Consider the following 57,671-nt stretch of genomic DNA (forward strand, 5'->3'; position numbering starts at 1 on the left):
TGAGACCCACGCCTTCCTTGCCAAATTGATTCGTGACGACTTGCCGGCCGCCAACCTGATCGATTCCGATTTCGCGATGCTGAACGAGCGGCTGGCGAAACATTACGGCATCCCCGACGTCCATCACGAACAAATCAAAGCGGTCTCATTGCCGCCCGACTCTCACCGCGGTGGCCTGATCACACAAGGCTCGATCTTGAAAGTCACCGCCAATGGCACGACGACCTCACCGGTAATCCGAGGCGCGTTCATCAACGAACGAATCCTGGGAGTGGAAATCCCACCGCCGCCGGATAATGTGCCGGCGATCGAACCGGACATTCGTGGTGCTGTTTCGATCCGCGACCAGCTCGAAAAACACAGCAACCAAACCTCGTGCGCGGCCTGCCATATCAAGATCGACCCGCCGGGGTTCGCGCTGGAAAACTATGATGTGACCGGCGGCTGGCGGACTCGGTATCGCAATTCGCGAAACAAAAAGTCCGGGCTGCCGGTCGACCCGCACCATCAAACCGCCGATGGGGAAGCGTTCCAGGACATTGAACAATTCAAGCAGATTATTCTGCGTGATCCGGCACAGATCGCTCGGAATTTCACCCACCAATTGACGACGTATTCGACAGGCGCCCCGGTCAGTTTCAGTGATCGCATCGTGGTCGAAGAAATCCTAGAACAAACTCGCCCAAATCAATACGGCATCCGCTCGTTGATTCACGCCGTCGTCGACAGCCCGCTGTTTCTACACAAGTAGCCTTTGCGCAGGACCAGATCATGAAGTTTACCAACACCAAGCTCGATCGACGCACGGTTCTGCGAGGTTCCGGGCTGGCCGTCGGACTGCCGTTCTTGGACGCGATGGTCCCCGCGGTCGCCAAGGCATCGGAAACGGAAGCCCCACGGCGGTTTGTCAGTTTCAGCCTGGGACTCGGTTTGCACGGTCCCAATTTGTTTCCGTCCGAATCGGGTTTCGATTACACGCCGTCACCTTACTTGGCCGAATTCACCGATCTGTTGCCTGACCTGACGGTTTGTTCGGGTGTCTCTCACCCACAGGTCGCCGGCGGTCACCGCGCCGAAGGCACGATTCTGACGGCGGCCCCGCTTAGCCGAACGGATGCGAATTTCCGCAACTCGATTTCGCTGGATCAATTGATGGCCAAACATCTTGGCAATCACACCCGATTCCCGTCGTTGGTGCTGAACGCCTCGGGCGACAATTCCAGCCCGTCGTACACCGAGAACGGCGCGATGATTCCGCCGGAGATGTCGCCGTTGCGATTGTTCGAACAGTTGTTTGTCCCCGATCCGCCAAAAACGCGTCAACAGAACGCAGAACGGATGCGACACGGCCGCCGCGTGATGGATCTGGTCGCCGACGAAGCCAAGGCATTGCAACGGACATTGGGAGCCGGAGACCGCGACAAGCTGGACAGCTACTTCACCGCCGTCAATGAACTCGAACAGCGACTGGCGGCCAACCAGGACTGGATCAACCGCCCCAAGCCCAAGGTCAGTAAACCCGAATCACTGGCTCAGTCGGTTTCCGACGGGATTGAAAAACAGCGCGCAATGTTTGACGTGATGGCGCTCGCGCTGCAAACCGATTCGACCCGCTTCATCACGCTGCATCTGGGCAACGGCGGCAAGGTCGAACTGGACGGCGTCACCGAGGCGCACCACGCACTCAGCCACCACGGCCAGGACGAAGAAAAGCTGCGTCAGTTGGCGATCCTGGAAAAAGCGTTGCTCGCCGAATGGGCCGACTTTGTGCGAAAACTAAGAACCGTGCAGGAGTCCTCCGGATCGCTGTTGGACCAGACGATGGTGTTGTTGACGTCCAACTTGGGCAACGCGTCCAGCCACGACAACAAGAACATGCCCGTGTTGTTTGCCGGCGGCGGATTCAAACACGGCCAGCACCTGGCGTTTGACGCCAAGAACAACTATCCCCTGCCCAACCTGTACCTGTCCGCGTTGCACCGCCTGGGGCTGCACCGGGACCACTTCGCGACCAGCACCAGCACGATGACCGGGTTGGAATTGAGCTGAAGCCGCTTCTGAGTGCTCGCGATCAAAAACTGAGCCGTCGGCGCTAGCCTCGGGCCTTACAAGTCTCGAAGGAGGGCAAGGCAAGACCCGCGGCTTGCGCCGTCGGCTCATCGAGTAGGTGGCATTGGGCTCGCGTCCTACGGCCGAAAGTACCAAAATCATGTCCGACGCCGGGTGTCCACGTCCTTTTCGATTAGGAATCAATGGTCACCGCTTCGCCCTCGGCTGACGACGGCTGCGGACAGCGAATATGATGTGCGCCGCAATGACGTTGTTTTGGGTTTGTCTCGGAAAGTCGTTGACGACGACCGCCCGGAAGGGCCGTCGCACGTGAGAGAGCGTTTGCCTGGGAATCGGCTAAAGCCAGACACCAACGATGGCTGCCTCTTGTATAGCGAATGGCTATCATCCCCGTTGCTGACGATGCCCAAGCCCTCCCACCCCTTCTCACCGTTTCCACTGCAATGAAAACAATTCTCCGTCTCGCTCGGCAGAGTCACCCTAATTCCCTTGCGCTCGCCGGCGACTGGAAAACGCTGGGGAACCACCTTCTGGCGAAGGTAACTACGTTCGAGAGGCAAACCACGAGGTTTCGCGTCGACGGCGTTGCGTTCCGTCTTGTTGTGATCGTCGCTGCTTTGCTGATGTTTGTCACGCCGTCATCCGCGGCGGAAACGATCGACCACCAGAATGACCGGACTTTCTCGGCCGCACAGTGGGACGTTCTCGATCTTCGGTTTCTTGTCGAGACGCCTTCGGATCGACCGACGGACGTAGAATTTGCGGCAACATTCACCGCCGAGTCCGGAGAACGCTTCGACGTGCCGGGGTTTTACAACGGGAACCATGAATACCGCATCCGATTCACGCCATCTGCCCCCGGACGTTGGACTTACCGCACCCGTTCGTCGCAATCGGACCTGGATGGCAAAACGGGATCGTTGAATATCAATCCCGCTCGGGACGGACGGAAAGGGGGCATCGAGATCGATGACCAATCGCCGCGGAAATTCCGCTACGAAAATGGCGACCACTACTATCCGATCGCATTCGAATGTGATTGGCTGTTCGCACTCGATGCCTACAACCCCGACGACATTCCCAAGACGCGTACGTTGGTCGACGCACTGGCCGACAACGGATTCAACCAGGTGGTGATGAATGTCTTTGCCTACGACGTGAACTGGAAAAAAGATCCGCGTCTGACCGCCATCGATGACTACGGCAGCCCAAATGCGTTCCCGTTCGCCGGAACCAACGACTCGCCCGATCATTCGCAGCTGAACATCGAGTACTTTCAACGTCTCGACCGAGTGATCGAGTACTTGGACCAAAAAGGAATTGCCGCCCACCTGATGGTCTATGTCTGGAACAAACGCGTCAACTGGCCCGAAGCCGAATCGCCGGAGGACAACCGCTACTTCGATTACGTGGTCAGCCGCTACCAAGCGTATCCGAATCTGGTCTGGGACGTTTCGAAAGAGGCGTTGGGGTACGGGCACACGGACGTGACCTACATCCACAAACGCATTGAACGATTGCGGCGTTCGGATGCCTTCAAACGATTGATCACGGTGCACGACTACGGCTATTGCCGACGGTTTCCTGAAAAGATCGATTTCGTTTCGGTGCAACTGTGGAGTTCAGAACTTTACAGTGTGATGCGAAACGTGCTGAAAGACATCCCAGGAAAGCCGATCTTGAACATTGAACACGGCGGGTATGAGCGTGGTCCCTACGTCGTCTTCACCGGCAATTACACGTCGCCGGAGGTTTGCCTGGAACGGGCCTATCAATGCGTCTTTGCCGGAACGTTCCCCACGCATTATTGGCAGGGCGCGGCCTGGAATGTGGTCATTCCGGATTTTCAGTCCCTGCCGGATGAATCTCGGCCCCGATTGAATTACTATCGTCATCTTCGAACCCTGGTCGACCGGTATGACTTGGGCAACCTGATCGCGGGCGACAAGAAGAGCAACGCGGGGTTCTGTCTTCACAACGGCAAAGGACTGCACGTCTATTATGTTCCACGAGAATGTGATTTCATCGGACTCCGGTTGCCCCAGCAGGCTCGTGGCCAGACGATGACCACCACTTGGTTTAATCCCTTTGACGGAACGTTCGGCCAGCCGAGCAAGCAAGAGATTGTGCAGTGGCCGGCGGTCGCCAAACCGGGGGAGGGTTTCCGGATCTTGATCCTGGAAATACAGCCGAATTGACGCCGGCTTGCGAACTGAATGGGCAATGATGGGTAACGTCGCCGCGCGGCAGGTCTCGCGGATCGCAAACAGGGAATGACAACTTGAATTCAAGAACAGAAGCCAACGTTTTTTTGCGCCGTGGTTGGCGGTGCTTTTGTTATGCCTTGACCGTAGCTGCTGGATGGGGCTCGGGGGGGATGGCACTCGCGTCCGAAACCGACGCCCGATCGACCAGCGCGGCGTCGATGGTCAGCGGGTTTGATCGCTTTGCCCGCCACCGGGAACTGCCCGAGAGCGTGGCCGGTTCGTTGTTGATCAGCGAGCTCAGTTGCGTCGCCTGTCACGCCGCGGACGACCCGTGGCTTGAGCCCAAACGCGGGCCACGGCTGAGCGGTGCCGGGATTCGGTTGCAGCCGCAATGGATCAGGGCGTACCTGGCCAACCCGTCGGCCGCGAAGCCCACCACGACCATGCCGCACGCTTTGGCGCTAGTTCCCGATTCGCAGCGTGACGCAGCGATCGACGCGTTGGTCGCATTTCTGGGATCGCAGCAACAACCGTTTCCGGTCATCAAAGCCGGCGGAGCGCTGCCGGTGATTCATGAATTCTGGAAACGCGGCGATGTCGATCGCGGCAACAAACTCTATCACACCGTCGGTTGTGTCGCCTGCCATGACCCCGATCCGGACTATGAAACGGTAGAATCCAAACCCTCAGCGATCGATGAATTGCTCGAACAGTTGGATCCCGAAGAGATCGAAGACCTGGGGTTGGCCAGCGAAGCGAGGCGCGTTGATTCGGTGCCGCACAGCGAATTGCCGGACAAGTATTCGCTGCGGTCGTTGACGATGATGCTGTTGGATCCGACAAAAACACGTCCCAGTGCGCGGATGCCTTCGTTGCGACTCTCCCCGCTCGAAGCGGCCGATATCGCCTCCTATCTGCTTCGCGATCAAGCGTCGCGGTCGACCGAGATCGATCCCACGGGTGCGTCACAGGAATTGATCGAGACTGGACGCGAGCTGTTCGTTCGGCTGAGCTGTGTTGCCTGCCATGATGCAACCGGTGTCCAGCGTGTTGCGGTTGGACGACCGTTGCGAGACTTAAATCCCGCCGCTGCGGCCAGCTGTCTCGATGCCCCCGTCGGTCAAATGGCTCGATACACGTTGGATGATGAGCAGCGTTCGGCCATCCTCGCTCGGCTTGGCGATCACGACATCGCGTCGCCAACCGCCGCGGCAGATGTCGATTATCGGATGCTACAACTGAATTGCTACGGTTGCCATCGACGTGACGACCGTGGCGGTGTCGGACGCTATCGCAAGGCGTACTTCGAGACCGTCGGACACGTGGATTTGGGTGACGAAGGCAAACTGCCGCCGACGCTGGGAGGGGTGGGGCGAAAGTTAACGCCGAAAGCACTCGCCGCGGTATTCTATCCGAAAACCCCTTCGCATCGCCCCTTCATGACCGCTCGAATGCCCTCCTATTCCAGTGAAACCGTCAGCCCGTTGATCGCCGGCTTTCCCATTGCCGACCGCAGTGACAACCCTGACGCGATGGATCTATTGCCACCGGATGAAGCGATGGCCCAAGCCGGACGCGATCTGATCAACACCGGGTGCGTCGGATGTCACTCGTTTCGCGGTGAAAGTCTGCCGGGCGTGGTGGGGATCGACTTGGCCGGTACCACCAATCGCATCGAACCGAAGTGGTTTTATGAGTTCGTGCTCAATCCCAGTGCGGTCAAAAAGCGGACGCGGATGCCGACGTTCTTCCCCGACGGAAAGAGCAACCGCCCTGAATTGCTCGGCGGCGACGTGCAACGCCAGATTTCAGCGATCTGGGCTTACTTGAAGTTTCTGGACAAACAACCGCTGCCGGAGAAGATCGAAACCGTGCGTTCGGCGAACTATGAATTGTTGCCGCGTGAGAAACCGATTGTGTTGCGGACGTTCATGCAACAAGCCGGAACGCATGCCATCGCGGTCGGGTTTCCCCAAGGCATTCACTACGCCTTCGATGCCGAACGCGTGCGGTTGGCCGTGGGCTGGAAACAACGTTTCTTGGACGCCCGTGGAACTTGGTTCGAACGGTTCACGCCACCGGCGGATCCGCTGGGCGACGCTCTGGTCCAAATGCCGACCCAGCCGCTTTTCGTTCACGGTGATGACTTAGGCGGCTCCCCCGCGTATCGGTTCGGCGGCTACCGGTTGGATGACGCGGGTGTGCCAACGTTCTTGTACGATGTCGATGGTGTCCGTGTCGAAGATCGCATCGAAGCCGTTGACCACAAAACACTCAAACGAACCGTCACGATGGGCGGCAAAGCGACCGGCAAACCACTTGCTTTGCGGGTTCATTCCGCCAAGCGTTTGCAATCCCGCGGGCGATCCGGGTTTACCGACGACCAAGGGTTGATGATCCGGTTGCGCGAGGAAGTGGCGCAGTACGCCGCGCTGATCCAGACCGATCAGCAGACGCACTGGCAACTCCCACTTGAGAACATCAAATCTAGTCCTGTTGTCTTGGAGTACCGTTGGTGATTCGAGTTCTGATCCTGGCCTTGTTGGCGTGCACGCCTCCCGCCAAACAGCTGCGAGGCGGCGAAGACGAGTATTACCGGCTGATCGATGTCTCGGTCGCCAAAGCGGCCACGGATTCCCGGTCCAAGAACTGGAAACCTGCGCCCGACGGATTGGCATTGGAAGTCGGCGGGCTCGCGTTTTTGCCGGATTCGCGATTGGCCGTCGCGATTCGCAAGGGCGAAGTCTGGCTCCTGGACGGCGTGTACGACGATCCGCCCAGCAACGTCACTTACAAGAAATTCGCCGGCGCGCTGCACGAACCTTTGGGCTTGCTGTATCACAACGGCGACTTGTACACGACCCAGCGGAGCGAATTGACGCGGCTTCGCGATGTCGATGGCGACGACGTCGCCGATGAATACCTGACCGCAGCGAAAGGTTGGGGCGTCACCGGACATTATCACGAATATGCCTACGGTCCCAAGCTCGATGGCGATGGAAACCTCTGGATCACGCTGAACATCGGGTTGGGGCTCAAAGACGATCAACTACAACGGGTCGTCCCCAACCCCGCATTGGGCTATCGCCAAGGTCGCTGGCGTGGTTGGGGCATGAAAGTGACTCCGGCGGGCGACCTGGTGCCGGTCTGTGCCGGCATGCGTTCACCCTCTGGACTCGGAGCCAACGCCGCCGGCGACATGTTCTACACCGACCAACAGGGCAATTGGGTGGCGACCAATTCTCTGCACCACATGCGGCCCGGCGTCTTTTTCCACCATGCCGAAGCGTTGGCGTCAATGAATCAACCGGGATCGACGATCAAAGGTGTCGAAAAGATCCCCAGCGGACTGCCGCTCCCCCAAGCCCTGAAACAATTCAACGCGTTGCGTCCTCCGGCGGTTTGGTTTCCCTACAAAAAGATGGGGCAATCCACCACCGACATCATGCTGGACCATAGCGGCGGTGCGTTCGGCCCGTTCGCCGGTCAATTGTTCATCGGTGAATTCACCCAGGCCGGCGTCAACCGCGTCTATCTGGAATTGGTCGACGGGGAATACCAGGGTGCCTGCTTTCCGTTCCGCCTGGGGTTCGCGTCGGCCGTATTGAGAATGACGCAGGGCGCCGATGGCAGCATGTTCGTCGGATTGACCAATCGCGGATGGAGCAGTTTGGGGCGAGCCAGCTATGGGTTGCAGCGGTTGATTTGGACCGGGAAAACACCGTTCGAAATCAAAGAGATGCGGGCCATGCCTGACGGGTTCGAGCTGACGTATACGTTGCCGGTTGATCCGGTGTCGGCCGGCGATGTGAATTCCTATCGGATGAGCAGTTACACCTACCTTTATCACGCAACCTATGGCAGCGACGAGATTCAAACGAAGACTCCGTCGATCGTCGCCGCCGAAGTGTCCGAAGATCGGATGCGCGTGCGACTGCGGATCGAAGGCCTGCGGCCCTTCTTCGTGCACGAGCTGAACGCCCCGGGCGTTCGCGACGCAATCGGACAGCCGCTGTTGCATTCCGAAGCCTACTACACGCTGAACCGGATCCCCTCAAAATAGCCCGACTGATCTGGCGTTTCATCAGCAACTGGGAAACGCCCCCCCTGTCGCGGAAGCCGCCAAGGCTTTCGATTCCCGCCTCCGAAATACTACCAGCCCCAGAAAAGACGCGACTAAGAACGACGAGCAAAAACGGATTGCAATACATTCGCATTTGTGGTGCAACGACGATTGTTCAGTCATCGCGTGCATTCTTGCCACCGCCGTTGAATCGATGCACGTATGTCGTCCGTTAACCTCAGGTGCATTTGAACGTCATCCAGCCCCTTGGCGATACCATCGGGCATGTGTGACTGCGTGGTGAAGCCGAACCGTTGAAAAAAGCCCGCGGTCAGCTGAGACGTCCCGAGCCGTACGAATTTGGAATTCGTCTCACTGACAATCTTGTACAGGCGGGCCAAGAGCAGGAATTCTCCGATGTGTCGTCGATGTTGGCGCGCGTCGACCATTCCCCAACAAAGGTCTGCGGTGTCACTTCCGGAACGAATCCCGAAACCTCCACATCCGAGAAGGGCCGCTTCCGACACGACGACGAAGTAGGGGCAGCCGGATGTATCAATGAACTGCAAGAAGTCGTTGAATTCGTCCTCATGAAAAAATCGCGGCACGTTTGTCCGAAAGACGGCCGTGCACACGTCGCGGTCAGTGGGACGATAGTTGCGGAATTGTAGATGCATCGTTCGCTCGTCAGGTGGGGCGGTCACAGGACTCAAACGCCCGAGGTTTCCTAGTTGAAAACCGCACGCGATCGGTCAAGGCGGGACCTGGTCACCGTCGTTCGACACGTCGATCGCCGAATGCCCGCGTGGCGATTCGTCGATCACCGTGTCCTTCCACATTGGAATCTGCTGTCGGTAGGCGGCTCGGCCGATCATGTGGGCAGCCACCGGAGTGGTCACGAACAGGAAGCCGATGATCAGGATCGCGACCGTCGTGGTTTCCATGTTGGCCAAACCCACCGCCGCCGACAGCACCGTGCAACCGACTCCCAGTGTCGCGCTCTTGGTCGCGCCGTGCATCCGCGTGTACAGGTCGGGCATTCGGACGACCGCGATCGCGGCCAACAACGCAAAGCAGGTGCCGGTGATCAGCAACAAGACCGTGACGAGATCACTCATTTGTTCGGGCCCCTCTGAAGATACCAGCAAAAGCCGATCGTTCCGATAAAGTTGAACAACGCGGCCACCATCGCGACTCGCAGAAAAATCGCGTCGCCGGTCTCAATCGCACTGACCGCGATCAACCCCACCAACAACGTCGCGACCAGATCCAACGCGACCACGCGGTCGGGAAAGGTGGGCCCGAGCACCACCCTCAAAAATGCCAGCCCCACGGCGATCACAAACAGGAACATCGAAACACGCGCCGTCGCGTTCACCCACGACTCGGAGGCGAGTAGCGGCATGATCGATGTCAGATCCGTCAAAAGAAGAAAGGAATTCATCGAAGCAACTCCAGCAGGCGCCGTTCAAAGCCCTGCTTGATCGAGTCGCGAACTTTGTCCGGGCTATCAACGAACATCGCATGCACGTACAGCGTCCGCCGGTCTTCGGACACGTCCAGGCTGAGTGTCCCGGGAGTCAAGGTGATCAGGTTGGCCAGAAACGTGATCTCCTGGTCTGTCTTCGCGTCCAGCGGCACAGCAACGATCCCCGGATGCATGTACAGATGAGGCGTGATGACGTCGTAGGCGACACGCAGGTTCGACAACACGAGTTGCCAAAGAAAGAATCCGGCGAATCGAATCGCGATCGGCAGTCGCCGGAAATAGCGAGTGGGCGTCATCAAAGGTTGGGCGCACCACAACACGCAATAGCCCAGGATGAATCCGACCACCAAGCTGAGCAGCGAGATTTGACCGCTGGCCAAGGCCCAGACCAGTGACAAAAGAATGTTGAACAAAAAGTGCGTCATGGATCAATCTTCGTCTCGTAGTGATGTCGGAGGTCCGTTCAGCGTCGATGGGTTGCGGTTCGTGGGGATCTGCTCATTCAGCTTGCCCTGCCGGTCGAGATCGCCCTCTGCCGCCAAACGGTCGGGCAACACGGCGTCGATGTACGCGTCGGGATCAAGCAATTGTTCTGCCGCGGCGTAGGAAACTTTCATCACCGGCCCTGCCAGCACACCGATCCCCACCGTGATGGTCACCAACAACACGATCGGCGCGAACAGGGCAATGCGTCCTCGGCGTGAGTCGTGCCGTGCGGGGAGCGACGCCCTCGCTTCCTGCGGCGCCGGCTTCCAAAACGCTTCGGCCCAGATCTTTGTCATCGAAAACAAGGTCATCAGACTAACGACCAGAGCCGCGATAATGATCGCGTACCGTTCTGTTTCCAATCCGCCGCGGACCAGCGTCAGTTTGGCAAAAAAACCGGACAACGGCGGAATCCCGGCCAGCGACATCGCCGACAGAAAAAACAAGATAGCCAGCACCGGCATGGATCGTTGCAACCCACCGATCTCGGAAAGCCGTCCGCTCCCAAAACGGCGTTCGGCAATCCCGCCGATCAAAAACAGGTTCGTTTTAACAACAATGTGGTGAATGATGTAGAAGACCGAACCGGCAAGTGCCAGCGGTGTGAACAAAGCCAGTCCCATCAGCATGTAACCGATCTGACTGACGATATGAAACGACAGGATGCGGCGGATCTCGCTTTGAGCCATCGCCCCCAAAACACCCGTCACCATGGTCAGCCCCGCGATCAGCAACAACAGATTGTGCGTGAACGCCAAATCGGTCACGAACAATAACGTGAAGGCGCGAATCAGCGAGTACACCCCGACTTTCGTCAGCAATCCCGCAAAGATCGCCGAGACGGCGACCGGCGGCGTGTGGTACGACGCGGGCAACCAGAAGAACAGCGGAAAGACGGCCGCTTTGGTTCCAAACGCAATCACGAACAGCATTGCCAACACCGTGACGATGCCTTCATCTGGAAAGCTCCGTAGTTTCACCGCCAGGTCCGCCATGTTCAACGTTCCGGTCGCCGCATAGATCACACCGATGGCCGCCAAAAAGGCCGCCGAGGAGATCAGGTTCAACGCGACATACTTGATCGCCCCTTCCAGCTGGCCGCGTTCTCCGCCCAGGGTCAGCAGCACGAAGGAAGCGATTAACATCACTTCGAACCAGACATACAGGTTGAACAGGTCACCGGTCAAAAACGCTCCGCAGACCCCCATCAGCAACAAGTGAATCAACGGAAAAAAACCGTAGTCGACGCGGCGATCATCGATCGTTGCCAAGGAGTACAGCGTCACCGCAAACAGGACCACTCCCGCCAGCATCACCATGATCGAACTCAATCGATCGGCGACCAGCGTGATGCCGAACGGCGCCGGCCAACGTCCGACCTGTAACACCAGGATTTCGTCGCGATCGACCAGCCACATCAGCGCCGCGGCCGAGAAGAACAGCAGCACTGATCCGGCCAACCCGAGCCATTTCTGCGCAGCAATCGACTTCCACGCCAGCAACGAGATCGCCATCGTCGCTAGCGGGATCGCGATCGGCAGAATCACGGCGATCGATGGATTCACGTGTCGGTCGCCTTCAATTGGTCCAGGTCATCGGTGCCCAAGGTTTGGTAGGTGCGGTAAATCAAAACGAGCGCGAACGCCAACACCGCAAAGCTGATCACGATGGCGGTTAGTATAAGCGCTTGGGGCAAGGGATCGGCGATCTCCGTGATCGGTTGCGATTGACCGTTCGGCACCACCGGCACACGGCCGCGCACGATTCCGCCCGCGGTGAAAATCAGCAGATTGGCGGCGTGGCTGAGCAGACCAAGCCCGATCAACAGCTTGACGACGCTGCGCCGCATCATCATGTAGATGCCCGCCGCATACAAACCGCCGACGGTGATGGCCAATGCAATGTCCATGAGCGGCTACTCTTCAAGAAGGGAAAAAACGAACACCAGTGACACTCCGGTCACCACGCAATAGACCCCCAGGTCGAACAGCAACGGGGTGCCGAGATGAACCTTTCCCAGGCCGCTGCTCGTGATGTTGATCCACAGACCCGTCAAAAAGGGGCGGCCGATCGCCAAGGGAGCGAGGCCGCAACAAAGTGCCAGCAAAAGTCCCGAACCGATCAACACTCGCGGCGACACACGCAACACCCGGCGGGCGGCCGCGACATCGTGTGTCATCGCATACAGGGCAATCGCGCCGCTGGCCACCAACCCACCGACGAATCCGCCTCCGGGTTCGTTGTGGCCGCGTAAGAACAGAAACACCGATGAGAGCAACAGCAGGGGGAACAGAAATCGAATCGCCGTCCTTAGGATCACAGAGTCCATCGTCACATGCCCTCCGTGTGCCGGGCACTCGTCGCCGGTGGATCCGCCGTTGTCTTATCGTCGACAGAACCTTCTTTTGACGCCCGCAGCTTCAACAGCGAATAGACGCCGATCGCGGCAATCGACAGCACGGTGATCTCGCCGAGTGTATCGAGCGCCCGGAAATCAACCAAAATCACATTCACAAGATTTCGACCATGGGCCTCCGCAACGCTGTGGGCGCTGTAGTAGTCAGAAATCGGGTGATCACTGCGAACCGTCATCGCGAACAACAACAAGGCGGTGATCGTTGCGCCCGCGACAACTGCGATCACGGCATCTCGGACACGTGTCGCTGCCGATGAGAGACGGCGAAAGTCGGGCAGCCGGGAAAACGCCAGGACGAACAACACGACCGTCAAGGTTTCGATCACGAACTGGGTCATGGCCAAATCCGGCGCGCCAAACATCACAAAAATCCCCGCGACGCCGTACCCCACCACTCCGAGCGCTCCCACCGCCAACAGCCACGTCGTCGCGCGAACCGCCACCACCGCGGCCGCAAGAATCAGTCCGATCAACAGGATTTCATGCACGCGAAGGTCCAGCGACACCGGATGGAGTCGAGACTGCAACTCGCTTCCCAGTGCCATCCAGACACTGAAGACCGTCAGCCCCACCATGGTGAGCAAATAAAATCGCAGGTATCCGTTTTGCAGAATCGCCGTCAGCCCTCGAGCCAATTCAATCACGCCCGTCAGCAATCGATGATACCACTGGGCCGGGCCGAACTGCGCCAACCGGTCCACCCCGCTGAACCAAGCTTCCATCCGATGCCGCTGCCAATACAGCGTGAAGCCTCCCGCCAGCGTCAACAGCGACAGCAACAACGTCACGTTCACGCCGTGCCACAACGCCAATTTGACCGGCACGGCGTGTCCGACAACACCATGCCCCGCCGCGGACAACAATTCACTGATACGTGTCGGCAACAATCCTAACAGCAGACCGACAATGCCGGCAAACATGGGTGGTGCCCAGGTCGCCAGATTGTTCTCCATCGCCTCGCGCGTCGTCTCGGTTCGTCGCCCAAAGAACGGTGTTACGCAGACCAGCCCGACCGCGGCGACCAGGCAAATGTTCGACAACACGGACGCCGCCAAAAACGGCCGTTGCGAAGCATCGCCAATCGATTCGTACCACACTTCCTTGGCAACAAACCCGAACGTCGGCAACATCCCAATCATGGAAAGCCCCGCCAAACAGGCCGCGGAAAACGTCGCGGGCATCGCCGATCGAAGTCCACCCAGCTTGCGAATGTCCCGCTGGTGAACGGCGTGGTCGATGCCGCCGGCCACCATGAACAACCCGCCTTTGTAAAACGCATGCGCCACCAAGACCGCCAGAGCGGCCGTCACCGTCGCTTCAGTTCCGATGCCCAGCAACATCGTCAGCGTTCCCAGCACACTGATGGTGGCGTAGGCAAGAATCTGTTTTAGATCTGCGGCCCGCAAGGCCAACAACCCGCCGACGATCATCGTGATCGCGCCGACCGAGGCAATCATCCAGAACCATTCGTTCGTCCCACCCAAGATCGGATGCATCCGAGCGATCAAGTACACGCCCGCTTTAACCATCGTGGCCGAATGCAGATAGGCACTCACCGGCGTGGGTGCCGCCATCGCATTGGGCAGCCAAAAGTGAAACGGAAACTGCGCCGATTTGGTGAACGCTCCTGCCAGAATCAACACCAGCATCGGGACGTACAACGAGTGTTGCCGAATCGATTCCGCATCGTTCAGCAGCGATGAAATCTCAAAGGAACCGCCCGCGACCCCTAGCAATAGCAAGCCCGGCAACAACGCCAGACCTCCCGCTCCGGTGACCAATAACGCCTGCAATGCCGACGCGCGTGACTCCGGCTTGTCGCTGTTAAACCCGATCAACAGATACGACGTGATGCTGGTCAATTCCCAGAAAATAAAGAGCGTGAGCAGGTTGTCGGCCAGCACCAGCCCCAGCATTGCCGCCATGAACAACAGCAGAAATGCCCACAATCGCCCCAGACGCTGGTCGCCCTTCAGATAGCCCCCCGCATAGACCAGCACCAATGCTCCGATGCCGGTGATCAGCAACGCGAACAGCAAACTCAGGCCGTCCAGTCGCAGCGTCAACGCCAGATTCAACTCCGGCACCCAATCAAACGATATTGTCACCGCTTGCATGCCGACAACCGAAGGCCACAGCCTTAACATGGATGCGACCACACCGGCTGGAATGAAGGCCAGCCCCCACCCACCACGCGGACCGAAGATGCGATGCACTCCGGTCGCGGACGCTGCAGCAACCAGGATCGCCAACAACCATAGAAACAGAGAAGTCCCTGGTTGAAAGTTCATTGCAGGAGGCCCCCGAAGGCGCAGCCTTTGCTCGACTGGGATTTCAACACGCCTATTTAGACAGCAATTCCGAGGCACTGACAAACGTACAACAGAGGTTGGAGTGTAACAGAATGCGACGATGGCCGTTGAAGCGAGTCAGAGAAAATGTCGTACGATTGTCGGTCGCTTTTGGACTCAAGACATTGGTCTTTTTCGCTGCAGTGAATGGTCGCCAACAGACCAACGCGGTCGGTCTTGATCGCTGTGAACGTGTTCACCACTGTGTCGTTCCTGATTCGACCTTGAAGCCCTTCTGCAATCTCGATCCATTGAAACGGCTGTCTAAATAGGCTTCGCAAGTGATCCGATTGTGATCCTTAGGTGAACATCGTTTGTCAAATTAATCTCGGCCGGGATTGGGAATGAAACATGCAATCCCGTTGCGCCGAACGTCATCGCGGCAACGTCGCCGCAGTGATTCCCCAAGATCCGTTCGGAGTTTCCCAAATGTCAATGTCACGCTTTACTGCTGTAGCACTCGTTCTTGCAATTGTTCCCGGATTGTCCGTCCTACAAGCACAAGTAACGACACGCGATCAAGCGACCGTGCAACAGGAGCAAGACGGCCGGCAGCAAGCCGATCCAGGTGATCGCTACGAAGCACGCAAGGTCGCTACCGACTCGCGATCATCGAGCCAGCCCGGGCCGACCGTCAAGGAAGCCCTGGTGCAAAAGCTGATCAAAGCGAATGAGGCTGAAATCGAACTCGCTCAGATGGCGTACCAGAAGACCGACAACCAGGAGTTGCGACAACTGGCCCAGACCATCGTGCGAGACCATCGACAACTCAATCAGCAGCTGCAACAACACGCAGGTCAATGGCACTCGGTGCGAAGCGAAGCTGACCAGGGCGATCGCCAAGGCCGATCAGGTCAAGAGCGGATTCGTCAGGCCGATCGCGACCTGAATCGAAATCAATTCGCCGCCAATGATCAATCCACCCATTCGGCGATGCGTCAAGAGGCCGACATCGTCCCACAGAAACTTTGCAAAATCTCCGAAAAAGCTTGTGACAATGCACTGAAAATGACCAAGGAAATGCTCGGCAACTACGACGGGCAAGACTTCAGCATGGCCTTCCTTGGTCAGCAGTGTGTGGCTCACACAATGATGCTCGCCGAGTTGCGTGCCATTGAATCGGAAGGCCCAGAAGAGTTGAAACAACTTGCCGGCCAAGCTGCCACGAAGGTCGGAACGCACCTTCAGGAGGCAAAACAACTCGCCAAGAAACTGGAAGACGATCGTCGCAAACAGGGATAACTCGATCGATCTGTCACGCAACATCTGGACGATGCGGCTTCACACCTCGTTCCCGGGCTCCAGCGCGGGAACGAGGTTTTTCCGTGGCTCCCGCGTCACTGTCGCCCCGCTATCGACGGGCCGACGTACTCTTTTGCGATCACGACGTTGTCGAAGTAAACGATGTTTTGGGGCTGTTTCGTCCAGCGATCGGTCACGTAGCTTTCCAGAGTGAAGGCGTTTGCAAAAAGAGTCGGGCTTGTGCGCCAATTGAATCCCGTCCAATGTCCGCGCAGCTCTCCGTCGATCCAGTACGCCTGCTCGCCATCGTTCTTACCGGGTGTGTTGTGTTGAATCATGAACTCAACGCAAATCCACTCCCCGCGCCGTATGTCGGGCTGTGATTCGGGACGAAATCCGTTGCCCCAGTACTTTCCGTCGGGGCTTGGCTTCATCGTGTGCCAATAGCTGTAAAAGTTCCAACGCCCCGGAGGAGACCACCGCCCCCAATTCCCCCACGGTTCGATCGCCGTGGAAAAGCGTTCCTCACCATCGGGCAGAATTCCTGCCCCTCCGAATCCGCTCCAGCGATCCCCACCGCGGAGCGACTTGTTGGCACGCAGCGTACAGAAATGATGTACGTAATCGCAATCTTCGTCGAACTTCGTGTAAAAGCGGATGAACAGCCGATCGGCCGACTCAAACCACTTGGTGAACCCGCCGCCGGTGTTCTTTCCCAAGGTTGCCGTCACTTTCAACGAACGCGCGCCCAGCAGTTTTTGTGTCGGTGAAGCGGAGCCGACCGATTCCTTGACGAAAGCCAACGCGTCACCACGGTTGCTGGTTTCGTCCCATTTCGCCCCCAGTTCACCCGACTCGAAGTCGTCGGAAAAGATGACGGCGGGGTGGCTGCCGATGTCTCGATCGGCGGAAAATTTAGCTGCGAACCCTTTGCCCTGGGGCAACGAATCATTGCTCACCCACTTGATCGGCGATTCCGTTTGGGCGACGCCGTGGTCCGCCGAGCTGATGATCGACACGACACAAGCTGTGGCAAGAAAAAACGGGTGGCACGCGAGATGGCGTTCCATGAAACGCTCCGTTTGATTCGGTTTAGGGTGTGGGCAACCCGATCATTCTAGTGCGTCGCTGAACCAAGAATTGAGGTCAAATGGTAATTCCCGTAAAGCGGGCTGAAACCAATGGCACGGGCAACCGTGTCTGGCAATACCTGAACGCCACGGTGGGCGATCCCTCTGAAAAAACACGACTGGCCCTCTGAAAAAACACGACTGGCGGTTCCGCCTTCATGCCACTGCTATGCCATGTTACCTTTGCCCGCAGCCGCACCGTGGGAAGCGCGAACTGCAAAGTACCAAACCCAAGAGATCAGTACCATTTGTAAAGGAACGCGAATGAGGAGATAGGACGGTCCCCATTGATGGCCGCCCATACCCATTCGGTTAATTGCGGCGTAGATGTTGACGGGCAAAAAAGATAGCAACATGAGGATCAGACACCACCCGACATGCCTTCGGAGCCGGGGGACGAGAACGGCAGCCGCGGCCGTTAGCTCCAGAACTCCCGTCAAGTAGATCAGGGGAATCTTAAGCGGAACAGCCGAAGGAAGCATTTCGGACATTGGCTGCGTCTTGACAAAGTGACCGATTCCTGTGAAGGCGAAGACGAGCGCAATTCCCAGTACGGCGGAAAACACCGAAACGAGATTCTCAGAACGGTGAAAGTACCTGATGGCTAGCGAGACCAAGAAGGGAACCATCAAGAGCAGCAGTATAATTGCAGGTGTTGTCATGGATCGACCCGATTCAAGATTCGTTGAGTGGCAGAACGAAATGTGATCTATCCGCTCATGCGGAGCAACGGGGAGAGACCGTGCTTCAGAACTCTGTCGGCCGTCGGGTGGGCTGGTCACAGGGCCGGATTAGAGCGGATCCTCTCAGAGAGTGCCAGTTTCTTAGCGCAAGGCGAATTCAAGTTGCGGTACCAGTTCGGACATGCCTCGTTGCCGACCCGAAAGACCTCCGTCCACGAAGGCTTGTCGCGATACCGCCCAGCGGTGCCATAACGCACCCTGGGGCGTGCTGAAAAGCACCAAAGCTCGCAAAGCCTTCGAGACGAAGCCCAGCGGGCTGGCACAATGTTTGCCGAGGGCTGACACCACCGGCAGACACTCTGCCGGCTCTCCGGGCCTAAGGCACGTTGCCCGACCAGCCAAACGCGAACGATCAATCTTGTTGGATCCTGCAACAAAGTTCTGTCACCGTTTCAGGCGTCGGTTTGTCTTCCTCAGCCGAGTCGACCGCGCCCCCGTCAAACCGTGACCTCAATAGCGAATCCCAGGAAACGGAGGTTTGACGACTTCAAGTGGGTTAAATTCAAGCGCACCCGTCCGCAGCATGGACGCCAGACGCCGGACCATCGCAGCCACGTCTACCGCCACGAACGTCCGGGATCACGCGGCGGCCACGGTTGATTGACCACTTCATACAACTTGACTTCGCCGCTCGTCGTGCATCGCGTGGGTACGCATTCTACACGGCATTCGTCGGACAGGGGGAAGGTTCAACCACGAAGGACGCGAAGAACACGAAGCCGAGACAATCACAGGACGAATCGTTTGATTCCATCTTTGAGCTTGGTCACGTTAAAGTTGATCAGCAATCCCACTTTGACGTTGGAAAGCTTCATGCAAGTCAGCATTTGTGCTACATGAATCCCAGCCAGTTTGCTCACGCTTTTCAGCTCGAGAATCAACTGATCGTCAACCAGTAGATCGATTCGATATCCGCAGTCCAGCTGAATGCCTTTGTATTCAACCGGCTGCGGATGCTGAAGCTTGAATGGAATTCCGCTGCGTGTGAACTCGTGAGCGAGGCACTGTTCATATGCCGATTCAAGTAGACCTGGCCCCAACGCACGATGAACTTCAATCGCACATCCAATGACGCGATGTGATAGGCCATCGAATTCCATCCTTCGTGCTCTTCGTGTCCTTCGTGGTTAAATAATCCCGGCTGCGATCAATTCAGATGTGGAACAATCAATTATTGGTGGTCCGACCGAGGTAAAAAGTACATCTTCCGTGGTTGGACCGCGGAACATCCCGCGCCACCCGATGGCAGGGGGTGGTAGGGCCGCAGTCAAGATTGGGAGCGAGGGGAGATCGGAAGCCGGACGTGGGGGACCGTGCTGCGGTCTGGGGAGAACCGTTAAGACGACGGTTTTATACTCGTACATTCGTGGTAGTTGGTGGTCAGATTCCGTACAGTGGGCGGAGTTTGTTTTCCAGGTAGCCCATCAAGTGCGTTGACGAGAGCGGTTTGCCGGTCGCGTTTTCGACCAACTCGGATCCGCTGTAACAGCGTCCGTGTCGATGCACGTTGGCTCGCAACCAGTCCAACAGCGGCGTGAAGTCACCTTCGGACAACATCGCATCGAGATCGCCCAGGGCGTCGGCGGCTGCGTCGAACAGTTGGGCGGCGGCCAAATTACCTAGCGTGTAGGTCGGGAAGTAACCAAACAAGCCCGCGCTCCAGTGCACGTCCTGCAACACTCCATCGGCATCTGACGGCGGTGTGATGCCCAGGCAGTCTTTGTATTGCTGGTTCCAGGCGTCTGGCAAATCGCCGGTCGACAACTCGTCGTTGATCAGAGCTTGCTCCAGCTCGAATCGGATCAAGATGTGCAGGTTGTACGTCGCCTCATCCGCTTCGACCCGGATCAGACTCGGGCGGACTTGATTGATCGCGAAGTAGAATTCGTCTAGCCCCGTCGAACCCAATTGCTCCGGAAACGCCTCCACCGCCTTCGGGTACAACCAGTCCCAAAACGGACGACTGCGTCCGACTTGGTTTTCCCACAGCCGCGATTGCGATTCGTGGATTCCCAACGAAACAAAGCTGCCCGGTGGTAACCCGAACCAATCCGGTCTCAGTCCCTGTTCGTACATGCCGTGTCCGGCTTCGTGCAACGTGCCGAACAATCCGCTGGGCAGCCAATTGGTTTCGTAGCGTGTCAGGATGCGGCAGTCGTTCGGTCCCAAGGTCGTGCAGAACGGATGACTGGTCTCGTCCAAGCGACCGCGTGTGAAATCAAAGCCGACCCACTGGGCGACGTTGCGACTGAATTCCCGTTGCGAGGGGATCGCGAAGTCGCGTTGTAGCGGTGCGATGTCGGGTTGTTGGGGTGAATCGGTCACCGCCACGATCAGCTTGCTCAATTGCTGTTTCAAGTCGCTGAAGACCGGGTTGAGCTGGTCGACTTGGGCATCGGGTTCGTACTCATCCAACAACGCCTCGTACACACTGCGCGAGGTCCCTTCGGCCATCCGTGCACCGGCTTCGCGTTTCAATCCGATGATCTGGTCGAGCGCCGGCTGAAACGCATCAAACGAATCTCGTTTCCTCGCATCGTCCCAGACCTGCTGGCCGCGCACGGTCGCGACACTCAATCGGGTGACCAAATCCAGCGGCAGTTTCTTGTCACGCTCGAAATCCCGATGCAGGCCACGGATCGTGGCCACTTGATCCGAATGCGGATCCGAGTCGTCGATCTGGCCCATCAACGCCTGCAACGCATCGCCGTACTGGTCATCGGTCCGCAGTTGGTGTGCCGACGATCGAAGCGTGCTGACCTGCTGGGCGCGATAGTCACCGGCGGCCAGCGGCATCCCGGTCCGTTCGTCCCATTCCAGTGCATCGGCGGCGGAATGAAAAATCGCGGCCTGGCGTGCGGTGGCGCAGACGGATTCGAATTGAGGGGCGTTGATAGGCATGGGGGGACAGAAAAAAGGGTTGGCAGAAAAATCGTAGAAGAAGACGACAAGACAATGGGTGACAAGAAGATGCGGCTCTCCCGTCGGAACCCGAAATTACTGGCTAGTACTGACCGATTCTTGCTTGGGCGCGTCGCGTAGTTCCAGTTCGTGGTTCAGGATTTCGAGCAGCGTCTGCAAGAAGACGACGACCATCGGGCCGATCAGGATTCCGATGGGGCCAAAAACGGGGACGCCGCCGAGGACACTCAACAGTGCGACCAGCGGATGCAGTTCGGAGTGGCCGTGCAGGACGTAGGCTTTGATTACATTATCGATCGATGAAACGATTGCGGCGCCGTAGATGGCCAGGAAGATCGCGGATCCATAGCTTTGGTCGACCGCGGCCAGATAGATCGCACAGGGCACCCAGACCGACGCGGCGCCGAGAAACGGAATCAATGCCATCACGGTGGTGACCATGAACAGCAGGATGAAGGATTCGAACCCGCAGAAGAAGAACGCGATTGCGGCGAGAAAGCCCTGGACGACCGCACTCAAGATACTCGCCAACACGACCGCACGACTGGTCTTTTCAAACTCGCCTAGCAAACGCAATTCATAAGCGTCATCGAGGGGGCTGAGTCGCATCAATGTTCGCACCATCGCCGGGCCGTCGACGAAGAAGAAGTAGATGGAGATCACCGTGATCAACATGCCGATCGCGACCTGGAGGACGACTCGGCCCGTCACACCGGAAAACTTGACGAACCGCGGCTGCAGGTATTCACGCACCGCGCGGACCGCTTCGGCCAAATCCTTTTCGCTCGGGTTGGTCAGCAATTTGACTTCGGTGCGAAACGATCCGCCCAGCTTGGCGTTCATCCAGGCGTGAATGGCCGCCGAGGCGACGACCGAGCCGCGGTGAAACCGTTCTTCGACCATGATTCGATCGGTCGCAATGCTTTCTGCGGTCGCGTCGGCCTGTTGGACCGTTTCCAGCTGCTCCACGATTTCGGCAAACTGTGTCAGTTGCTCCCTCGCAAGCTCGCCGGTTTCCCCGGTGGGGGATGCCCCGACGACTTCGGATTCTAGGAACGTGATCAGTTCCTTGGATTCGGCAATCTGCGACCGCACCAGTTCGGGCTGGTCGATCTGATCCATCATCCCGGCCAGCTCGTCGAGCCGGCGGAATCGATCGGCGTGTTGCAGTTCCAATCCCAGTCGTGTGCGGCCGCGTTCAAATGCGGCCTTCAGATCGTCCAGGTCGGTGCGGCTGACCAGCCCGGTCAACTGGCCGATCGCCACGGTCAATAACAAGATGATCGGTAACAGCACAATCGACAGGATCACCGAGGTGGTTGCGATCGCGGCGGTTCGTCTGCGGCCCCTCAACTTTTTCAGGATCCACTCGTTCACCGGGCGAAAGATCACCACCAACGCGGCAGCCATGAACAGCGGGATGAAGAACCCCACCATGACCTTGTAGAACAGCAACCCGACGACCAAGATGCCGGCGATCAACATGATCACCGAGGTGATCCGTGCCAGTGAGGGCAATTTCTCCAGCGCGGCCGCCCTTGGGGAAACGCCGACGGGTTCGGATGCCAAGTCGGACTCGTTCGCATCGTCACACGATGACCGCAGATCGGACGCCTCGACCGAGCGTGATTCGTCCGAATCAACCGGATCGCCATCGGGGGTTTCGGAAGGTTCTGAATTCACCGCACAGATGCCTTGGGTTAACTTGAAAATCAGTGTGGCCGCATCATACGGTCAGACGGCATCACGACGCTACCAGCGACCGGTGTGGCGGTCCGAAATCACGATTTTGCGTGCTTCTTCGCTGATCCCGTACGCCAAGTCGGGTTGATTCAGTTCCAAGAACACCGTGTATTTTTGATGAACGGCGTTGCTGTACACGACCGGCGCGTGGGTCAAACGCATGAAATGGACCGGCCGACCGTTCCAACGCTTCGTAAACGCGCCGGCTTCGAGCGCCGGTTCGCGTGCCAGACCGAAATACGACGTCATGATCTCCGCGAATCTTGCCGGGTCGCCGGTGAAGCCATGAAAGGTCAAGCGTTGCAATCGATCGGAGTGGTCGAAATAGAACGTCAGCGTTCCCGCCACGTCGTCGGCCATGATCCCGGTCACCACCGGCACCCGCAGTCCTTTCAACTTCAGGTCCGCCAGCACGGTGCTGACCCGTGAGAATCGGTTGACCACCCAATCCGGGCCGATATCAAATCGCAACACCTCGCGGAGGTCTTTCACCTGGTATCCGCTGAGCGTCGGTTCCTCGGCCGGATCTTGGGGAATCGCGCCCAGCTTGCGCGCCAGTTCGGTGTCGTAACGATACCGATCGGCGCCGACCTGACGCAGTTTTTCGATCTCGTAGTGCGAGTGGTTGGCATACCCGCTCGTCCGCTCTTCTTCAGTTGCCGCAATCCCGGGGGCCAGGCCAGAGATTGCGTCGCCAGTCGACGCGCCGCCAAAGAGTGAACGGACCGTAGACATTGACTTTCGCCCGACGTCGGTTTCGGTCGCGACGTAGGGACCGACCGCGGCGGCGGCCAAAAGGGCGGTGAGTTTTAAACGGAGCGACGGCATGGTTTTGGGTCCCGGGTGTTCCAGTGGTACACACACTCTCTCTTCGGACTCGCGGCAAGCCTTTCTTCGCAGAGCGGACATCCTTGATGGTCACAATAACTCTAGCGATCACAACGCCGCGGGCGTGAAACGGTGTTTCACGACGGTCTGTCGAATGACGAGTGATCCGCCGAGGTCGGGGTTTGGGTAGCGGAACTCGCCGAGAGTTTCGTTCCGTTGCGGCATTACCGCGACGGCAGACCGCAAGCCTTGGCGGTTTCCGCGACGGATTGTGTCGCTCCGGATAGGCGAATCGATCTGTTTCGGCTCACGATTGCCGGTTGGACGTTCGATATATGACGAAAGCTATACCTAGATCGACTATGTGGATTGGAGGGGCCGTGCCTCTGATCCCAAGCCGCCCGTGATTCAGACTCTTGCCGCATCGATCGAAACCAGTCGCTTCCAACCCTCGCTCCGCAGGCCGTCGGTCTGTGTGTCGTCGGTTGCGCGTCAACCAATGGGCAAGGTTCTGCTTGGGGGTGTCGATTGCCATCGCCGCCCCGGGCTGTCACACCTATCACAGCATGCGGGAGACGATTCGGCAACGGACCGATTGCGTCGATGCGATCATGTGTCAGGTTCAATCCGATCTGACCACGGCGGCGGTCACCGTGGATGCGACCTCGGCACCGTTGACGTTGCGTTCGGCCGAGCAAATCGAAGCGGCGCCGATTCGCGACATCAGCCTCGAATCCGCGATCGCCATCGCGTTGGGAAACCGAAGCGTGCTGCGAGATCTGGGGGCGAGCGTATTGCGTGCGCCCGATCAGGTACAAACGGAATACACCGAGTCGCTGCAACGCTTGGACCCTCAAGAAAGTGTTGAAGCGGCGTTAAGTGCGTTCGACACCCAGTTTTATGCGTTCGGAAAGTGGCAGAACAACGACCGGCGATTCAACAATCGCTTTTTCGGTGGCGGTGCCAACGCCTTCAAACAAGACACCCACGACTATGTCTTTCAGCTGAGTAAACGGACGCCCACCGGGGCCCAGTTTTCCGTCCGCAGCGTGACCGATTATGACGCCAACAACGCGACCGGCAACTTGACCGACAGTGCCTGGCAAACGCAATTGCATGCCGAAGCCAGGCAACCGTTGCTGCAAGGCGGCGGATTGCAATTCAATCGGATCGCCGGACCGGCGGCTTTGCCCGGCGTCTACAACGGCGTGCTGATCGCCAAAGTCAACAGCGAAATCACGTCGGCGAAATTCGAGCAAGGCGTTCGCGACTACGTCAGCAACGTGATCAACGCCTATTGGGACTTGTACTTTTCCTATCGCGATGCCGACGCCAAACGCGACGCGATGTTGCGGAGCGAACAGACCTGGAAAAGCTACGAGGCGCAGAAATCCAGCAATCGCCAATCGGGTGCCGCCGAAGCACTCGCCCGCGAACAGTACTTTCGTTTTCGCAGCGAGTACCAAGATGCCATCGCGGGAAAGCCGTCGATGCGAACCCAAAACGGGAACTCGACCACCGGAGGCGCCTTTGCCGGTGTCGGTGGCGTTCAGGCGGCGGAGCGTCGGCTGCGGTTGATCTTGGGGATGGCGATCAATGACGGCACGATCCTCCGTCCCAGCGATGACCCTTCGATCGCGAAGATTGAGTTTGACTGGCAATCGATCTCCACCGAAGCGGTCTTGTTGCGAAGCGAGTTGCAGCAACAACGATTGAAAATCAAACAGAGCGAAATGGAGTTGTTGGCGGCGAAAAACTTTCTGATGCCGTCGCTGGACTTCGTCACACTTTATCGTCTTCGCGGCCTGGACAAGAACTTGGCCGGCAGCGACTCGGCGATCTCCGACTTGGCATCGTTCGATTTACAAGAGTACGAAGCCAGTTTGGAGTTGAAGCTGCCCGTCGGCTTTCGCCAAGGGCATTTGGCCGTTCGACACGCAAAACTTCAAGTGGCTCGCGAACGGGCGATCTTGGAACAACAGCAGCGTCAAATCATGCACGATTTGACCTCGATGGTTGCCGAGTGTGATCGGGCGTATGCGCAGGTCGAAACCAATCGCAACCGGTACCAGGCCGCGAGCGATGCATTGGCGGCGCTGGAAACATCCCGGCAAGCCGGATTGCCGATCAACTTTGACCAATTGCTTGACGCCCAACGGCGCGTCAGTGAATCACAGTCACGCTACTATGCGGCACTGGTGGAGTACACGATCGCGACCAAGAATGTGCACCTGGAGAAGGGTACGTTGCTTCGTTCCAGTGACGTGCTGTTGATCTCTGATTCGCCTTCACCGAACGACGTTGGTATTGAAATCCCCCCACCCTTGTGACGGTCTGATTCATGGCAAACGATCGAGAGAACAGACGCAACCCTGGACACCTTGTGCGGGGTCTACGCAACCCGCTGCGGATGGCCGCAACCTTTGACACCGGCGGCGTGACAAAAATGACCACATCCGCCGGCGTGCTGTCATCGAATTTGATGCGCCACGAAAAACGTTAAGAAAAAATCACATCAGATCAACGATTGCTCTGTTCCCGATCCGTTGAAACGCTAGATTCGCTGTCGATGGATGGGCCCTCGGGGCACGACGCCCACCGGTCGCCGTCGATTCGGTTTTGCGAATCGACGGCGACTATTCTTCTAGCTCTTCCCAGCGCAGATAGGCCGCCGCAAGCTCGTCTTCCGCGGCAGCCAGTTGTGCCGCATCGGCGGCGATCTTGTCGCCGCCGGATTGGTAATAACTCGGCTCGGCCATCGCCGCATGCAACGCTGCGATTTGTTGTTCCAAGGTTTCAATCTTTCCCGGCAGCGCTTCGAGTTCACGCTTTTCTTTGTAAGACAGTTTCCGCTTGGCGTTCTCAGCCACAGGCGTTGCGGGTTTTGTCTTGACCGGATCGGCCTTGCGTGGTGTTGCGTCGGCTTTCCCCGCAGGGCGACGTCCGGTCCCCGAAGCCTCTCGTCTGGCCACGGCGGCCCGCCAGTCGTCATAGCCACCGACGTACTGCCGCACGGTGTCGTCTTCGAACACGATGGTGCTGGTGACGACGTTGTTCAAGAACGTCCGATCGTGGCTGACCAACAACAGCGTGCCATTGAAATCGCCAAGCAACTCCTCAAGCAATTCCAGCGTTTCCGCGTCCAAGTCGTTCGTCGGTTCGTCCATCACCAGCACGTTGGCAGGCTTCGTCATCAGCTTTGCCAACAAGGCGCGATTGCACTCGCCGCCGGAAAGAAACTTGACCTTGGTGCGAGCGCGTTCCGGGGTGAATAGGTAATCTTGCAGGTAGCCGAGCACGTGCTTGGTCTTTCCGCCGACCTTGATTTGCTCGCTGCCATCACCGACGTTTTCTTGGACCGTCTTTTCCGGGTCCAGCGTGTCGCGCAGCTGATCGAAATAGGCGACTTCCAAATTGGTTCCCAGTCGCACGGAGCCTGAATCGGGTTGCAGTTTTCCCAGCATCAGCTTTAACAAAGTCGACTTGCCGGCGCCATTGGGGCCGATGATTCCGACCTTGTCGCCGCGGATCAACTCGGTTGAAAACTGATCCAGGATTGCGTGTTCACCGTAAGCGAAACTGACGTCGGTCAGCTCCGCAACCAGGACACCGCTGCGTTTTGCATCTTGCAGTTCCAGCTTCGCATTGCCGACTCGGTTTTGTCGCTTGCTGCGTTCCACACGCATCGCTTTAAGCGCTCGGACACGGCCTTCGTTTCGCGTGCGACGGGCCTTGATCCCCTGCCGGATCCAAGCCTCCTCCTCGGCCAACCGTTTGTCGAACAGTGCGTTCTGCTTCTCTTCGGCTTGCAGCGCCTGTTCTTTGCGGACCAGGAACGTCTGGTAATCGCAGGACCAGTCAAACAATCGACCGCGATCGACCTCCCAAATACGTGTCGCCAGCGACTGCAGGAACGAACGGTCGTGGGTGATGAAGACCAGTGTTTTGTCAAAGCGCGACAGAAAGTCTTCCAACCACAAAATGGACTCGATATCCAAGTGGTTGGTCGGCTCGTCCAACAACAGAATGTCCGGCTGGGCAACGATCGCTTTGGCCAATAGCACACGACGCTTCATCCCACTGGAGAGTGCTTCGAATCGCAGCGATCCGTCCAGCTGCATGCGCGACAGGGTGGTTTCGACAGCGTGCTCGGCTTCCCACTGGGTGGTCGGATCGTCGCGTGTTTCGGCCGGGATACCGGCAAGCACGATCTCGCTGATGGTTCCCGTCAGGTCCGACGGCACGTCTTGGGTTAATCGGGCCACACGGGTTTGGTCGCCGAGTTGGATTTCGCCGTGATCGGGTTGCAAATCGCCGGCCAGAAGTTTCAGCAGCGTGGTTTTGCCGGCGCCGTTTCGGCCCAACAAGCCGATCCGTTGGCCGGGTTCGATTTGGGCCGTCACGCCGTCCAACAGGTGTGGTCCGGCGAACCCGATCGTCACGTCTGCAATCGTCAACAGTGCCATCGTCGATCAGACCTTCAGGGTACCGACGACGTCGGCAACACCGGTGGCACCCAGTTCGGCCAGGGCGGAGGGCAATTGATCGACCAATCGAGCCGAGACGGTGGGGTCGTAGTAGTTTGCCGTTCCGATTTGCACCGCGGACGCGCCGGCGACCAGGAACTGCATCACGTCGTCGATCGTCGCGATTCCGCCGATTCCGATGATCGGTACGTCGACCGCGGAGGCGACTTGATGAACACATCGCAGTGCGATCGGCTTGATGGCTGGGCCGCTCATGCCTCCCATGCCGTTGCCCAGCATCGGCCGTCGGCGGCGCCAGTCGACGGCCATCGCCAGGACGGTGTTGATCAGACAGACGGCGTCGGCCCCCGCTTCGGCGGCGGCTTTGGCGATGTCGGCGATGCGGGTCACGTTGGGCGTCAACTTGGCCAGGATCGGGACGGCACAGGCCTCGCGCGCGGCCGCCACGACGTCGTGGCAACTGGTCGCGTTGGTTCCAAAATCGACCCCGCCGCTGACGTTCGGGCAGGACAGATTCAGTTCCACCGCGGCGACCCCGAACTCGCCGATCCGTCGGGCCAAGGAGACGAAATCGTCTTGCGTCCGTCCGGCCACGCTGACGACGATCGGGACGGGCAGCGACTGCAGGTAGGGAAGGTGATGTTCGATGAAGGCATCGACGCCATCGTTGTCCAATCCGATCGCGTTGAGCAATCCGGCGGAGGTTTCAACGGTTCGCCACGGGGTGTTGCCGATCCGTGGTTCGGCGGTGATCGTTTTGGGAAGCACCCCGCCCAGACGCGACACGTCGACGACGTGCTCCATTTCACGTGCGTAACCGAAAGTGCCCGAGGCCACCATGATCGGGTTGGGAAGCGTCAGTCGTCCCAGCGTGGTCGACAGGTCGATTGTTTTGGTTGCAGTCATCTTGTTGGGTTACTTGCCCGACGCGATCGTTTTACGGATCAATCGGCGATCGATCTCCGCGATCAGGACGTCGGCGACTTCTTGTTTGGTTCCTTTGACACGGGCAACGACTTCACCGGCGATGTCCAATAGTTCGACATCGTTGACATCGGAATCGATCGCCGTGGGGCCGTTGCTGATGATCATGTCACAGTGTTTCTTTTCCAATTTGACCGTTGCGCGAAACCGGCGATCATTCGTTTCCAAAGCAAACCCGACCACCCATTGGTCGTCACGCTTGGCCTGGCCGAGCGTCGCGACGACGTCTGGGGTCTCGATCAGTTGCAGCGTTAAAGGGCCGCCCGTCTTGGCGATCTTTTCGGTTTCGACAATCCGCGGCATGTAGTCACACGGCGCGGCGGCTCCGATGGCACCGTCACAGCCTGCAAACCACGATTGACTGGCCGCCAGCATTTCGTCGGTCGTCACCACCGGCACGACGTGCGCGGCCGACGGATACTCGGTGGGAACGGGGCCGGAAACGATCACCACCTCGTGACCCAGTCGCAGTGCCGTTTCGGCAAGTGCGGCGCCCATCCGACCGCTCGACGCGTTGGAAATGTAACGCACCGGGTCGAGGTACTGCCGCGTCGGCCCCGACGTGATCAGAATCTTTGCCACGTCGCCTATTCCATTGATTGATCGAGCAAGTGATTCAGCTGCTCGGAAGAGATTTCCATTTTGGCAGCGGCGAGGGCGAACAGTCGTTTTTCGCTTTCATCCAGCTTTCCGTCGGCAGCCATCATCCGCACCAAATCGATCATCAGCTCGTTGCGTTCCTGCTGGTCGGTCGGCAGCTCCAAGGCCGCATCGTCGCCAAGACCGAAACGGATCGCCCGATGCAACTCCGCTTCGCCCAACCCCAGGTCATGACACCGCTGGGCCACAAATGCGACTTCACGCTCGCCGATCGTCCCATCGGCCATCGCCATCACGACCAGATTTCGCAGTTGACGCATTCGGTGACTGAATTGTTTCTCGCTCATGACAAAATCCTAACTTTCCCAGCCGCAGGTGCCTAGTTGGCTATCAGTCGAATCGGCCGCGGGGCGGCATTGCCGTTCGCTGCTAGCGGGACGCGTCAGCGAGCGGCCCTGCGATCACCCACGCCGCTGCCCCTCGCTCACGCAACGGGCTGGCATTGCCCCAGGCGGGCCGATTGCTTGCCGCGTTTTTTGCACCCGGCGCCATCGGCTTGATTGCGAAACGGCCCGTCGTCGACAAAAAGCTGAAAGATTGACCGCCGGCGGGGCGGATCAGCCATGACATGACCACTGAGTCTTTGTTAACCCGTTGCTCGGGCGGAGATTACGATTCATTGCGGGTGATTTGGACGTCATGGGAATGCTTCAGATGGCTAAAACGGGCAGGCCGAAAGGGTTGGGAAGGACAGGTGTTTTGACGCGGGGCGTCGGGCTGGGGTGTGTCCTGGGTTTCGCGCTGGGCTGTGTGCTCGGCTGGGGCGGATTGCTATCCGGACGCGTCGCCAGGGCGGATACACCGCTTTGGCAGCTCGGTTTGCCGACTTTCGGGGGCAAGAACCCGGAAGCCAAGGCACAGCAGGGACCTTCATTCAGTTTTCCTCCCCCAGAAGCTGAGATCGCGGCGGGGGCTGAAATCGCGGCGCTGCCGGATACCGCAACGGGGGCGGCCACCGCCCCGACCGAAGCATCGCTGTCGGATGTCCAACCGGCCGCGTATCAATCCGGCCCCGGCGAAACGGCAACGGTTTCCTATCCCGGACTGCCGATGCCTCCGCTGCCGGCGACATCGGAACTGGCCTTCCCGGTCGCCCCACCGACGAATTCCCCGCTCATGAATCCCCCTGCCGTCACGACACTTCCGTCGCCGCCGGAATCGGTTCCCGCTCCGGCCCCATCGACACCGATCGGTCAAGCGATCGCCAGCGGTGAAGCGGTTGAACCCGCCCCGCTGGCCGAGGAAACGGAGTCCTGGTACCAGATCCCGTGGCGCTGGGTGACACGGGGCTGGGAAAATCACGCCGAACTGGGACTCGACGGCAGCAGTGGTAACTCCCGCACGCTGGCGCTGCAGACGGGTTTGGAGATGAAACGTAAGACCGACCGTTACACGTTGGGAATCGATTTTGATTACCGCAAAGCCACCAATCGCGGAATCACGACCGAAGACAACGGCCGGCTGAACTTGGACTATGACCGTCTGTTCGAGGATTCACGCTGGTCGGCGTTTGGAAAATTTGGTGCCGAATGGGACCAATTCAAAGCCTTTGACTCGCGGCTGAATCTGAACGGTGGTCTGGGGTACCACTTCGTCCGCACCGACGACGCGCTGTTGGCGACGAAGTTTGGTGCCGGTGCGTCGAAAGAGATCGGCGCACCGGACGATGCCTGGAAGCCGGAAGCGGTATTCGGGGCCGAGGCCGAGTACCAGCTCAATCGATACAACAAGATGAAGGCGAAAGTCGACTATTTCCCGGCCTGGGAAGATTTCTCGGATTACCGACTTGTCAGTGACGTCGCTTGGGAGATCCTGCTGGACGACACCGACAATCTTTCATTGAAACTGGCTTTGACCGACCGCTACGACAGCACGCCGCAAGGTGCCAAACCGAACGACGTTTATTATTCGCTGTTGTTGCTGGTCAAGTTTTAGATCAGCTTGGTTTTGCCGGGGATGGCGAACGACGGTTCCGGGCGCGGACCGTTGTAATCGAAATCAGCGGGGAACAGGTCCAATTCGGACTCGTTGGTCAGGAAGTCCCACGTCACGCGTTGGCCGGTGTAGGCGGCAACGCGTCCGAGCACAGCGGTCATCGAGCTGGTCGCGGTTTCCTTGAGTTCGACGATCGGATCGCCGGCGCGGATCGAGTCGACCAAATCTTTGTGTTCCTGTCGGTAGGCCGATTGAATGTCGCCCTTCATCGACCACAGTTCGTTGCCCTCGCGGTCCTTGATCGACGCCCCGCCGTTGCTGCCGTAGATCGTGGCGGTGCCTTTGGTTCCGAAGATCTGGTTGCTGACGTCGCTTTGCGATCCCGGGATCTGGCGGCACATGAAGGCGACTTTTCGGTCGCCGGAATAGGTGTAATCGATCGAGTTGCTGTCCCACATCTCGCTGCCTTCGGGACGCGTGAAACGTCCGCCGCTGCCGTAGGCCTCAACGGGCGGTCCTTGCATCACCCAGTTCATCACGTCGATGTTGTGCACCGCTTGTTCGGCGATCTGGTCACCGGACAACCAGATGAAGTGCATCCAGTTGTAGATCTGGTACTGGGTGTCCGACATGCCTTCTTTGCGCGTCTTGTGCCAGATTCCGGTGCTGCAATAGCGGGCGGTCATGTTGACCACGTCGCCGATCGCACCTTCGTGAATTTGGCGAATCGCTTCGACGTAATTGGTTTGACGGCGGTATTGGGTGCCGGTGACGATGGCGGTACCGTTGGCGACGGCCTTTTCGTGGGCCTGCAAACAAATCCGGTAGCCGGCCGGATCGACACAGGACGGTTTTTCGGCAAACACGTGTTTCCCCGCGTCGACCGCTTCCATCACGTATTGGGGGCGGAATCCGGGCGGCGTGGTCATCAGGACCAAGTCGATTTCGGGGTCGTCAAGGATGCGTTTGTAGGCGTCGATTCCGACGTAGTTCTTATCCGGGCGGACGTCCACTTTGTCGCCGAACTGTTTTTCCAGCCGTCCCAGGACGCGTTGTTTGTTTTCGTCGATGTCGGCCGTCGCGACCAGTTTGATGTGTTCGTTGATCGACATCGTGTCGCTGAGCGCCCCGGTGCCGCGTCCTCCCAATCCGACGATCCCGATCCGGACAATGTCACTGCCGCCTTGGTCTTTGGGTTCGGCACCGCGGACCGCGCGGGGCAGCACCGTCGCACCGGTGATTCCGGCGGACACTGCCGAACCCGTCTTCAGAAATTGACGTCTTGTCGGCGTGGAATCCGGGGCTTGGGAAGTGGCGTTGTCGTTCTTGTTGGTCATTGAAATGGTTCCTGAGGTAGGTAAGGGGTTGCCGGGATTGCGGAATCAATCTCGGTGGCAGGAGGGACCAGGCAGAGCAGGGGCCAGGGGGAATTGGTTACCGCACATTGAAGTCAGACACATCGGCTGACACAACGGGCGTAAAATGGCCCCCCCTTCTTTGCTAAGGCGTCCCTTCGCGTCGCGAATTTCAGCCTCGGCCCGATTCGTACGTCGGACTCGACGACGGATCACCAGTGTAATAGCCGCCCGCCCGGCAATGTTGCCCCAGCTTTGGCATTCTCACACCGCCTCGGCATTATCGCCCCGTTGCCGCTGACCCGTGACAGAAAAAACAAAACTGATAGACTTTGTCCCATGACCGAACAAAAACCTTCCGAATCCAAACGTCCCGATCCCATGAACCCGATGGTCGCTCCGTCACGGGCAATCCGTCCCCACGGCACTAACGAAAGCCGGAAAATCGCCGCCACGGCGGCCCGCGTGGCGTTGGAAAACAACGGCAAACAGGTCGTGGTGATCGACGTTTGCGGTCAGTCGGCCGAATTCGACCTGTTCGTCCTGGTGACCGGGCAAAGTCGTCGCCAGCTGCACGCGATCAGCGAGCAGATCGACGACGCCCTGGAAAAAGGCATGGGCGAAAAACGCTACGGAATCGAAGGCTACGACGAGAGCCGCTGGATCGTACTCGATTACGGCAGCGTCGTTGTCCACCTGTTCGATGACGAAACCCGGGAATTTTACGACCTGGAATCGCTGTGGGCCGACGGAACGCCGATCCCACTCTCGGAGCTGGGGATCGAGCAGACCGATTGATCCGAGTTTCCGGTCACTTTCAAGTTCCCCTGTTCCGCGACGAAGCTCTCCACGAGGTCGTTCGTCATCCACCGGTCGAATGTTCTAGAAAAGCAATGCATCTCCCCTCGCTGTTGACCGAGCGTTTCGCCGACGCTCTTTCGCGATGCCCCTTCGCCTCCCAGATCGACGACCTGGACCGATATGCCGCGATGATTCGCCCGGCCGGAAATCCCAAGTTCGGGGATTACCAAGCCAATTGCGCGATGCCGATCGGAAAGCTGGTGGCCGATTCGAATCCCCGCCAAGTCGCCGCAGAGGTGATAGGGCAGCTCTGCTTGGACGACGTGTGCGAGACGCCCGAAATCGCCGGACCGGGATTCATCAATCTGCGACTGAAGGACGGCTACATCCAGGACCGGTTGCTGGAAATGCTGGCCGACCAGCGCTGTGGCGTTCGCCCCGTCGAGTCGCCCAAAAAAATCCTGATCGATTACTCCTCGCCCAACGTCGCCAAGCCGATGCACGTGGGGCACATTCGCACCACCGTGATCGGCAACTGCTTGGCCAAGACGCTCAAGTTTCTCGGCCACGAAGTCATCACCGACAACCACCTGGGCGACTGGGGCACTCAGTTCGGCATCATCATTTACGGCTACAAACACTTCGGTGACCCCGAGGTCGTTCGCAAAGACCCCGTGCCGGAATTGGCCAAATTGTATCGCATCGTTCATCAATTGATGGGCTATCACAAAGCGATCGAGAACGTCCCCAAGTACGAAGCGGAAATCGCGCGTTTGAATGACTTGCACGCCGCGGCGGTTGCCGAGGCCGAGAGTGCCGAAGGAAAGGAAGCCAAGAAGAAACGCAAGGCCGCCGATTCATTGGCCAAAAAGATTGCATCGGTCCAGGCCGACTTGAAAGCGGCGCGAAAGGCGATCGCGGCGACCGAAGACGATCCGGTGATGAACCAACGCGCCCAGGCGCATCCCAGCATCAGCACCGCAGTGCTGGACGAAACGTCCAAACTGCATGCGGATGATCCGGAGAACCTCGCGCTTTGGGAGCAGTTTCTTCCACACTGCAAAGACGAAATCAATCGCATCTACTCGCGGTTGAATGTTTCGTTTGATCACACGTTGGGTGAATCGTTTTATCACCCGATGCTGGGTGAAATCGTTGACGATCTGAAGGCACGCGGACTGGCCAGCGAGAGCGACGGCGCGATCTGCATCTTCTTGGATCAATTCGACGCGCCGATGATCATCCAGAAAAGCGACGGCGCGTACCTGTATGCCACCACCGACCTGGCAACGCTGCGCTATCGACAAGAAACGTTCCAGCCCGACGAAGTCTTGTACGTCGTCGACGCACGGCAAAGCGAACACTTTGAAAAACTGTTCGCCGTCGCCGAGGCGACCGATCTGACCGATGCGAAACTGGTGCACGTCAGTTTCGGCACCGTGCTGGGAGAAGACGGGCGACCGATGAAGACGCGAAGTGGATCGCTGATCGGTCTGGAAAGTCTGTTGGATGACGCCGTCCAGGCCGCCTACGAGGTCGTTTGCAATCCCGATCGTTTGGTGAAGCTGGATCCCCCGATGGACGACCAGGAAAAACGTCTGGTGTCCGAACGCGTCGGTATCGGTGCGATCAAGTATGCCGATCTGGCCCACGATCGAACCAGCGACTACAAGTTCAACCTTTCCAAAATGGTCGCGCTCTCGGGCAACACCTCCACCTATGCCCAGTACAGCTTTGCCCGCACGGTCAGCATCTTGCGCCGCAACGAGGTGACCGCCGAGGAAGTCGTCGAGCGGGTCAAGCAATCCGGCATCACGCTGACCCACGACGCCGAACGGGCCCTCGGCTTGCAATTGCTTCAGTTTCAAGAAGCGTTGCAGAACGTCTATGACGATTATCGCCCCAACCACCTGGTCGATTATGTCCATTCGACGGCCGAGGCGTTCTCGAAATTCAACGACCAGTGTCACGTTCTGAACGCGGAGACCGAGCAAATCCAGAACACGCGTCTGGCATTGGTCGTCCTGACCGGCCGCGTGATCAAGCAGGCATTGGAGCTGATCGGGATCGAAGTGGTCCAACGGATGTAGCCCAATGCCCCTTTCAGCCCCCCTGGACCCTCCCTTGTGGAAAAATGCGTTCGCGGGGACGCCGGATTTTGTGTTCACGGTGATGACACCGGGGACGATTCGGCGTTTGTTGGTGTAGACTGTCGCGTCGGGCACGTTTTTGCCTGTGCCGCTCGTCCCTCCGCTCTCAAACCTCTCGCAACAATGGAACAACCGACTCCAGAGGAATTTGCTCGTCGAATCGGAGATCTCGGGCTTGCCGAACGCCGGCAGGTGGATCACGCGATGGGCGAGCTCGGCGGAACGGAAATCACGCTTGATTCGGTGATCAAGCAAATGCAGCGGCGCGGTTTGGTCACCACGCTGCAAACCGAAAAAATCCTCCGTGGCGACCGCATCGGGTACTTCTATGGGGAGTACAAGGTGCTGTATCTGATCGGTGCGGGGACGTTCGCCCGCGTCTACCGGGCCAGCAAAGGGGACCAGGTCTTCGCCATCAAAGTGCTGCGGAAACGCTTTCGGGACGAACCGAAGGAGATGGAACAATTTCTTCGCGAAGGCAGCATGGGATTGAAACTGCGTCACCCCAACATCGTCAGCATCTACGACGTCGTCTCCGACCCTCGAAACCCGTTCTTGGTGATGGAGTTTGTCGAAGGTCAAACGCTGCGCGAGCTGGTTCGACTGCGCGGCAAGCTGCCGCCGAAGTTGGCACTGCAGTTGATCCACGAAATCGCTTCCGGTCTGGCCCACGCGGCCAGCATGGGGATCTCACACCGTGACTTGAAACTCTCCAACGTGCTGATCTCATCCGACGGCAAAGCCAAGCTGGTGGACTTTGGATTGGCGGCTCTAAGTGACCGCAAGAACCCCGAAGAAATCGCCGATTGTCCCAACGCGCGGGCGATCGACTACGCCGCCCTGGAACGAGGCACGGGAGTTCGTAAGGATGATCCCCGCAGCGACGTCTTCTTCGCCGGCAACATGCTTTATCACATGTTGTCCGGCCAGCCGGCGCTGACAGAAACACGCGACCGGCTCGCACGACTGAACGTCTCGCGGTTCCAAGAAATCAAACCGATCAATCAGCTCGTTCCCGATGTTCCGGGCGTGGTCACCCAGCTGCTCGGCAAGATGATGGAATTCAGCCCTGAAAAGAGGATTCAGTCGTCCGCCGCGCTGCAGGCCGAAGTTCGCAAAGTAATGGACATCCTGGAAAAGGGGCCGGGAAAAGTCAACCGCGATGCGGATGCACCGGGAAACGGCGATCAATACGAGGACGACGACGTCCCGACCGACGAAGGCGAAGGCTACGTCGTGATGCTGGTGGAATCAAAGGCGGCACTGCAGAACGCGATCCGCGAACGGTTGAAGTCGCGTGGCTATCGCGTGTTGATCACCCAAGACCCCAACCGAGCACTGTCCCGTTTCCAACCGGGCGATGATCCCGCAGCGGATTGTGTGATTTTTAGCGCCGCCGAATTGGGGTCGCTGGCGTTGGAAGCGTACAACAAATTCGCCAGCGATGAACACACCAGTGAAATCCCGGCCATTCTGCTGGTCGATCGCCGCCAGGTGCGAATCATTTCCGAAGCCCGCCGCGGGCCACGCCGGCAACTGTTGGCGCTGCCGTTGAAGGTCAAGGAGCTTCGCGCGGGGTTGATCAAGGTGCTCGCCGGGAAAGAGCGTCGACCGGCGGGAACGTACTAGTAGACGGCCGCAACTCAATTTGCTTAGCTGACGATGGGTTCCGAGGGTCGCCGTGTTCTCCGAACTCGGCGCCCCCAAAAGCGTAGCGTTGCCGCCGCGCCGACCTCGGAGAGGACGGCGATTGTTCAGCCCCATTAAGAACCAAGCTGCGGTAGCCCCCTAGGCCTCTTTCGTCATCCAGACCGGTTCGGGCTGGATCGTATCGGCGACGGGTGATCCTTGGTCTTTGCGTCCGCTTCCTTCCAATCGACTGATCAGCTTGACACTCATGTCGTGGTCGCATTGAATTTGGCAGCTCAAGCGGACCCCGGCGTCGTTGATTTCACGCACCGCCAACGTGTCCCGTTCCGCCTCGGTCATGGTTGGGGGTTCGCCGTCGGTGAACTGGACGCGGCACGTGGTACATTTTGCCACGCCCCCACACGCGTGCAGTTGATCCGTTTGGGCATCCTGGACGAGTGCCTGGACCAGACGTTTCCCTTCGGCGACATCAAAGGTGCCCAGACCGTCGACAGTTAATTTTGGCATTCGTATTCACTCCTTGAAAGTTTGTGAAGAATCTTTGGCTGAACCGGTATTCGGGGCCCGGTTGGCATCGCAACCGAGCAGCGTAGCGTTAGAATAGCGGGTTGGCCAATGACATTGAAAGTCGCACAGCACTGATCACCGACCTGGAAAACGGCAGATCGATAAAAGGAACCGAGTTTGAGTATGGAATTGATGACGGACAATTTGCCGGCAGCGTTTGGATTGTTGCTCGGCGAAGCCGTTTCGCGGCTGGTGGACGATCACGACCAATCGTTGGACAAACGCGCAGCCATGCTGCGGGTCGAGACGCCAAAGTTTTCTCAAAGCGACGGAAAGATGAGCTTTGAGTTCCGAATGCGTCCCGGGCGAAAACTGCCCTACCTGGTCACCTTGCAAGTCGAACCCGACCTGGACGGTGATGCCGACCCGACACCCGATTCGCCACTGGACATGTCGCTGCGGGCTTCGGTCAGTTGCGATTGCTCGGAATTCGAACGTGCCCAATCGCGACACAACGGACACGGCCGCTGCAGTTGCACGTTGGCGGTTGCATGGTGGGTGCACGAACAGATCTCGCGACGAAACAGCGAAGAGGTGTTGCTGTTTCTCAGCGAACTGAAAACCGACACCGTTGCCGCCGGACGCGACGTGGTCAACCAATTGCTTAAACTGACCAACGAAGCTCACGCCAAAGAGGAAGACGCCGCATCCCGCGTGCAGTGGCGCGTCAAGATCTCGAACAACCAACTCTACGGCCCGGTCAGCATCAATCCGTTCGTCCAGCGGCTGAAGAAGAATTCCAAGGGCTGGTCCAAGGGGCGTCAAACCCCCGCGTTCGACCTGCTCCGCCGCGACGGTGAAGGCACCCCGGTCGATAGCCAAATCGCCGCGCTGACCTCCCAGGGCAGCTCGGAAGTGAATCGCGAGTATTACCACCTGTTTCAATCGGTGGATCTGTTGGTCGGGCACCCCAACGTCGCTTGGGACGACGCCTCGGCCACTCCCATCGAGGTCTCGCGCGGCGAACTGTCCGTTTCGCTGCAACCGGTTGAAATCGATTCGCTCGATGACGAAGAACGTTCGGGTGAAACGCAAATCGAACGCGAGTCGGATCCGGCCAAACGCAAGACGCTTTACCGCGTCGCGCTGCAGGTGCCCGGGATCGACATCGACATCAATCAATGCGAACTCGTGTTGGGCAACCTGCATCCCGCCCAACCCGTGGTGTTGATCGCGGAAACCAACGGCAATCGGTTGATCACGTGCGCGCTGCGCGACCGCAGGGCGACCCGTTTGATTTCCTACCTGCTGAAGAGCGATTTGCACGAAGTCTTGCTCGATGACGATGCGGCGCATCAATTGACCATGAACATCGGCCAGATCGGATCGCTGGTGCGTGTCGATTTGCCCGACCAATTGGCCGGTCCGCTGGAGGACATCGAGGCCGAGATGGTGTTGGAGCTGCGGCCGCGTGGCGGAGCGGGAATGTTTGTCCGTTTGTCGATGTTCGATTCACGCCTGCAAGGCATGATCCGGCCTGGCGACGAACCGGCGATCATGCCGGGGATCACCGACCAGGGCCCGATCCGATTGGTGCGCGACACCAAAGCGGAACGGGAGCATGCGGGCGAAGTGATCAACCGATTCCAGATCAATCAGCTGGCCCCGGAAGAGCCCTACGGATGGGTCGCACAAAGCGACGAGCAGGCATTGGATCTGTTGGCGCGGTTGTATGATGCCGGCGACCAGGCACCGCGGATGATCTGGCCCGAAGGCGAGACGATTCGCGTCCGCGGAGAAATCACGCCCTCGGCACTTCGCGTCCAGATCGACGATTCCAAAGACTGGTTCGGACTGTCGGGAACGATTTCGGTCGCCGGACAAGACGTCAACTTGGAAGACCTGTTGACTGCCGTCACGGAACGACGCGCGCTGGTCCGGGTCGGCGATCGCGAGTTTGCAAAGATCAGTGACGCGTTTCGCAAACGGCTCGAACAGCTCGGCGATACCCTGGTCGCCGAACGTGGGGAACTGAAGGTCGCCGACGCCGCCGTCCCCGCGGTGCAGGAATTGCTCGGAACCGACGTCACCTTGGAAGTCTCCGCGCGTTGGAGTCAGGTGGTCGAAAACCTGGACTCGTTGGCGGATTACCATCCCGTTAAACCCGACGGCTTGGATGTCGATTTTCGCGATTACCAACTGGACGGTTACCGTTGGTTGGCCCGCCTAAGCCGCTGGGGCGTCGGGGGAATCCTGGCCGACGACATGGGTCTGGGTAAAACGGTGCAAACCCTGGGCGTCTTGGTCGAACGCGCCGACGGCGGTCCGACCTTGGTGGTCGCGCCGACCAGCGTCGGTGAAAACTGGGTGCGAGAGACCCAACGCTTCGCGCCCGAACTCAATCCGGTCCTCTATCGCGAAGGCAATCGGCAACAAGTCATCGACGACGCCGACGCCGGTGACCTGGTCATCGTCAGCTATCAGTTGGTCCAGCGTGACGCCAAACGCTTTGCGTCCAAACGCTGGAACACATTGGTGTTGGACGAAGCACAGTTCATCAAGAATGCCCAAACCAAAACGTCACGCGCGATCCGTGATTTGGATGCCGATTGGCGGATCGCACTGTCGGGGACGCCGCTGGAAAACCACCTCGGTGAATTGTGGAGTCTGTTGCGGACGATCAGCCCCGGATTGCTGGGATCGTGGGACCGATTCCGCAACCGATTTGCCGACCCGATCGAACGTCACAAAGATCCCGAGCGGCGTCAATCGTTGGCCCGCCTGGTCCGGCCGTTTATCTTGCGACGGACCAAAGAAAAGGTGCTGACGGAATTGCCGCCGCGCACCGAGATCACCCTGCAAGCTCACCTCAGCCCCGAAGAACGGGCACGGTACGACGAGGCCCGCGTGGCGGCGCTTGCGGAATTGTCCGGCGGTGGCGATGCCAAGCCCGGCGAACACCGCATGCGGACTTTGGCCTGGTTGACCAAGCTGCGGCAATTGGCCTGTCACCCCCGACTGGTCGACCGCATGTGGGACAAGGGCAGCGCCAAATTGAACCTGTTGAATTCGTTGATCGATGAACTGCGCGACGGCGAACACCGCGCGTTGATCTTCAGCCAATTCGTCAAACACCTGGGGCTGATCCGTGAACTGCTGGAAGAACGCGGGATTAAATACCAATACCTGGATGGGGCGACGCCGGCTAAAGAGCGACAGCGGCGGGTCGATGCGTTCCAAGAGGGCGACGGAGAACTTTTCCTGATTTCGCTCAAGGCCGGCGGAACCGGTTTGAACCTTACCGCGGCTGATTACGTCATACACTTAGACCCCTGGTGGAACCCGGCCGTCGAAGACCAAGCCACCGACCGTGCGCACCGAATCGGACAAGAACGACCGGTCACCGTCTATCGCCTGGTCGCCTCCGGTACGATCGAAGAACAGATTTTGGAGATGCACGCCGACAAACGCGAATTGGTCGCCGGTGTTTTGGACGGAACCGACCGCGCGGCGAAGATGGACACCGAAGATTTGATTCGTCTGATCAAAGCGGGCGATCGTTAACCCCCAGCGCGACGAGGGCCGAGACGATGTGGACCATATTGGCGGAGAAGCCCCTGTTGATCTCGATCATGATCGGCGGGGTCGTCGCGGGCCTGCTGTACGGCTGGTTACAAACGGGCAACAAACGCCTTGGGGTGGCGAGCCTGGCAACCGTTCTGTTGATCCCGGTGTCATTCTATGTCGCAGATTCCATCGTCACCGATCGCGAAAAGATTCTTCAAGCGATCTATTCGACGGCCGAGGCGGTGGAGCAAAACGATCATGAATCCGCGGTGATCTACATCGCCGACCGCGCCACACGGCAACGGGCACTTAGCGAATTGCCCAATTACGAATTCCATCGGATCGGCGTGCGGAACATTCAAATCAACATGGTGACCGGCAGCCTGCCTCCCGAAGCGACCGTCGATCTGGACGCGTCGGTCACCGCCAGCATGAACCGGGGCGGGATGAGAAACATCCGCGTCCCCCGGCGTGTGATACTGACGTTTCAGAAACAACCCGACGGCGAGTGGATGGTGACCGACTACACCCACATGCCTCTGACCGGCGGCGCCGATGGATTCACCCCGAATCGAATTTGACAGAGGGGGGATGACGCTACATGGATGGCGTTCGTCTCCAGAAAAGACACACTGACTTGCAGAGTTCGAGCGGTTTTTAACCTCTGATTTAACAGGCGTTTACGACTTCACCCTCCCTCTGAGAGGGTCGCGGAGGAGTTGTACGACGACGCGGGGAGGGTTTGCTGTAGCTCGAAAGCACTTAAATACCACCAATCGACCCTCCCCTCGCTACGCTCGACCCTCCCTTCCAGGGAGGGTTAATTTGAAGAACCGCACGACCTCTTCCAGGGACGGTTTTGCCCTGGCTCGGTGCGTATTCGAATTCCGCTACGCTTGCTGAATCAGCTTGTCCATCCGCACCCGTTTGCCGGTGCGGGTCGCTTGGTGTCCCAGCATCGCCATCAATGTGCTGGCGGCGGCCGATTCGACTTGGTTTTCCGCGGCCCCGCGACGGACCGAGTTCAGGAACGCCTGTTGTTGGGCGACGGTGGCGGATTTTAGCGAAGACGGTTTTTCGGACTTCCAAATCACGCTTCCATCACGAGCGTAGAGCGTGCCGGTCGACAAATCGGCTCGCCCCGAGGTTCCGTGGATGTGTTCGCTGGTGTTGTTCCAGGCCTTGGAAACCCGTCGACATTGTGACATCAACACGACGCCGTCTGCGAATTCGAATTCGACCGTGTGGTGATCGAACACCTGGCCGATTCGATCGCCGCCGGTCGATTGATGTTCGGCGGTCTCAAACGTTCCCCAACCGCCTTGCCCTTGGGCCACGATCGGGCTCTGGTCGAGCGCCCAGCGGATCGCATCCAGCCCCGCGACGTGTTGTTCCACCAAAAAATCGCCGCCGGTCCATTGGAAATGGTTCCAGTTTCGGCGTTGGAATTCCTGGTCTGATTCTCTGGCCATGCGAACCGGCGGCCGCATGGATCCGGCGTTGCAAAACGCTCGGGCAAAGACCGGGGTCCCGATCGCCCCTTCACCGATGCGTGCGATCACGTCCTGATAGCGAAGGTCGTAGCGCCGTTGAAACCCGACGTGAACGGACAGGCCGGTCGCCTTGGCTAACTCTGCGGTTTCGATCGTCTGAAGAACCCCTGCGACATCGGCGGCCAGCGGTTTTTCCAAAAAGACGTGCTTTCCCGCTTCGACGATCCGCCGAAAGTAACCGGGACGATCGACCGGCGGTGTTGTCAGGTAAACGACGTCAGCGTCGGATTCCAGGACTGGGGCCAACGGATCCGCCCCACCGGCGCGGACGCAATCGGCGGCGATTGCCTGGGAGTAGCGGCCTTTCAGACTGCGGTACATCGACTGGGTTTGCGATGGGAAATAATCCGCAAGCGCGACCAGCTCGGCTGCCTCGTTGTCCACCGACCAGATGGCGTCGGACAATTCGCGGGCGCGGCGACCACAGCCGACGATCGCGATCTTGATCGGCGCGTCGTTACCGCCCTGAACCGCTTTTCCGACCGCGATGGCACCACCGATCGCGCCGCCGGCGATCATCAACCCGCTGTCCTTGATGAAACTCCGTCGCGCGACCGAGGACGCGGAGTTGTCCTTTGACTTGCTCATCGATTCTCAAGCACCCTCGCGCATCTTCTGGCGGGCCCGGCTGAGCAACGGCCCGATCGAGTTTTCGGACATGCCGACCGCCTGGCTGATTTGCTGATAGGACATGCCTTCCAGATGGTACATCCGGACGATGTCGGATTCTTCGGGGCTAAGCCGCGCCATCAAACGCTCCACTTCCTCGCGGTTTTCGATTCGATCGGCGGCCTGGTGCGTTACCGGTTCGGCGGTGGTGACGGACAACCGGCTACGCGTGCCGTCCTGGTGCAGCCGACGGGCGATCACCCGCCGGGCGATCACGGTCAAATAGGTCGCCAGAGAGCTATCGCGGCGAAATCGTCGCAACACCCCCCGATCCGAAGCCAACAAAACCATGAACACTTCGGCCACCAGATCGTCGCGGGTGGATTCGTCCAGTGTGATCCCACGTGATTCGGCCGTGTGGTTGGCGACGTGGATCACCAGCCCCAAAAAGCGTTCCACAAAATCCTGCCACGCCCGCGGCGCTCCGTCGATGCAGCGTTGCAGCAAGATTCGGTCGATGTCAGAAAGACTCACGGTGTCGATACCAAAAGAGAAGCGTCACAGGCCGGTGTTTGCTGCCTTCTTTCCGGCGACACCCTTCGCCCAGCAGACCCCTTCATGGTAGGTGGGGTGACAGCAAATCGCAAGCTTTGAAAGGAAAGCTCCGCTGTGACGGGGGGGCACGCATCACGCCTCTCGTTCTGGTTGTAGCGATCAGGCGACAAGGGAGATTGACGCGATTTTGACGTCCCGCACACCCAAGTGACCTATGGTTTCCAGTAGCCGGTATTCTCGTCGTCACTTCTCCGATTTTGAGCATAATGACTCCGTCTCAGACACCATTTGAGCCCCCCAATAGTCCCTTCAGCACCGTCGTTCCCACCGCGGGAGGCGCTCCCAGCTCGAATCCGGCCGGCCAAAATGCGACAAACTGCGTGAACGACCTGCTGGCGAAACTGCAAATCGCTTCCGAGGCGGTCGCAGAATCTCCGGCTCAACGGCCCGAACAGGAGGCCGAAAACCGCTTGGCGGTCGTTCGACTGGGCATCGCGACCTCGCTGTTCTACGCCTTGCGGACCAAGCACCCCGCGACCGCGGCACACGGATTGCGCGTCGCGTTGTTCTGCAGCAGCTGGGCGGAGCAAATGAGGCTCGATGGCGAGCTTCGCGACCGTATCGAAGTCGCGGGGCTGTTGCACGACGTCGGCAAGATTGGCATTCCCGATCGGATTCTGCGCAAGCCGGGAAAATTGACGGTCGACGAACAGCTTGCGATGGACACTTGTCCGAGCATCGGATGCGAAATCCTGCGCGGCTGCACCGCCGATCCCGATCTGTTGGCGATTGTTCGTTACTGTAACGCTTGGTACGACAGTCGACGTGATGGCGAAACACCCCGCGGCGACGCATTGCCGTTGGGGGCGCGCATGCTTGCGATCGCCGATGCGTTTGACGCGATGACGACCGAACACGTTTACCGGCCGGCGATGAGTCGTGATCGTGCGCTCACCGAATTGGTTCACTCCAGCGGCACCCAATTTGACCCGAATCTGGTTCATGATTTCAGCCGGTTGTTGGAAGCCCGGCCGGAGATCTTGCAAGGATCGATGGTCAACCGATGGCTGCAGCAATTGCGCCCCGAAGATTCCGAAGCGTTTTGGACCGGGGCGGTCAACCCCAGTGTCGCCAAGACCCATCGCACCAAGGAGGTCGTTCGCCGCGAAACTCTGTTCAATCAACGGCTGCTCGCCACACTCAAAGACGGCGTCGCCTTCACCGATGCCGAAGGAAACGTCTCTCAGTGGAACGTGGCGATGGAACGTTTGACCGACCTGCCGGCCGAGGCCATGATCGGCAAACAGTGGTCGGCCGCCGCACTGCGGATGCGCGACACCGACCGCGATCGCGATGACGAAACGATTTGTCCACTGCAAGAGTGCTTCCGGACCGGTGAAGCCGTCCGTCGCGCGATGATCATTGATGCGGTGGGCACCGATCCGGTGTCCGTGCATGTCGAAGTCGCGCCCGTCCACGGCGAACAACCCGGATCCCACGGGACCGTGATCGTCGTGCATGATCTGTCCGATCGCGAACATCTGGAACGCCGACTCGACACGCTGCACAAACAGACGCGTTTGGACGGTCTGACCCGCGTCGCCAATCGCGCCCACTTTGACACCACACTGGAAGAAATGGTTGCCGCAACCGTCGCCGGCGGCCCCACCTTTGCGCTCGTCATTTGCGACCTGGACCACTTCAAACGGATCAACGACACCTTCGGCCATCCCGCCGGTGACGAAGCGCTCAAGGTGTTCGCGAACATCCTGCGGACACAATCCCGCGATGGCGATCTGGTGGCACGTTATGGTGGTGAAGAATTTCTGTTGCTGGCCAACGCCTGTGACAACGCCACCGGTGCCAAACGCGCCGAAGCCCTCCGACAGACGCTCGAATCAACGCCGATCGAAGCACTGGGCGGGGAATGCATCACCGCCAGCTTTGGCGTCACCGAATACCAATCCGGCGACAGTGCCGAAACCGTCTTGGCTCGCGCCGACCGAGCCTTGTTGAAAGCCAAGGACAACGGCCGCAACCGCGTCGTTCAGCTCGGGCTGGGCAGGATGTCCGAAGTCGCCGAGTCGACTCTGCGGACCGGTTGGTTCGATTGGTTGATGGGCAACGAAGAAGCCGCCGCAACGAAGGTGGATATCTTGACGCCCGTTCCCATCGATCTGGTGATCGAAAAACTACGCGGATTCATCGCCGACCACCACGCGGAAATCGTTAACGTCGATGAAAACCAACTCTCGCTCAAGGTCCTTTCGGGGGCCAGCCAGGGAGGCCGCCGCAGGGTCGATCACAAAATCTCACTGCACGCCGTTCTAACACTCAGTGAGGCGCAGAAAGACGAACTGTTGACCGAAAAGGCGACGCCGGGTTGCAGCACCAAGGTCCACGTGGAAATCAAACCGATCCGCAACCGCGATCGCCGCCGACGTGAACTCAATGACGCCGTCGCCCAGTTGGTCGCCAGTTTCCGCTGTTATCTGATGGGCGAAATTATCAGCCGAGCCGAGTGACGCACTGTTCCAAACCCATTGGATCGCCTTTCCTACAAGCACGACGCACAATTGCAGAAACGCACTCGCTCGCGCTTCGTGCTTGTATCGGTTGCTAGAAAGCGCAACGTCAACCTGCGCTACCGGAGGAGCCCCCGTCGCCAAATCGTCGCACTGACATCACCGCGATGACTCGTTGAATCGGGACAATTGCGCCCTTAATCCAGACCAACCACGGCGTCATGGAATTGACGCCCCATTCCCGCTTGAATGAACGCGATTCCTGATGCGAATTGGTCCCCGTGTCGCGAACTCCAAACCGTCACGCCCACAGCGGCCTGCTTGTCGTCCAGCTGCAGCATCAACTTTTCCCCGATGGTCAACTCACTCGGCGAGACGATCTGGGCGCCGCTGTGACTGACCGAAACGATCCGCCCGGCCGCATGAATCCGTGGCTGGGATTGCCGGACCGTCACGGCCGCGTCCACCGATGCCCGCTTGGCCACTCGGCGACTGAGTTGGCCGGCGCGAATCCCGTCGGGGATCAGAGTGTCGGGCAACGAGCGGCGAAAGTATAAGCCGCATTCGTACTGGTCGATCCCTGCTTGACGGACCCAGCAAACGCGAACGAGCAGCTGCACGGAGTCCGAATTCGCCAGATTGTTCATCTCCAGCACCGTCGACGTCGACGATGTCCCGAGCGGCCGCGGGTGGCGATAACGGATTGCACAACCGCTGGAATTAAGGTCCAGCAATTGGCAGGGGACTCGAAAATCGCCCGCCGCGTTCAATCGGACCGAAAGGTGACATTCGATGCCGCTTGCCTGGTCACCGGCGACCACGCGAAAACGTGGTTCGTAGCGATCGTCTTCCACCGGCGCCTGCAACGATCGTTCGACGTTTACCGATCCTGCAGGGCTTGACGGGTGGCTTGCAGAGATGGGGCTTGCAAATGTGGACATGAACATGCTCTTGCGAGGGGGATAGTCGTCGTTGAACTGTAGCACGCGATGCTTCGGTCGCCGCCACAGACACCGTTCGCCATCGCGGAAGATTGACGATCCGGTACGACACCACCGGCGAAAGGACGTTTCAGATCGAGTACAATCGGCCGGACGAGTCGACGTCACTGAATCGTTGACCTGTTTCGCCCCGCCAGACTTTCGCCCCCCAAGCAACGAACTACAGATGTCACCTTCGCGCGCCTGTTTTGTTTTGACGGCTTTTCTTTTGGCCGGATTGATCCCGCGGTTTGCCGCGGCCAAAACCCCCAACATTGTTTTCATTCTGGCCGACGATCTCGGCTACGGTGAACTTGGATGCTATGGCCAAGAAAAGATTCGCACGCCCAACATCGACACGCTGGCCCGCGACGGCATGCGGTTCTTGCAACATTACACCGGAGCCCCCGTGTGTGCGCCGGCACGCTGCACGCTGATGACCGGCCAACATCTCGGGCACGCCGAAATCCGCACCAACCGTGACTCCGGCAACGGACGAATCTACCCCGGCCAGTTTCCGATCACCGAACAAATCGTCACCATTGCCGAAGTGCTGCAAGATGCCGGTTATGCGACAGGAGCGTTCGGCAAGTGGGGGCTGGGCCCGTCCAACACGACCGGTTCACCGATCAAACAGGGCTTCGATCGATACTTCGGATACAACTGCCAACGCAACGCACACAGCTACTACCCTCCGTTTTTGGATAGCGATGAGAAAGAGGTGCTGATCAACAAGTACCCGATCCCGGGACACGACCGCAAACCGGACGGCGAGGTGGTGGCCGACGACTACCGGGCACAAACCTACGCGCCGGATTTGATTCTGAAAGAAGCCGTCAAGTTTCTGGACCAAAACAAGGACAAGCCCTTCTTTTTGTATTGCCCGTTCGTCGAACCACACGTCGCGATGCAACCGCCACAAGAATGGATCGATCGGTATCCGACCGAATGGGACGACCAACACGGTCCGTACCGTGGCGAGAATGGATACCTGCCGCACCCGCGTCCCCGAGCCGGTTATGCCGCGATGATTTCGGATTTGGACGAACACGTGGGCACCATTCTGGACCGGCTGGACAAACTCGGGCTGCGTGACGACACGATCGTGATTTTCACCTCCGACAACGGTCCGACTCACGGAAGCCGTAACCCCGAATTCCACGTCGGCGGCGCGGCCTGCACCTTCTTCAACTCCAACGGCGGTTTGAACGGATACAAGGGCAGTTGTTACGAAGGCGGCATCCGAATTCCTTGCCTGGTTCGTTGGCCGGGGAAAGTCGCCGGGGGAAGTGAAACCGAGTTTCCCTCGTATTTCCCCGATTGGTTCCCCACGTTGGCAGAAATCGCAGGGGCGCCATTACCCCAACAACAAGTGTTGGACGGCGTCAGTCTGGTCGGATTGGTCCAAGGAAAAGAAGCCAGGCGTGACAAGCCGCTGATTTGGAATTTCAACGGTTACGGCGGAATCGTCGCCGTGCGAGATGGCGATTGGAAAGCGATTCGTCGCGACATCAATCGCAAACAAGCCGCCGACTGGGAACTCTACAATCTGGCCGACGACGCCGCGGAAACCAATGATCTGGCCAAGGAACATCCCGAAATCGTCAAGCGACTCGAGCAAGCGTTCATCAACGACCGAACCGTCGAGCCGAACTTTCCGCTGAAAATCTACGACGAACTCTAACCGACGCTGCGTCCCACCATGAAACGTTCCCCTGTGCGACTGAGTCTAATTCTGTTTTCCGCAGCCGTCTTGTTCTGCTCGGTTGCGGTCGCGAAACCATCATCGCCGAACATCATCTTGATTTTCGTCGATGACATGGGCTACGGCGATCTGGCCTGTTACGGAAACCCGACGAACAAGACGCCGAACATCGACCGGATGGCCGCGGCGGGCCAGCGTTGGACGAGTTTCTACTCCTCCGGTTCCACCTGCGTCCCGAGCCGAAAAGGATTGATGAGCGGTCGGCACCCGGTCTTCATCCCGCGTCAGGCGAACGGATTGAAAGATGATCGCGGCGCATTGATGCCCGCGATGCTCAAACGTCAAGGCTACGCGACGGCGATCCTCGGCAAGTGGCACCTGGCCGGATACCCCAAAGACTTCACCGTCGACCCGATGCACCCGTTGGAATGCGGATTCGATGATCACTATGGAACGCCCGGCAGCAACGATGTGCCGCCGCCGCCGGGAAAGAAGCAGACACGCGAGGTCTTTGATACCTGTGACAAGTTTTCGTTCCCTGTGCCGCTGATCCGGGGGCGAGAGATCGTCGAATTCCCCGTCAATCAGGAACTCTTGACACGGCGATACACGCAAGAGGCGGTCAAGTGGATCGAGAGTAAGAAGGACGAACGTTTCTTTTTGTACTTGGCCCACAACATGCCGCACGCGCCGATCTTTGCCTCGCCGGAGTTTCAAAACAAGAGTGCCGGTGGACGGTTCGGCGATGTCGTCGAAGAGATTGATTGGTCGGTCGGCGAAGTCGTCGATGCGGTTCGGCGGTCGGGAATCGAAAAAGAAACGTTGATCATCTTCACCAGCGACAACGGACCCTGGACTTGTTTCGGGCCGCACGGTGGAACCGCCGGGCCATTGCGCGGTGAGAAAGCGACGACCTGGGAAGGCGGCCAGCGAGTCCCGGCGATCTTTTATTGGCCCGGGACGATCCAACCGGCGACCGTGGATGGGATCGCCGCGAACCTGGATTTGTACGCTACGTTTGCGGCCCTGACCGGTGGTGGTCAACCGACTGACAAGCCCGGTTATATTTCGACCGATTTGACTCCGACACTGCTCGACGAGGCACCGAGCCCACGGAAAACTTGGGCCTACCATCAAAATGCCTATCGCTCGGGCCGCTACAAAATCCATGTTGCGAGCACTCTGCCGACCGATCCGATCACGCGGCGCCGGCGACCCGTGACGCGGTACGAAACGCCACTGTTGTTTGATCTGGAATCGGACCTGGGCGAACAAACTGATGTTGCCGAGCAACACCCTGACGTCGTTGCACGATTGCTGAGTGAGATGAAAGCGTTTCACGGCAACGAATAGCACACCATGCCAGCGGAGGCGTCAGCGAGCGGCCCGTGATCAATCCCACTTCCAACACCTACCACTGGCTCACTAAATCGACAGCCCGCTTACGCCCGTTCCCGCTGCGACGCACACGGCCCTTGGTCTAACCAAAACCCCCGCATGTCGCCTTGCTCATTGGCCTGCCAACAGTATCCGGCGTCGACGTCCAAACAGGTCAGCCAGCCGCCTCGGCAAGCCGCTGTGTCGATGCAAACGGCGTGACCCATATCCAACGGAATCCCATTTCGCTGCGGGGTGTGCCCACAAACCATCACGCGCCCCGATCGATGGGGCGCCCGCTCGGCCTCCCGTTCCCAGTAAAGCATGTAGCTGGGTTGCTCCTCCAAGTCCATTTCGGGATAGGCATTGGCGTGCACAAAGAAGTGATTCTTGCCGATGTGATAGGCGACAAGTTCGCTGGCCACAAACTCCCAATGTCGCTCCGGAATCTGTTCCGCGTGGTCGACGCCATAGGAGTCCAGGACCGCATCACCGCCACAGGACAACCATTCTTGATGGCGGTCGTCCGATCGCCGGGCGGCCAGCATCATCAGTTCATGATTGCCGCGCAGCGCGATCAACCCTTCGCCCTTCCGATCCATCATCCAATCCAACACGCTGCGGGTGTCGGGCCCCCGGTCAACGAAATCCCCCAACACGACGATCCGGTCGCCAGCCGTCATCTTGGCGGCCGCTTCCAACGCTTTCAGCGACTGGTAGCAACCGTGAATGTCTCCGATCGCCAATGTACGCATTTCTGCTCTTCCAACCCTGACTCGCTCCAGCGCAACCCGTCCATCGACGGACAAGCAATGGTGATAACAATTTCGCCGCCCGCGATCAAAGCCAAATCGCACCTACAACGATCGGATCGCTTCGGCCAGGTTTCGATATTGGCGATACAGATCGTGATAGCTCGCCTGGTTCTCAAGATTCGGCTTCACGATCTTCTTTTCCGATTCCGGCACACCGGCCATCGCACGTGCCGCATCGGCGACATTTGCAAACCCACTTTTCGACGGACCGGCCGCGATCATTCCCAGGACCGCCGCCCCGATCGCGGGGCCTTGCTCGGACGGATGGACTTCGACCTCGCTGCCCAACACATCGGCATAGACCTGAACGATGGCCGGGTTGTGGTGCGGCAAACCTCCGCTGGCAACGAAGCGTTCCACCGGAATTCCGCCTTCGCGAAGCACGTCGACGATCCAACGCACGCCAAACGCCGATGCTTCCAGCAACGCCCGGTACATGTGTGCCGGCGTCGTCGCCAGCGTCAATCCGCTGAACGCGCCTTTGACCGCCCCGTCCATCAACGGCGTGCGACAGCCATTCATCCAATCCAGACACATCACGCCTTCGGCACCCGGTGGCAAGGCGATCGCGTCTCGGCCGAGTTTCTCAAAGGAATCCAGGTTCAACAATTTCAACAACCACGCGAAAGCGTCTCCGACCGCAGCCTGTCCGGTTTCATAGCCGAACAGCCCCGGCAAGATGCCTCCCTCGACGATCCCCGCGACACCGTCGACCGGCTTGCCCTCGGTCGCATTGAGCATGTGGCAACTGCTGGTCCCCATCACCATCACCAGCGTTCCCGGCTGGGCCTCACCAACGCCCGGCACGGCCGAATGGGCGTCGATGGTGGCCGCGGCGACCGCGATCCCCGCGGGCAAACCCAGCCGATCGGCAAGTTCGTCGCACAGCGTTCCGGCCAACTGCCCAGGCGACAACATTCGTCCGGGCATCTTGTCGCGCGCCGCTTCGGCCAGTTTCGGATCCACGGCGGCGAAGTAATCGTCCGACGCATACCCGGACTCCGCCGACCACAATGCCTTGTATCCGGCCTGGCAAGTGGAACGCGGCAAGGCGGCGGCCTCGCCGCCGACCAATTGCCAGACAAACCAATCGCCGGCTTCGATCCAAACTTCGGCGGCCTCGGCGACGTCGGGCGCTTTTTCGATCGTTTCCAGCAATTTTGGAAAGAACCATTCCAATCCGATTGTTCCGCCATATCGGTCCATGAACCGCTCGCTACGCTCTTTGGCGATCCGATTCATCCGCTCGGTTTGTTCGATCGCACCGTGATGTTTCCACAATTTCGGCCACGCCAGTGGCGTCTGTCGAAATCGATCCAACTCACACAGCGGCGTGCCGTCGGCGCAGGTCGGCAGCATCGTGCAACTGGTAAAGTCGACTCCGATCCCGACGACGCGGTCCACGTCGATCCCCGAACGCTCGATGGCGTTGCGTATCGCTTCGGCCGCCGATTCGATCCAATCAGCGGGGTGTTGCAACGCAAAGTGCGTCGGTAGCGTCTCGCCGCTGGTCGGCAGGGTGTCGGTGATTTGCCCATGACGGTAGGTACTTTCATAGACAGCCAACTCGCTCCCGTTGCGGTCAACGAGCACGGCGCGCACCGTCTCAGTTCCAAAATCCAGTCCCAACGCAACAGGTTCATTTACAGCGGTCATCGGTTTCCAGTCGATCAAGCTCCGAATGCGGCGTCATCCCAGACAATCGGTGTGCGCCAGACGGCCGACAGTCTAACAAGCTGACCGCGGCGAGACGACGGGCACCGTTCGGTTTCCGGGGCGTGGACGAGGCGACGGGGCCTCTTGGATTGCAAACTGCGAGGCCCCTTCGCATCGTCGAATACCGTTGCCCGGAATGTTCAGGCGAAGATTGCCGAGCCGATGTAGCTACCTTCGCCAGAACGTGGATCCCCGGTGCCAGCCACGCTCTGGCGAGCGTAGCTACATCATCGTGGCGTTGTCCAGCTAGGCTTCCATGTCGCGCAGCTTATAGATCAGTGCGCGGCGGCTGATCCCCAGCACCTTCGCCGCCCGGGTGCGGTTTCCATCACATTCTTCCAAGGTCGCCAGGATCGTCGCCCGCTCGACTTGTGATAAACGTCCCGCGTCGGGGATTTCCGCGCGCCGGTCGACCGCCATTTTCGCCGGCAGATGCTCGGGCAGAATCACGTCGCCTTGGCAAAGTAAACAGGCGCGTTGCATGGCATTTCGCAGCTCACGCACGTTTCCGCTCCACGGGTGAGCGAGCATGGCGCGGGAGGCTTGGGGCGAGAATCGGACTTGACGATTGGCGAATTGGCTGGCGAAGTGTTTGGCCAACGGCAGAATGTCTTCGCGTCGCTCTGCCAGCGGCGGAACGATCAGTTCAACGACGTTCAACCGATAATACAAATCCTCGCGAAACCGTCCTTCTTGCACTTCATCCTGCAAGTTGCGGTTGGTCGCGGCGATCAAACGAGTGTCGACTTCGATCGGCCGGTCCGCTCCGACCGGAGTGACCTGATGGGTTTCCAATGCGCGCAGCAATTTCGGTTGCATCTCCAAAGGCATTTCACCAATCTCGTCCAAAAACAGGCTGCCGCCATTGGCCGATCGAAACAATCCCAAGCGGTTGTCCGAGGCGCCCGTGAAGGCGCCTTTGACGTGTCCGAACAGTTCGCTTTCCACCAAGGTCGCCGACAGCCCGGCGCAATTGGTCGTCACGATCGGATGGTCCGCGCGGTGACTCCACTGGTGAATCAATGTTGCGATCCACTCTTTCCCCGACCCACTCTGCCCCTGAATCAGGATCGGTGCGTCCGAAGGGGCGACCACCGCGATCGTCTCGATCAGCCCCCGCATCGCGCTGCTCTCGTAGATGAAATCCGCCGGCAACTCCGGCAGCGACGGCTTGTTGCCATCGGATGCGTCCGATCGCATGCCCAGCGTATCGAACACCAACACCTTCAGCTCTTCCAAATCGATCGGTTTGGACAAGTAGTCGTCGGCGCCTCGCTTGACCGCCTCGACCGCTTGCCGAACGTCGGCAAACGCCGTGATCAACACCACCGGAACGGTGGGCAATTGTTGACGGATCGCCGGAAGCGCATCGATGCCACTTTGTTCGGGCAATCGCACGTCCAACAGAATCATGTCCGGTCGGCGCTGTGGGAAAATCGCAAGCATCGCTTCGGCCGAATCCGCTTCAAGGACCTCCATTCCGTGGCGTTGCAAGAAACCGCCGATCAGTTCGCGTTGGGCCGGTTCGTCGTCGACGACCATGATCACCGGCCGGTCCGGCATGACTTTGCTCATGACGTCGCCGCCAAGACAAGAACCTTCGATGGTAAATGTTGTCGATTCATGCTATTTCCCACTTCATGCGGCTCGGATTCCATCGATCCAAAACACGCTGCCGCCCGGTCGGACGCCCGCTTCTTCGCCGGCTCGGTAGCCGACATCCCAATCATGCGCGATCGCGATGCGACGAACAATCGACAATCCAAGCCCGGTTCCGCCGGGTCGGCGCGAGACATACGGTTCGAACAGACTCTCCACGATCTGTTCGGAGGCCCCCGGCCCCTGATCGGCGACTTCGATGCGAAACCGACCGTCGCCGGACGGACACAGCGAAAGTCTAATCGTGCTGTGATCGGGTGCAAAGGCGATCGCGTTCTGCAGCAAATTGAACAACACTTGTCGCAGCTGGTCACGATCGGCTTGAATCGCTCGGGGATCGTCCAAGCCCGCCGTTTGAAGTTCCAATCCGCTCGCGTCCAGGTCCGGCTGCAACAGCAACTGCAACTCCTCGATCAATTCCTCCAGCGACACCGCGCCAAGTTGGACGTCGGCCTGGCGGGCAAACGCAAGAAACTGATTGATTCGGGCGGTCACACGGTCACATTCCTCGATGACCGCTTCGGCCTGGGCCTGTTGATCCGGTTGCGGCAATCCCGCGTCGGCCAAACGCTGCGTCCAACCGCGAATCAACCCCAACGGGTTGCGAGTTTCATGGGCCAGTCCCGCCGCCGCTTGTCCCAGTTCACGAAGATGCCGCGTTTCCGCAGTCAACAATCGTGTCTTTCCTTCCGATTGGGCAAGCCGAACCGTGAATTGCCATACGGCTCCGATGGCGACCAACAACAGCGTCCCAAGAACAAAGATCAGGATCCTGTTTCGCGCTTCCAGATAGAACTGTGCGGTGGTTGCGGTGCGATCGAGAACGATGATCGATCGAAATGATTCTGTGTCTCGCGAGACTTTCGCAGCGCCGAAGCCTCCCATCATCGGCGGGTCGTTGGTCATTTCGAATTCATGCACCAGATGAAGCGTCTCACCGACGACATGTTCCCCGACGGGCAAATCGAACACGATCCGTTCTTCATCGCCCGTCACGTAGGCCTGATCCAGGTCTCCACCCGCGACCACAGCGATCGCGATCACATTGGTCGAGCGGGCCAATGTTTCCAGCGTCGAAGGAAGTTGTGCTTGGACGAACGGGCTGAACCAACGGTGTGAGACGATCGAATTGCTCACCGCCGTGGCAAGCGCTTCGCCCTGGGAAGACAGCGTGGCGTGGATCAGCCGGCATTGGTGCACGTGTTCGGCGCGTTGCCACACGGCAAACATCACCCACAGTGCAACCAAAAACACGATGCCGACGATCCGCGGCCGGGGAATTCGTTTTGGATGCGTCGGCTGCATGGTTGCGTTGGTCGTGTCGGCGATGGGCGTTGCGTTGATGATATTGATTGTACGTCACCGCCTCGGGCCGCCACCGGATCCTCGCCGGCCACCGCCTGATGCGTTTCCACTCCCCTGGCCGGGCCCCCGTCCGGCCCGGCCACGGCCTTTACCGCCATCGCCTTGTCCACTGCCACCGCCCCGTCCATTGCCACCGGATCTCGCGATCGCATCGAATTCTTCTTGGGTCAAGAACTGTGCCTGATAATCACCGCCCTGATTCGCGATCTGTGACGCGAACGCACGCAAATGGTTCCGCGATCCGTTCATCAGCTGCATCAATACCTGATGCGATTGAGGATTTGCCGAGGAGGACATCAATCGTTTCAGATCCGCAATATCCATCTCTTCGATCTTCGCGCCGACCTTCAAGGCGTCCAGCGGACTACGGCTGCCTTCGTTGACCAGCGTTTGATAGAGCTGTTGGTATTCTGGTGTCACAAACACTCCCGGCGTCTGACTCGATCGATTTCGAGTCGTCCCGCTTCCGCCCATCAGCCGTGCCACGGCCTGCATGTGCTGGTTCTCAGAGCGGGAGATGTTCTGAAACACACGTTGGTTCGACGTCGAAGCCAATTTTGCGTAGACGTCCCGCGCAAGTTTTTCCTCCTCCCACAAACGGACCAGATCGATCGAGTTCGCGATATCGCCATCCAACTGCGTGGCTTGGCGGCCCCGATTGGATGATTGCGAAAACCCGCTGCCCGGTGATCCCGATCGTGATTGAAGCCCCGCTCCTTGAGTACCACGCCCAAAGCCGCTCCCTTGGCCGGCTCCACCTCGTCCCCTGCGTTGTTGCGCCTCGGCGCACAGCGGCAACGCCGCGAGGACCATCAATGCCGACAGACCAATGAGTAACCGTTTCATGACTTCACCTCAGTTGATTGATTGATTCGTTGTCGGATGGTGAAGCAAATCCAATGCCGCGACACGCCGCGAACAGCTGAAACACTTCAATCTCGCCAATCATCAAAGCGTGCGGGGCGGTTGGTCGGTCCAAGGCATGCAACCAATGCACGCTTCCGGCGGGTTGCCCCTGCAATTTTT

The 57,671-nt window shown here is 58.9% G+C and carries 44 protein-coding genes (1 of these 44 running past the window's edge); 16 read left to right on the forward strand and 28 right to left on the reverse strand.

All coding sequences use genetic code 11. From position 1 onward, the window contains the following. The 5 genes from H1B37_RS03180 to H1B37_RS03200 form a co-directional block, all read left to right on the forward strand. A protein-coding gene (locus H1B37_RS03180) for a DUF1592 domain-containing protein (protein ID WP_182865166.1) crosses the window boundary here: on the forward strand, positions 1-751 show its 3' portion. The gene continues 1,682 nt to the left of window position 1, outside the view; the window shows 751 of its 2,433 coding nt (coding positions 1,683-2,433); its start codon lies beyond the left edge, outside the window; the stop codon is at positions 749-751. A 20-nt stretch (positions 752-771) separates the two neighbouring features. Continuing rightward, a complete protein-coding gene (locus H1B37_RS03185; protein ID WP_182865167.1) occupies positions 772-2,049 on the forward strand; it encodes a DUF1552 domain-containing protein in 1,278 nt (425 codons plus the stop codon). A 644-nt stretch (positions 2,050-2,693) separates the two neighbouring features. Next, complete coding sequence (locus H1B37_RS03190; protein ID WP_182865254.1) at positions 2,694-4,268, forward strand: DUF5060 domain-containing protein; 1,575 nt, start codon at positions 2,694-2,696, stop codon at positions 4,266-4,268. 179 nt (positions 4,269-4,447) lie between these two features. Then, on the forward strand, positions 4,448-6,796 hold the full coding sequence (locus H1B37_RS03195) for a cytochrome c family protein (RefSeq protein ID WP_182865168.1): 2,349 nt from the start codon (positions 4,448-4,450) through the stop codon (positions 6,794-6,796). Between the two features lie 20 nt (positions 6,797-6,816). Beyond that, a complete protein-coding gene (locus H1B37_RS03200; protein ID WP_436298133.1) occupies positions 6,817-8,340 on the forward strand; it encodes a hypothetical protein in 1,524 nt (507 codons plus the stop codon). A 179-nt stretch (positions 8,341-8,519) separates the two neighbouring features. Here H1B37_RS03200 and H1B37_RS03205 read toward each other — a convergent pair whose 3' ends face one another. The 8 genes from H1B37_RS03205 to H1B37_RS03240 all read right to left on the reverse strand — a co-directional run bounded on the left by H1B37_RS03205 (position 8,520) and on the right by H1B37_RS03240 (position 15,022). Next, complete coding sequence (locus H1B37_RS03205; RefSeq protein WP_182865169.1) at positions 8,520-9,017, reverse strand: GNAT family N-acetyltransferase; 498 nt, start codon at positions 9,015-9,017, stop codon at positions 8,520-8,522. Between the two features lie 75 nt (positions 9,018-9,092). After that, positions 9,093-9,458, reverse strand: a complete 366-nt coding sequence (mnhG, locus tag H1B37_RS03210) for a monovalent cation/H(+) antiporter subunit G (RefSeq protein ID WP_182865170.1) — start codon at positions 9,456-9,458, stop codon at positions 9,093-9,095. Then, positions 9,455-9,784 carry a monovalent cation/H+ antiporter complex subunit F gene (locus H1B37_RS03215; RefSeq protein WP_220498008.1) on the reverse strand — a complete coding sequence of 110 codons (330 nt, stop codon included), beginning with the start codon at positions 9,782-9,784 and terminating at the stop codon, positions 9,455-9,457. The genes mnhG and H1B37_RS03215 overlap by 4 nt, the downstream gene beginning before the upstream one ends. After that, on the reverse strand, positions 9,781-10,254 hold the full coding sequence (locus tag H1B37_RS03220) for a Na+/H+ antiporter subunit E (protein WP_182865171.1): 474 nt from the start codon (positions 10,252-10,254) through the stop codon (positions 9,781-9,783). Before H1B37_RS03220 ends, H1B37_RS03215 begins: the two co-directional genes overlap by 4 nt. Before the next feature lie 3 nt (positions 10,255-10,257). Next, positions 10,258-11,880 carry a Na+/H+ antiporter subunit D gene (locus tag H1B37_RS03225; protein WP_182865172.1) on the reverse strand — a complete coding sequence of 541 codons (1,623 nt, stop codon included), beginning with the start codon at positions 11,878-11,880 and terminating at the stop codon, positions 10,258-10,260. Continuing rightward, positions 11,877-12,224: a Na+/H+ antiporter subunit C gene (locus H1B37_RS03230; RefSeq protein ID WP_182865173.1), complete on the reverse strand. Its 348-nt coding sequence runs from the start codon at positions 12,222-12,224 to the stop codon at positions 11,877-11,879. The genes H1B37_RS03225 and H1B37_RS03230 overlap by 4 nt, the downstream gene beginning before the upstream one ends. A 6-nt stretch (positions 12,225-12,230) precedes the next feature. Then, a complete protein-coding gene (locus H1B37_RS03235) occupies positions 12,231-12,644 on the reverse strand; it encodes a Na+/H+ antiporter subunit B (RefSeq protein ID WP_182865174.1) in 414 nt (137 codons plus the stop codon). Between the two features lie 2 nt (positions 12,645-12,646). Continuing rightward, a complete protein-coding gene (locus tag H1B37_RS03240; RefSeq protein ID WP_220498009.1) occupies positions 12,647-15,022 on the reverse strand; it encodes a putative monovalent cation/H+ antiporter subunit A in 2,376 nt (791 codons plus the stop codon). Positions 15,023-15,433: 411 nt separating this feature from the next. On the opposite strand from H1B37_RS03240, the gene H1B37_RS03245 reads away from it, so the two are divergent. Next, complete coding sequence (locus H1B37_RS03245) at positions 15,434-16,324, forward strand: DUF4142 domain-containing protein (protein WP_286177359.1); 891 nt, start codon at positions 15,434-15,436, stop codon at positions 16,322-16,324. Between the two features lie 95 nt (positions 16,325-16,419). Here H1B37_RS03245 and H1B37_RS03250 read toward each other — a convergent pair whose 3' ends face one another. From H1B37_RS03250 to H1B37_RS03275, 6 genes are all read right to left on the reverse strand, one after another. Beyond that, positions 16,420-17,394, reverse strand: a complete 975-nt coding sequence (locus tag H1B37_RS03250) for a hypothetical protein (protein ID WP_286177360.1) — start codon at positions 17,392-17,394, stop codon at positions 16,420-16,422. Positions 17,395-17,621: 227 nt separating this feature from the next. Then, positions 17,622-18,116 (reverse strand): DoxX family protein, encoded by a 495-nt coding sequence (locus H1B37_RS03255; protein WP_182865175.1) that lies wholly within the window; start codon positions 18,114-18,116, stop codon positions 17,622-17,624. An 809-nt stretch (positions 18,117-18,925) separates the two neighbouring features. Beyond that, positions 18,926-19,297 carry a GxxExxY protein gene (locus tag H1B37_RS03260; RefSeq protein WP_182865176.1) on the reverse strand — a complete coding sequence of 124 codons (372 nt, stop codon included), beginning with the start codon at positions 19,295-19,297 and terminating at the stop codon, positions 18,926-18,928. Between the two features lie 280 nt (positions 19,298-19,577). Further along, on the reverse strand, positions 19,578-21,098 hold the full coding sequence (locus tag H1B37_RS03265) for a carboxypeptidase M32 (RefSeq protein WP_182865177.1): 1,521 nt from the start codon (positions 21,096-21,098) through the stop codon (positions 19,578-19,580). Positions 21,099-21,194: 96 nt separating this feature from the next. Then, complete coding sequence (locus H1B37_RS03270) at positions 21,195-22,802, reverse strand: AI-2E family transporter (RefSeq protein WP_182865178.1); 1,608 nt, start codon at positions 22,800-22,802, stop codon at positions 21,195-21,197. A 69-nt stretch (positions 22,803-22,871) separates the two neighbouring features. Beyond that, the gene (locus H1B37_RS03275) at positions 22,872-23,690 is read right to left on the reverse strand and encodes a DUF6690 family protein (protein ID WP_182865179.1); all 819 of its coding nucleotides are present in this window, start codon (positions 23,688-23,690) and stop codon (positions 22,872-22,874) included. A gap of 521 nt (positions 23,691-24,211) precedes the next feature. On the opposite strand from H1B37_RS03275, the gene H1B37_RS03280 reads away from it, so the two are divergent. Further along, positions 24,212-26,020, forward strand: coding sequence for a TolC family protein (locus tag H1B37_RS03280; protein ID WP_353620767.1), 1,809 nt, complete (start codon positions 24,212-24,214; stop codon positions 26,018-26,020). A 306-nt stretch (positions 26,021-26,326) separates the two neighbouring features. On the opposite strand, the gene H1B37_RS03285 is transcribed toward H1B37_RS03280, so the two are convergent. From H1B37_RS03285 to H1B37_RS03300, 4 genes are read right to left on the reverse strand one after another with little or no spacing between them, the layout of a single operon-like run. After that, on the reverse strand, positions 26,327-28,150 hold the full coding sequence (locus H1B37_RS03285; protein WP_182865260.1) for an ATP-binding cassette domain-containing protein: 1,824 nt from the start codon (positions 28,148-28,150) through the stop codon (positions 26,327-26,329). Between the two features lie 12 nt (positions 28,151-28,162). After that, entirely contained in the window at positions 28,163-29,083 is a 921-nt protein-coding gene (locus H1B37_RS03290) for a dihydroorotate dehydrogenase (RefSeq protein ID WP_182865180.1), read from the reverse strand. Between the two features lie 9 nt (positions 29,084-29,092). Beyond that, complete coding sequence (locus tag H1B37_RS03295) at positions 29,093-29,743, reverse strand: phosphopantothenoylcysteine decarboxylase domain-containing protein (RefSeq protein WP_353620768.1); 651 nt, start codon at positions 29,741-29,743, stop codon at positions 29,093-29,095. A gap of 5 nt (positions 29,744-29,748) precedes the next feature. Then, positions 29,749-30,108 (reverse strand): tellurite resistance TerB family protein, encoded by a 360-nt coding sequence (locus tag H1B37_RS03300; protein ID WP_182865181.1) that lies wholly within the window; start codon positions 30,106-30,108, stop codon positions 29,749-29,751. A 367-nt stretch (positions 30,109-30,475) separates the two neighbouring features. Between H1B37_RS03300 and H1B37_RS03305 the strand changes: the two genes are divergently transcribed. Then, entirely contained in the window at positions 30,476-31,756 is a 1,281-nt protein-coding gene (locus tag H1B37_RS03305) for a DUF481 domain-containing protein (RefSeq protein ID WP_286177361.1), read from the forward strand. On the opposite strand, the gene H1B37_RS03310 is transcribed toward H1B37_RS03305, so the two are convergent. After that, positions 31,753-33,093 (reverse strand): Gfo/Idh/MocA family protein, encoded by a 1,341-nt coding sequence (locus tag H1B37_RS03310; RefSeq protein ID WP_182865182.1) that lies wholly within the window; start codon positions 33,091-33,093, stop codon positions 31,753-31,755. The two genes, H1B37_RS03305 and H1B37_RS03310, sit on opposite strands and share 4 nt — an antisense overlap. Positions 33,094-33,450: 357 nt before the next feature. On the opposite strand from H1B37_RS03310, the gene rsfS reads away from it, so the two are divergent. The 3 genes from rsfS (at position 33,451) to H1B37_RS03325 (ending at position 37,691) form a co-directional block, all read left to right on the forward strand. Continuing rightward, on the forward strand, positions 33,451-33,909 hold the full coding sequence (gene rsfS, locus H1B37_RS03315) for a ribosome silencing factor (protein WP_286177362.1): 459 nt from the start codon (positions 33,451-33,453) through the stop codon (positions 33,907-33,909). 95 nt (positions 33,910-34,004) lie between these two features. Next, complete coding sequence (gene argS / locus H1B37_RS03320; protein ID WP_182865183.1) at positions 34,005-36,002, forward strand: arginine--tRNA ligase; 1,998 nt, start codon at positions 34,005-34,007, stop codon at positions 36,000-36,002. Positions 36,003-36,185: 183 nt separating this feature from the next. Next, complete coding sequence (locus H1B37_RS03325) at positions 36,186-37,691, forward strand: serine/threonine-protein kinase (RefSeq protein WP_182865184.1); 1,506 nt, start codon at positions 36,186-36,188, stop codon at positions 37,689-37,691. A 159-nt stretch (positions 37,692-37,850) separates the two neighbouring features. On the opposite strand, the gene H1B37_RS03330 is transcribed toward H1B37_RS03325, so the two are convergent. Then, positions 37,851-38,219, reverse strand: a complete 369-nt coding sequence (locus H1B37_RS03330) for a 2Fe-2S iron-sulfur cluster-binding protein (protein ID WP_182865185.1) — start codon at positions 38,217-38,219, stop codon at positions 37,851-37,853. A gap of 183 nt (positions 38,220-38,402) precedes the next feature. On the opposite strand from H1B37_RS03330, the gene H1B37_RS03335 reads away from it, so the two are divergent. Both H1B37_RS03335 and H1B37_RS03340 read left to right on the forward strand, forming a co-directional pair. Continuing rightward, the gene (locus H1B37_RS03335) at positions 38,403-41,783 is read left to right on the forward strand and encodes a DEAD/DEAH box helicase (protein ID WP_182865186.1); all 3,381 of its coding nucleotides are present in this window, start codon (positions 38,403-38,405) and stop codon (positions 41,781-41,783) included. Positions 41,784-41,809: 26 nt separating this feature from the next. Next, on the forward strand, positions 41,810-42,367 hold the full coding sequence (locus H1B37_RS03340; RefSeq protein WP_182865187.1) for a hypothetical protein: 558 nt from the start codon (positions 41,810-41,812) through the stop codon (positions 42,365-42,367). A 309-nt stretch (positions 42,368-42,676) separates the two neighbouring features. On the opposite strand, the gene H1B37_RS03345 is transcribed toward H1B37_RS03340, so the two are convergent. Together H1B37_RS03345 and H1B37_RS03350 are read right to left on the reverse strand one after the other, a co-directional pair. Beyond that, positions 42,677-43,927, reverse strand: a complete 1,251-nt coding sequence (locus H1B37_RS03345; protein ID WP_182865188.1) for a Gfo/Idh/MocA family protein — start codon at positions 43,925-43,927, stop codon at positions 42,677-42,679. A 6-nt stretch (positions 43,928-43,933) separates the two neighbouring features. Further along, positions 43,934-44,482, reverse strand: a complete 549-nt coding sequence (locus H1B37_RS03350) for an RNA polymerase sigma factor (protein WP_182865189.1) — start codon at positions 44,480-44,482, stop codon at positions 43,934-43,936. A gap of 401 nt (positions 44,483-44,883) precedes the next feature. Here H1B37_RS03350 and H1B37_RS03355 point away from each other — a divergent pair, with 401 nt between their 5' ends. After that, entirely contained in the window at positions 44,884-47,028 is a 2,145-nt protein-coding gene (locus tag H1B37_RS03355; RefSeq protein WP_182865190.1) for a sensor domain-containing diguanylate cyclase/phosphohydrolase, read from the forward strand. 197 nt (positions 47,029-47,225) lie between these two features. Here the strand turns inward: H1B37_RS03355 and H1B37_RS03360 are convergent, their stop codons facing one another. Beyond that, positions 47,226-47,969: a PilZ domain-containing protein gene (locus tag H1B37_RS03360; RefSeq protein ID WP_182865191.1), complete on the reverse strand. Its 744-nt coding sequence runs from the start codon at positions 47,967-47,969 to the stop codon at positions 47,226-47,228. 226 nt (positions 47,970-48,195) lie between these two features. Between H1B37_RS03360 and H1B37_RS03365 the strand changes: the two genes are divergently transcribed. Then, on the forward strand, positions 48,196-49,692 hold the full coding sequence (locus tag H1B37_RS03365) for an arylsulfatase (RefSeq protein WP_182865192.1): 1,497 nt from the start codon (positions 48,196-48,198) through the stop codon (positions 49,690-49,692). Between the two features lie 18 nt (positions 49,693-49,710). Continuing rightward, complete coding sequence (locus H1B37_RS03370; RefSeq protein ID WP_182865193.1) at positions 49,711-51,066, forward strand: sulfatase family protein; 1,356 nt, start codon at positions 49,711-49,713, stop codon at positions 51,064-51,066. An 89-nt stretch (positions 51,067-51,155) separates the two neighbouring features. On the opposite strand, the gene H1B37_RS03375 is transcribed toward H1B37_RS03370, so the two are convergent. The 5 genes from H1B37_RS03375 to H1B37_RS03395 form a co-directional block, all read right to left on the reverse strand. Then, positions 51,156-51,845, reverse strand: a complete 690-nt coding sequence (locus tag H1B37_RS03375; protein ID WP_182865194.1) for a metallophosphoesterase family protein — start codon at positions 51,843-51,845, stop codon at positions 51,156-51,158. Between the two features lie 102 nt (positions 51,846-51,947). Continuing rightward, entirely contained in the window at positions 51,948-53,561 is a 1,614-nt protein-coding gene (locus H1B37_RS03380; protein WP_182865195.1) for a ribulokinase, read from the reverse strand. Positions 53,562-53,867: 306 nt separating this feature from the next. Further along, positions 53,868-55,196, reverse strand: coding sequence for a sigma-54-dependent transcriptional regulator (locus tag H1B37_RS03385; RefSeq protein WP_220498010.1), 1,329 nt, complete (start codon positions 55,194-55,196; stop codon positions 53,868-53,870). 63 nt (positions 55,197-55,259) lie between these two features. Continuing rightward, positions 55,260-56,585 carry a sensor histidine kinase gene (locus H1B37_RS03390; RefSeq protein WP_182865196.1) on the reverse strand — a complete coding sequence of 442 codons (1,326 nt, stop codon included), beginning with the start codon at positions 56,583-56,585 and terminating at the stop codon, positions 55,260-55,262. A gap of 54 nt (positions 56,586-56,639) precedes the next feature. Beyond that, positions 56,640-57,491, reverse strand: coding sequence for a DUF2202 domain-containing protein (locus tag H1B37_RS03395; protein WP_182865197.1), 852 nt, complete (start codon positions 57,489-57,491; stop codon positions 56,640-56,642). Between the last annotated feature and the right edge of the window lie 180 nt (positions 57,492-57,671).

The sequence above is a fragment of the Stieleria mannarensis genome, assembly GCF_014154935.1.
GTDB lineage: Bacteria > Planctomycetota > Planctomycetia > Pirellulales > Pirellulaceae > Stieleria > Stieleria mannarensis.

Coding starts and splice junctions, on each gene's coding strand:
- H1B37_RS03390 (WP_182865196.1), bottom strand. CDS start 56,585: ATGCAGCCGACGCATCCAAAACGAATTCCCCGGCCGCGGATCGTCGGC.
- H1B37_RS03360 (WP_182865191.1), bottom strand. CDS start 47,969: ATGTCCACATTTGCAAGCCCCATCTCTGCAAGCCACCCGTCAAGCCCT.
- H1B37_RS03265 (WP_182865177.1), bottom strand. CDS start 21,098: ATGCCTATCAACGCCCCTCAATTCGAATCCGTCTGCGCCACCGCACGC.
- H1B37_RS03380 (WP_182865195.1), bottom strand. CDS start 53,561: ATGACCGCTGTAAATGAACCTGTTGCGTTGGGACTGGATTTTGGAACT.
- H1B37_RS03325 (WP_182865184.1), top strand. CDS start 36,186: ATGGAACAACCGACTCCAGAGGAATTTGCTCGTCGAATCGGAGATCTC.
- H1B37_RS03245 (WP_286177359.1), top strand. CDS start 15,434: ATGCAATCCCGTTGCGCCGAACGTCATCGCGGCAACGTCGCCGCAGTG.
- H1B37_RS03275 (WP_182865179.1), bottom strand. CDS start 23,690: ATGCCGTCGCTCCGTTTAAAACTCACCGCCCTTTTGGCCGCCGCCGCG.
- H1B37_RS03215 (WP_220498008.1), bottom strand. CDS start 9,784: ATGAATTCCTTTCTTCTTTTGACGGATCTGACATCGATCATGCCGCTA.
- H1B37_RS03305 (WP_286177361.1), top strand. CDS start 30,476: ATGGCTAAAACGGGCAGGCCGAAAGGGTTGGGAAGGACAGGTGTTTTG.
- H1B37_RS03300 (WP_182865181.1), bottom strand. CDS start 30,108: ATGAGCGAGAAACAATTCAGTCACCGAATGCGTCAACTGCGAAATCTG.
- H1B37_RS03230 (WP_182865173.1), bottom strand. CDS start 12,224: ATGGACATTGCATTGGCCATCACCGTCGGCGGTTTGTATGCGGCGGGC.
- H1B37_RS03195 (WP_182865168.1), top strand. CDS start 4,448: ATGGCACTCGCGTCCGAAACCGACGCCCGATCGACCAGCGCGGCGTCG.
- H1B37_RS03205 (WP_182865169.1), bottom strand. CDS start 9,017: ATGCATCTACAATTCCGCAACTATCGTCCCACTGACCGCGACGTGTGC.
- H1B37_RS03255 (WP_182865175.1), bottom strand. CDS start 18,116: ATGACAACACCTGCAATTATACTGCTGCTCTTGATGGTTCCCTTCTTG.
- H1B37_RS03190 (WP_182865254.1), top strand. CDS start 2,694: ATGTTTGTCACGCCGTCATCCGCGGCGGAAACGATCGACCACCAGAAT.
- H1B37_RS03395 (WP_182865197.1), bottom strand. CDS start 57,491: ATGAAACGGTTACTCATTGGTCTGTCGGCATTGATGGTCCTCGCGGCG.
- argS (WP_182865183.1), top strand. CDS start 34,005: ATGCATCTCCCCTCGCTGTTGACCGAGCGTTTCGCCGACGCTCTTTCG.
- H1B37_RS03370 (WP_182865193.1), top strand. CDS start 49,711: ATGAAACGTTCCCCTGTGCGACTGAGTCTAATTCTGTTTTCCGCAGCC.
- H1B37_RS03375 (WP_182865194.1), bottom strand. CDS start 51,845: ATGCGTACATTGGCGATCGGAGACATTCACGGTTGCTACCAGTCGCTG.
- H1B37_RS03185 (WP_182865167.1), top strand. CDS start 772: ATGAAGTTTACCAACACCAAGCTCGATCGACGCACGGTTCTGCGAGGT.
- H1B37_RS03260 (WP_182865176.1), bottom strand. CDS start 19,297: ATGGAATTCGATGGCCTATCACATCGCGTCATTGGATGTGCGATTGAA.
- H1B37_RS03235 (WP_182865174.1), bottom strand. CDS start 12,644: ATGGACTCTGTGATCCTAAGGACGGCGATTCGATTTCTGTTCCCCCTG.
- H1B37_RS03290 (WP_182865180.1), bottom strand. CDS start 29,083: ATGACTGCAACCAAAACAATCGACCTGTCGACCACGCTGGGACGACTG.
- H1B37_RS03330 (WP_182865185.1), bottom strand. CDS start 38,219: ATGCCAAAATTAACTGTCGACGGTCTGGGCACCTTTGATGTCGCCGAA.
- H1B37_RS03220 (WP_182865171.1), bottom strand. CDS start 10,254: ATGACGCACTTTTTGTTCAACATTCTTTTGTCACTGGTCTGGGCCTTG.
- H1B37_RS03335 (WP_182865186.1), top strand. CDS start 38,403: ATGGAATTGATGACGGACAATTTGCCGGCAGCGTTTGGATTGTTGCTC.
- mnhG (WP_182865170.1), bottom strand. CDS start 9,458: ATGAGTGATCTCGTCACGGTCTTGTTGCTGATCACCGGCACCTGCTTT.
- rsfS (WP_286177362.1), top strand. CDS start 33,451: ATGACCGAACAAAAACCTTCCGAATCCAAACGTCCCGATCCCATGAAC.
- H1B37_RS03250 (WP_286177360.1), bottom strand. CDS start 17,394: ATGGAACGCCATCTCGCGTGCCACCCGTTTTTTCTTGCCACAGCTTGT.
- H1B37_RS03240 (WP_220498009.1), bottom strand. CDS start 15,022: ATGAACTTTCAACCAGGGACTTCTCTGTTTCTATGGTTGTTGGCGATC.
- H1B37_RS03385 (WP_220498010.1), bottom strand. CDS start 55,196: ATGAGCAAAGTCATGCCGGACCGGCCGGTGATCATGGTCGTCGACGAC.
- H1B37_RS03310 (WP_182865182.1), bottom strand. CDS start 33,093: ATGACCAACAAGAACGACAACGCCACTTCCCAAGCCCCGGATTCCACG.
- H1B37_RS03345 (WP_182865188.1), bottom strand. CDS start 43,927: ATGAGCAAGTCAAAGGACAACTCCGCGTCCTCGGTCGCGCGACGGAGT.
- H1B37_RS03340 (WP_182865187.1), top strand. CDS start 41,810: ATGTGGACCATATTGGCGGAGAAGCCCCTGTTGATCTCGATCATGATC.
- H1B37_RS03365 (WP_182865192.1), top strand. CDS start 48,196: ATGTCACCTTCGCGCGCCTGTTTTGTTTTGACGGCTTTTCTTTTGGCC.